At 61.3% G+C, this 47,212-nt stretch carries 49 protein-coding genes; 27 read left to right on the top strand and 22 right to left on the bottom strand.

Translation table 11 applies throughout. The features are described 5' to 3' along the window. The first annotated feature begins 156 nt into the window (after positions 1 to 156). Positions 157 to 441: an asparaginase domain-containing protein gene (locus P0D96_RS40830; protein WP_408179951.1), complete on the top strand. Its 285-nt coding sequence runs from the start codon at positions 157 to 159 to the stop codon at positions 439 to 441. 107 nt (positions 442 to 548) lie between these two features. On the opposite strand, the gene P0D96_RS40825 is transcribed toward P0D96_RS40830, so the two are convergent. From P0D96_RS40825 to P0D96_RS40805, 5 genes are all read right to left on the bottom strand, one after another. After that, entirely contained in the window at positions 549 to 758 is a 210-nt protein-coding gene (locus P0D96_RS40825) for a hypothetical protein (protein ID WP_408179952.1), read from the bottom strand. A 241-nt stretch (positions 759 to 999) separates the two neighbouring features. Continuing rightward, positions 1,000 to 1,494, bottom strand: a complete 495-nt coding sequence (locus P0D96_RS40820; RefSeq protein ID WP_408291674.1) for a hypothetical protein — start codon at positions 1,492 to 1,494, stop codon at positions 1,000 to 1,002. Positions 1,495 to 1,622: 128 nt separating this feature from the next. Next, positions 1,623 to 1,895, bottom strand: a complete 273-nt coding sequence (locus tag P0D96_RS40815) for a hypothetical protein (RefSeq protein WP_408179954.1) — start codon at positions 1,893 to 1,895, stop codon at positions 1,623 to 1,625. 190 nt (positions 1,896 to 2,085) lie between these two features. Beyond that, on the bottom strand, positions 2,086 to 2,304 hold the full coding sequence (locus tag P0D96_RS40810; RefSeq protein WP_408291672.1) for a hypothetical protein: 219 nt from the start codon (positions 2,302 to 2,304) through the stop codon (positions 2,086 to 2,088). Between the two features lie 73 nt (positions 2,305 to 2,377). Beyond that, complete coding sequence (locus tag P0D96_RS40805) at positions 2,378 to 2,587, bottom strand: hypothetical protein (RefSeq protein WP_408291670.1); 210 nt, start codon at positions 2,585 to 2,587, stop codon at positions 2,378 to 2,380. 188 nt (positions 2,588 to 2,775) lie between these two features. Between P0D96_RS40805 and P0D96_RS40800 the strand changes: the two genes are divergently transcribed. After that, positions 2,776 to 3,261: a hypothetical protein gene (locus P0D96_RS40800; protein ID WP_408291668.1), complete on the top strand. Its 486-nt coding sequence runs from the start codon at positions 2,776 to 2,778 to the stop codon at positions 3,259 to 3,261. A 547-nt stretch (positions 3,262 to 3,808) separates the two neighbouring features. Continuing rightward, a complete protein-coding gene (locus tag P0D96_RS40795; RefSeq protein ID WP_408179958.1) occupies positions 3,809 to 4,081 on the top strand; it encodes a hypothetical protein in 273 nt (90 codons plus the stop codon). A gap of 200 nt (positions 4,082 to 4,281) precedes the next feature. On the opposite strand, the gene P0D96_RS40790 is transcribed toward P0D96_RS40795, so the two are convergent. The 6 genes from P0D96_RS40790 to P0D96_RS40765 all read right to left on the bottom strand — a co-directional run bounded on the left by P0D96_RS40790 (position 4,282) and on the right by P0D96_RS40765 (position 10,653). Continuing rightward, the gene (locus P0D96_RS40790; RefSeq protein WP_408179959.1) at positions 4,282 to 5,271 is read right to left on the bottom strand and encodes a D-2-hydroxyacid dehydrogenase; all 990 of its coding nucleotides are present in this window, start codon (positions 5,269 to 5,271) and stop codon (positions 4,282 to 4,284) included. 292 nt (positions 5,272 to 5,563) lie between these two features. Beyond that, positions 5,564 to 6,877, bottom strand: a complete 1,314-nt coding sequence (locus tag P0D96_RS40785) for a dicarboxylate/amino acid:cation symporter (RefSeq protein WP_408319514.1) — start codon at positions 6,875 to 6,877, stop codon at positions 5,564 to 5,566. A gap of 201 nt (positions 6,878 to 7,078) precedes the next feature. Beyond that, positions 7,079 to 7,465 (bottom strand): VOC family protein, encoded by a 387-nt coding sequence (locus tag P0D96_RS40780; RefSeq protein WP_408319512.1) that lies wholly within the window; start codon positions 7,463 to 7,465, stop codon positions 7,079 to 7,081. 1 nt (position 7,466) lies between these two features. Then, a complete protein-coding gene (locus P0D96_RS40775; protein ID WP_408319518.1) occupies positions 7,467 to 8,432 on the bottom strand; it encodes a hydroxymethylglutaryl-CoA lyase in 966 nt (321 codons plus the stop codon). A gap of 13 nt (positions 8,433 to 8,445) precedes the next feature. Continuing rightward, positions 8,446 to 9,636 (bottom strand): CaiB/BaiF CoA transferase family protein, encoded by a 1,191-nt coding sequence (locus tag P0D96_RS40770; protein WP_408179963.1) that lies wholly within the window; start codon positions 9,634 to 9,636, stop codon positions 8,446 to 8,448. 111 nt (positions 9,637 to 9,747) lie between these two features. Continuing rightward, positions 9,748 to 10,653: a LysR substrate-binding domain-containing protein gene (locus P0D96_RS40765; RefSeq protein WP_408179964.1), complete on the bottom strand. Its 906-nt coding sequence runs from the start codon at positions 10,651 to 10,653 to the stop codon at positions 9,748 to 9,750. Positions 10,654 to 11,080: 427 nt separating this feature from the next. Between P0D96_RS40765 and P0D96_RS40760 the strand changes: the two genes are divergently transcribed. Then, a complete protein-coding gene (locus P0D96_RS40760; protein ID WP_408319510.1) occupies positions 11,081 to 11,890 on the top strand; it encodes an alpha/beta fold hydrolase in 810 nt (269 codons plus the stop codon). A 65-nt stretch (positions 11,891 to 11,955) separates the two neighbouring features. Here P0D96_RS40760 and P0D96_RS40755 read toward each other — a convergent pair whose 3' ends face one another. After that, positions 11,956 to 12,876 (bottom strand): LysR substrate-binding domain-containing protein, encoded by a 921-nt coding sequence (locus P0D96_RS40755; RefSeq protein ID WP_408179966.1) that lies wholly within the window; start codon positions 12,874 to 12,876, stop codon positions 11,956 to 11,958. Positions 12,877 to 13,050: 174 nt separating this feature from the next. On the opposite strand from P0D96_RS40755, the gene P0D96_RS40750 reads away from it, so the two are divergent. The 11 genes from P0D96_RS40750 (at position 13,051) to P0D96_RS40700 (ending at position 22,424) form a co-directional block, all read left to right on the top strand. Continuing rightward, on the top strand, positions 13,051 to 13,710 hold the full coding sequence (locus P0D96_RS40750) for an RraA family protein (RefSeq protein ID WP_408291658.1): 660 nt from the start codon (positions 13,051 to 13,053) through the stop codon (positions 13,708 to 13,710). 20 nt (positions 13,711 to 13,730) lie between these two features. Next, positions 13,731 to 14,414 (top strand): RraA family protein, encoded by a 684-nt coding sequence (locus P0D96_RS40745; RefSeq protein WP_408319508.1) that lies wholly within the window; start codon positions 13,731 to 13,733, stop codon positions 14,412 to 14,414. Further along, positions 14,411 to 15,055, top strand: a complete 645-nt coding sequence (locus P0D96_RS40740) for an RraA family protein (protein WP_408179969.1) — start codon at positions 14,411 to 14,413, stop codon at positions 15,053 to 15,055. Before P0D96_RS40745 ends, P0D96_RS40740 begins: the two co-directional genes overlap by 4 nt. Next, positions 15,055 to 16,272 carry a pyridoxal phosphate-dependent aminotransferase gene (locus tag P0D96_RS40735; RefSeq protein WP_408179970.1) on the top strand — a complete coding sequence of 406 codons (1,218 nt, stop codon included), beginning with the start codon at positions 15,055 to 15,057 and terminating at the stop codon, positions 16,270 to 16,272. The genes P0D96_RS40740 and P0D96_RS40735 overlap by 1 nt, the downstream gene beginning before the upstream one ends. Positions 16,273 to 16,320: 48 nt before the next feature. Next, positions 16,321 to 16,896, top strand: a complete 576-nt coding sequence (locus P0D96_RS40730) for a hypothetical protein (protein WP_408179971.1) — start codon at positions 16,321 to 16,323, stop codon at positions 16,894 to 16,896. Beyond that, positions 16,893 to 17,126: a hypothetical protein gene (locus P0D96_RS40725; RefSeq protein WP_408179972.1), complete on the top strand. Its 234-nt coding sequence runs from the start codon at positions 16,893 to 16,895 to the stop codon at positions 17,124 to 17,126. Before P0D96_RS40730 ends, P0D96_RS40725 begins: the two co-directional genes overlap by 4 nt. Before the next feature lie 368 nt (positions 17,127 to 17,494). Beyond that, the gene (locus tag P0D96_RS40720; protein WP_408179973.1) at positions 17,495 to 18,001 is read left to right on the top strand and encodes a gamma-glutamylcyclotransferase family protein; all 507 of its coding nucleotides are present in this window, start codon (positions 17,495 to 17,497) and stop codon (positions 17,999 to 18,001) included. A 424-nt stretch (positions 18,002 to 18,425) separates the two neighbouring features. Continuing rightward, positions 18,426 to 19,280 carry a MurR/RpiR family transcriptional regulator gene (locus P0D96_RS40715; protein WP_408179974.1) on the top strand — a complete coding sequence of 285 codons (855 nt, stop codon included), beginning with the start codon at positions 18,426 to 18,428 and terminating at the stop codon, positions 19,278 to 19,280. 129 nt (positions 19,281 to 19,409) lie between these two features. After that, positions 19,410 to 20,471 (top strand): C45 family autoproteolytic acyltransferase/hydrolase, encoded by a 1,062-nt coding sequence (locus P0D96_RS40710; protein ID WP_408319505.1) that lies wholly within the window; start codon positions 19,410 to 19,412, stop codon positions 20,469 to 20,471. Positions 20,472 to 20,502: 31 nt separating this feature from the next. Continuing rightward, a complete protein-coding gene (locus P0D96_RS40705; RefSeq protein WP_408319503.1) occupies positions 20,503 to 21,834 on the top strand; it encodes an aspartate aminotransferase family protein in 1,332 nt (443 codons plus the stop codon). A gap of 35 nt (positions 21,835 to 21,869) precedes the next feature. Then, the gene (locus P0D96_RS40700) at positions 21,870 to 22,424 is read left to right on the top strand and encodes a carboxymuconolactone decarboxylase family protein (protein WP_408319516.1); all 555 of its coding nucleotides are present in this window, start codon (positions 21,870 to 21,872) and stop codon (positions 22,422 to 22,424) included. 314 nt (positions 22,425 to 22,738) lie between these two features. Here the strand turns inward: P0D96_RS40700 and P0D96_RS40695 are convergent, their stop codons facing one another. Further along, complete coding sequence (locus P0D96_RS40695; RefSeq protein WP_132377423.1) at positions 22,739 to 23,047, bottom strand: DUF4148 domain-containing protein; 309 nt, start codon at positions 23,045 to 23,047, stop codon at positions 22,739 to 22,741. A gap of 349 nt (positions 23,048 to 23,396) precedes the next feature. On the opposite strand from P0D96_RS40695, the gene P0D96_RS40690 reads away from it, so the two are divergent. Beyond that, positions 23,397 to 23,822 (top strand): OsmC family protein, encoded by a 426-nt coding sequence (locus tag P0D96_RS40690; RefSeq protein ID WP_011492126.1) that lies wholly within the window; start codon positions 23,397 to 23,399, stop codon positions 23,820 to 23,822. A 186-nt stretch (positions 23,823 to 24,008) separates the two neighbouring features. Here the strand turns inward: P0D96_RS40690 and P0D96_RS40685 are convergent, their stop codons facing one another. Next, on the bottom strand, positions 24,009 to 25,124 hold the full coding sequence (locus tag P0D96_RS40685; RefSeq protein ID WP_408319501.1) for a patatin-like phospholipase family protein: 1,116 nt from the start codon (positions 25,122 to 25,124) through the stop codon (positions 24,009 to 24,011). Between the two features lie 198 nt (positions 25,125 to 25,322). Between P0D96_RS40685 and P0D96_RS40680 the strand changes: the two genes are divergently transcribed. From P0D96_RS40680 to P0D96_RS40670, 3 genes are all read left to right on the top strand, one after another. Continuing rightward, positions 25,323 to 25,961, top strand: coding sequence for a TetR/AcrR family transcriptional regulator (locus P0D96_RS40680; protein WP_408179980.1), 639 nt, complete (start codon positions 25,323 to 25,325; stop codon positions 25,959 to 25,961). Positions 25,962 to 25,992: 31 nt separating this feature from the next. Further along, positions 25,993 to 27,552, top strand: a complete 1,560-nt coding sequence (locus tag P0D96_RS40675; RefSeq protein ID WP_408319499.1) for an MFS transporter — start codon at positions 25,993 to 25,995, stop codon at positions 27,550 to 27,552. A 487-nt stretch (positions 27,553 to 28,039) separates the two neighbouring features. Next, positions 28,040 to 28,312 (top strand): YodC family protein, encoded by a 273-nt coding sequence (locus tag P0D96_RS40670; RefSeq protein ID WP_132377418.1) that lies wholly within the window; start codon positions 28,040 to 28,042, stop codon positions 28,310 to 28,312. Positions 28,313 to 28,382: 70 nt separating this feature from the next. On the opposite strand, the gene P0D96_RS40665 is transcribed toward P0D96_RS40670, so the two are convergent. Beyond that, positions 28,383 to 28,694: a superinfection immunity protein gene (locus tag P0D96_RS40665; protein WP_408179982.1), complete on the bottom strand. Its 312-nt coding sequence runs from the start codon at positions 28,692 to 28,694 to the stop codon at positions 28,383 to 28,385. A 216-nt stretch (positions 28,695 to 28,910) separates the two neighbouring features. On the opposite strand from P0D96_RS40665, the gene P0D96_RS40660 reads away from it, so the two are divergent. The 4 genes from P0D96_RS40660 to P0D96_RS40645 all read left to right on the top strand — a co-directional run bounded on the left by P0D96_RS40660 (position 28,911) and on the right by P0D96_RS40645 (position 32,840). Then, entirely contained in the window at positions 28,911 to 30,371 is a 1,461-nt protein-coding gene (locus tag P0D96_RS40660; protein ID WP_132377416.1) for a M20 family metallopeptidase, read from the top strand. Between the two features lie 55 nt (positions 30,372 to 30,426). Next, the gene (locus P0D96_RS40655; protein ID WP_408319497.1) at positions 30,427 to 31,530 is read left to right on the top strand and encodes a malate/lactate/ureidoglycolate dehydrogenase; all 1,104 of its coding nucleotides are present in this window, start codon (positions 30,427 to 30,429) and stop codon (positions 31,528 to 31,530) included. A 119-nt stretch (positions 31,531 to 31,649) separates the two neighbouring features. Then, entirely contained in the window at positions 31,650 to 31,850 is a 201-nt protein-coding gene (locus P0D96_RS40650) for a hypothetical protein (RefSeq protein WP_408179985.1), read from the top strand. Between the two features lie 105 nt (positions 31,851 to 31,955). Further along, entirely contained in the window at positions 31,956 to 32,840 is an 885-nt protein-coding gene (locus P0D96_RS40645) for a crotonase/enoyl-CoA hydratase family protein (protein ID WP_132377413.1), read from the top strand. A 50-nt stretch (positions 32,841 to 32,890) separates the two neighbouring features. Here the strand turns inward: P0D96_RS40645 and pdeR are convergent, their stop codons facing one another. Next, positions 32,891 to 34,894, bottom strand: a complete 2,004-nt coding sequence (gene pdeR / locus P0D96_RS40640) for a cyclic di-GMP phosphodiesterase (RefSeq protein ID WP_408179986.1) — start codon at positions 34,892 to 34,894, stop codon at positions 32,891 to 32,893. Between the two features lie 240 nt (positions 34,895 to 35,134). Next, positions 35,135 to 39,637, bottom strand: coding sequence for a DEAD/DEAH box helicase (locus tag P0D96_RS40635; RefSeq protein ID WP_408319495.1), 4,503 nt, complete (start codon positions 39,635 to 39,637; stop codon positions 35,135 to 35,137). Positions 39,638 to 39,863: 226 nt separating this feature from the next. Here P0D96_RS40635 and P0D96_RS40630 point away from each other — a divergent pair, with 226 nt between their 5' ends. Then, on the top strand, positions 39,864 to 40,916 hold the full coding sequence (locus P0D96_RS40630) for an aldo/keto reductase (RefSeq protein WP_408179988.1): 1,053 nt from the start codon (positions 39,864 to 39,866) through the stop codon (positions 40,914 to 40,916). A gap of 236 nt (positions 40,917 to 41,152) precedes the next feature. Here the strand turns inward: P0D96_RS40630 and P0D96_RS40625 are convergent, their stop codons facing one another. Further along, entirely contained in the window at positions 41,153 to 41,524 is a 372-nt protein-coding gene (locus P0D96_RS40625; RefSeq protein ID WP_408179989.1) for a carboxymuconolactone decarboxylase family protein, read from the bottom strand. 116 nt (positions 41,525 to 41,640) lie between these two features. On the opposite strand from P0D96_RS40625, the gene P0D96_RS40620 reads away from it, so the two are divergent. Continuing rightward, positions 41,641 to 42,600 (top strand): AraC family transcriptional regulator, encoded by a 960-nt coding sequence (locus P0D96_RS40620; RefSeq protein ID WP_408319492.1) that lies wholly within the window; start codon positions 41,641 to 41,643, stop codon positions 42,598 to 42,600. Here the strand turns inward: P0D96_RS40620 and P0D96_RS40615 are convergent, their stop codons facing one another. The 4 genes from P0D96_RS40615 to P0D96_RS40600 form a co-directional block, all read right to left on the bottom strand. Continuing rightward, positions 42,601 to 43,179, bottom strand: coding sequence for an FUSC family protein (locus tag P0D96_RS40615; protein WP_408179991.1), 579 nt, complete (start codon positions 43,177 to 43,179; stop codon positions 42,601 to 42,603). A gap of 228 nt (positions 43,180 to 43,407) precedes the next feature. Next, positions 43,408 to 44,727 (bottom strand): cation:proton antiporter, encoded by a 1,320-nt coding sequence (locus P0D96_RS40610; protein ID WP_408319490.1) that lies wholly within the window; start codon positions 44,725 to 44,727, stop codon positions 43,408 to 43,410. 91 nt (positions 44,728 to 44,818) lie between these two features. After that, positions 44,819 to 45,205 carry a DUF3175 domain-containing protein gene (locus P0D96_RS40605; RefSeq protein ID WP_132377406.1) on the bottom strand — a complete coding sequence of 129 codons (387 nt, stop codon included), beginning with the start codon at positions 45,203 to 45,205 and terminating at the stop codon, positions 44,819 to 44,821. A gap of 151 nt (positions 45,206 to 45,356) precedes the next feature. Next, complete coding sequence (locus P0D96_RS40600; RefSeq protein WP_408319488.1) at positions 45,357 to 45,884, bottom strand: PRC-barrel domain-containing protein; 528 nt, start codon at positions 45,882 to 45,884, stop codon at positions 45,357 to 45,359. Between the two features lie 361 nt (positions 45,885 to 46,245). Between P0D96_RS40600 and P0D96_RS40595 the strand changes: the two genes are divergently transcribed. Together P0D96_RS40595 and P0D96_RS40590 are read left to right on the top strand one after the other, a co-directional pair. Then, positions 46,246 to 46,539 (top strand): hypothetical protein, encoded by a 294-nt coding sequence (locus P0D96_RS40595; protein ID WP_408179994.1) that lies wholly within the window; start codon positions 46,246 to 46,248, stop codon positions 46,537 to 46,539. A gap of 282 nt (positions 46,540 to 46,821) precedes the next feature. Beyond that, entirely contained in the window at positions 46,822 to 47,118 is a 297-nt protein-coding gene (locus P0D96_RS40590) for a hypothetical protein (protein ID WP_408319486.1), read from the top strand. Positions 47,119 to 47,212: the final 94 nt, after the last annotated feature.

Below are 47,212 nucleotides of genomic sequence, written 5' to 3'. Positions count from 1 at the left end.
CGTTCGCGACGAGTGCGCTAAATGTGCGGTGCCTCACGTTACCGTACTGGCGACGGGTGGCACTATCGCTGGAACTGGCGCGAGCGAAACGGAAAACCACCGGCTACAAGTCCGAAGTCCTCACTGCGGACGTTCTATTGAAGTCGGTTTCGTCGCTTGGAAAAGGCGCAGGTGTCTGGCGAGCAGGCGCTGAACCTCGGAAGCGAGAACATCACTAATGAAATTTTGCTGAAGCTGGCCAGGCGGGTAAATACACTTCTGGCTCAACCTGACATCGCTGGTGTGGTCATCACGCATGGAACAGAGACGCTCGAAGAAACGGCCTACTTCCTCAACCTCGTGGTGAAAAGCGACAAGCCCGTGCGCCGGCCCGAATCCTCGCCCGACCGCCAACTCAGGTTGAACGGTTGTCGAGCTGACTGGCAAAGCAAGTTCGCTTGACCGTCGTTATTCGTGCCGCGCACGCTGCCTCGTGCTCAGGTGCAAAGGAGCTCACGCCTGCTGATTCCGGTGTCGATTTACGGGTCTTGCAACCAGGACGGCGTGTGCTATTGGGACTCGATTGCGTCGAGCCGCGCCTGCGCCGTCTCATCAGGATGCTGACGCTGATACGCCTCGAACACATGTGAGCAAAGTTGCGCCAATGCAGCAAGATGTACCGCCTGGTCGGGATGCTCTACCTCACCCGCGTTCAGCAAGTCGTCGAGTACAGGAGCAAGACGGCGCAGTTGCCGGAAAGTGGCGTCGTCAAGTTTCATGTTGGGTTTCCTATCTTCGGCCGATATCGCACAGGCGGTACGAAACTGGCTCACACCTATTCTTAAGCCCCCTATCACCGGAGGGAGCCGGCGGCCCACCGGCTTTTTTAAGTCTCTGCTTGGAAGGCATGCATCAAGGCTCTGCGCCAGATTTTGCACGGCCAACCGCGGTCAGCACGCCCGGGTCGGATGCGTGCTCTTTCAGGGCGGTGCCCCGTTGGGTCCGCCCGGTCCCGTGTTGTTATTTGGCGAGCTGGCAGGTCTTGGAATCAAAGCCAAGCGTCATGCTCTTCGTCACCTTGGGTATGACAGCCATGGGTTCGTCCGGTTTTCGGTCTAGATAGGTGACGACGATGGAGCTGCCATGGAACACAATCGACCGCGGCATGATGCGGTCGCCAAGGAAGATAGCGTTGGTCTTACTGCAGTCACTGAATGCCACCGCTACGTACTTGAAAATGCCGCTACCGCCTGGTTCGTCCGCCAGGAATAACGCGGCAGCAGGCTTCGAGTCAAGCCGGCCACCGACGGGCTTGCCGAACACACGCGTCACGTGTTGCGTCGCCGAGCCAGGCGCGGCCGGTATCGCTCGCTTGCCATTCGACAACTTCACGTCTTCGTTGTTGATGCGGAAGGTCGCATTCTCGTAGTCGACATCGACAGTTCCAGCCTGGGCCCGGACGGCTACCAGCACGAGGCAGGTCGCGATTGCGGCGGTGGTCAACTGCTTCCTCATGATTCATGCGCTCCGTCAGGAAACGTCTGCCGCGTAGTCGCGAAGTGAACGTTCCGAAGTTGTTGTTCTTCGGGCCGCTCTCGCCCGGCCTAACGCAGGGTGAGGTGCGTTGTGCGCGGCGACTGGAATCACGTCACGACGACGTGGTCGCAGAACCACTCGTTGAATGTGTCAAAGCCCTGCATGGTCAGCCCGAGCCGGTGCGCATTCTCGCAGGCCCGCACCAGCATCCAGCACGCGGCTTCCTCGAGGTCGGCTTCGAAGTCCGGCGCATTGGTTTTGTCAAAGTGCCGCAGCGCTGTGGCCACACAGCTCTCCGCGGCATTGAAGGCCAGGCGGCCCACCGGCCGGCCGTGCAGCTTCGTGTGCGCCAGGTCGGCCGCATCGAACTGCCAGTCCACGCCCGCCGGCGTGCCACAGCGTCTCGCCCAGTATACGTTCGGCCGCGATGGTCAGGGTGATAGCTGAAGCGAAGCGATGGCGCTCTAGAGCGACGGGTTTCGACGCGAGATGTGATAGAGCTGTCGCGCAGAGCAGCATCACATCGGATGTCGCCTGTGACTGAGTGGTTTCACATCAGTCTCCTCCGCGCTAGCCGTGGCTATCGACCCACGCACGACACCATGAAAGGCCTGCTGATTCTGCCTCTTCATTAGTATCGAAGGCGCCAAGCACTCCAGACGCCTCTACAACCTTCGAGTCGCGCATGATTGTGCCGCTTCCGGCGAATCGTTCCGGTCGCATGATATCTTCCTGCTGCAGGATGGCATGGCCCCACAGCGTGTACCCACGATATTTCTCAGTTTGCATCTGTTGACCTCTAAAGGTCGTCCGTACCGCTTCTTATCAGTGATTGCCTCAACTCTAGCGGCTCGACAAGTATCTACTGCTTGAGCCGTTGGGTGTCGATTCCGGCCATCTTCAACGTAGCGTCAATCATCTTCAGTTCCTGGACGAAATCGAGTGCCCATTCTTCGCCGTCGCAGCGCACGGTCATGCCGTTGTGCATCGAAATCAGATAACGCGCCTTGAACAAGGCATCGACAAGCTTCGATTCTCGTTCGGCTTCCCGAACCCACTCGTCCGCTCTCATGATGGAATCTCCTCTGAACAAAAGGAAGCTGGATGTTGAGCCGAGCGCGCGATGTCGCGAAGCCAGTTCCCCAAATAAAAGTGACAGTTCACCGCAATGAAATTGCGTGTACTATACTGTATAAATATACAGGTTTTTGATGCAACATGCCCAGCGCTTTAGCTACCGCCGAAGAGATACATCCGTCCTTGTGGCGTGCGTCGCAGCTCGCGCGTGGCCGTGGGCGGGTCATTGAGACCGGCTATCCCGCGCTGTCTGCCGAACTTCCCGGCGGGGGCTGGCCGCTCGGAGCGCTCGTCGACCTGATGGTGCAGCAAGCGGGTGTGGGCGAATTGCGGCTGTCGCGCCCCGCGCTGAGTGCCGCAGGCAATCGACCCGTTGCATTCGTTCAGCCGCCGCATACCCCGGACGGACTTGGACTTAGCTACATCGGACTTTCCATTGAGCAGGTCCTGCGGGTCAAGGCGCAGAAAACCGCGGATGCGCTCTGGTCAGCCCAAAAGGAACTCGGAGACATACGCCGCAGTATTTGCCAGCAACTCCACAACGAAGCGTTTATCGCGGCTGCCTCGCACGGGTTGTTCTTTCGAGTCGAATCATTGAGGGCTGGGAACAGGCAACCGTCATTGCCTTCTTTCGACAGAGCACCGTTGACCTACTGGTTGCTGGATTGAATCAGCAAGGCTGCTATGCGTCACGTAGTTGAAACGCTCTCTGCGACTACGGTACCGATGAATTGTCCTCATTACTGGATAGTCGGTGACTCTACGACCCCTCACTTTCATACGCGTGTACGAGTCCCTTCGGTCAGGCCAAAGCCGACAAACTACGATAGCGTGAAGCACTCGCGCAGTTACATCTTTATGTAACCCGTCACGCAAAGCCGCCGCGGTGGATTGGAAATGTGAAGGAGCCGCTGAAAGTTTCCGATTGCAGACGCGATTGATGGTGGTCCTGCTGGCAATGGTGCGTCGACGCCTGCAGGAATAGTCGCTGGTATAAAGCTGTTCGCCAGACTAGCCATAAAAAGAGCAATCGATGCGCGCATCGGTGGTCGTGGCATTTGCGGCAGCGGCGTAGTGATTGTCGCGTACTGACTTACAGACGCACCCCGACGAACCAAGGCGCCTGCTCTCTCTCAGGCACTTTGCTGTTCAGCGCCCGGCCGCGGAACGCCTCATTTGCGCTAGACTGGCTTTGAGCAACCGGAGGGAGACCTAGATGATACGCAAGACGCTCAATGCCTCGCAGCTTCAGCAGGAGGTCAACCGGCGAATCCATCGACTGCGGGAAATAGTCGAGGATGGCGTGAAGATTCGTGTGCCGCGGCCACAGTTGCAAGAAGCTGACAAGACAGGCTGCAACTGGAACATGACCCACTTCGGCAACGCAGTCGGCTTCGAGCGCGACATCGAGGGCGTGCTCAAGGCCGTGCGTGCGGAATACAACCTTAGTACCGAAGTGAAAGACACCGGCAACCCGTTTGGGGACTAGCCGCAGAAGATATCGGAGTAGGAAGAATAGTAGCCGGCTTCTTGTGATAGAGCTGCTTGACAGCGAGCTTGCCGCAATAAGTGACAGCGGCACTGCCCAGTGGTTGCGCCAACTGCGAGTGCTGGTTTCCTTTTTCTTGCGCATGCACCGGTGCGCTATCGTTCCTGAATGACGAACCTGGCACATGGGAACGATATGTATTATCGCTGGATAGGCGTATTCACGATGTTTCGCGGTTCGCCTGCCACGTAGGCTGAAATGTTGTCCAGGAGCTGGTCGGCAAGCGCTTGAATCGCCTCTTCGCTCGCCCAAGCCACATGAGGCGTCAGGATGAACGCTGGATGATTCAGAATTTCATTCAGTGGATTGTCTTCCGACAAGGGCTCCCGGGTAACAACGTCAAATCCGGCGCCAGAAATCAGGTTGCGGTTCATGGCCCTAACTAGCGCTGCCTCGTTCACTAGCCCACCACGTGCTGTGTTGATGAGCAGTGGCCGTCGCTTCATCGTAGCAAACTCGGCGTCGTCGATGAGGTCTCGAGTCTGTTCGTTCAGCGGGCAATGAAGAGTAATGATGTCAGACTCTTCAAGGACTTTTTCAAACGGGGTGTATAGCATCCCCATGTCGTCGCGCCCTTTGAAAGCTGAGAATAGGACTTTTAGCCCCAACGCTCTGCCGATTTCTGCCGTCGCTTTCCCTAACGCACCGTCGCCGATGATGCCAAGCGTGGAACCCGCCAAGTCTTTGATGGGATAGTCGAAGAAACAGAATTGGCCGGACTCTTGCCAGCGGCCGGCTTGTACCGCCGAGCAGTATGCAGTCAGGCTTCGCCGCAGGGCAAAAATCAGTGCGAACGTGTGCTCGGGTACCGTGTGCACCGCATAGTTCCTCACGTTGCAGACTGAAACACCCATCTGATTGCATACACCCGTGTCGACGTTATCGGCGCCGGTTGCGGCAATAGCGATGAGCTTAAGCTTTTTCGCTTGGGTAATCACATCAGCACCGAGCTTTACCTTGTTGGTAATTACGATGTCAGCGTCGCGAACTCGGTCAAGAACCTGGTCAGACGTCGTAGTTTCGTGGAGCTCGAGCTCGTGATTGAAAGGAAGTTCTTTAAGTTTTGTGGTCGGCGGAATGGTCGAGCGGTCGAGGAAGACGACTCGCAAAGGAGAGGATGATGGATTCATTTGTATTGGGCCTGTTAGCTAACAAAAAGGGGCGGCTCCCGCCAATCGCGCGCTACGGAGGCGGTAAGGCGGCAGCTTCGGGAGTTCGTGGCGGACCCCAGCGATGCTGAAGGTAAGACTTGACCCTAGAGTGCCTCAACCTCGAGTGTTGACCGGAGAATCGTCCGAAGAGGGGTGTCGATAGGGAAAAGCAAAGGGTTCGGGACGCAACGACCGCTCCGGACCCTTGCTCACTTCTCGGTGACCTCAACGCGACTTTGAGGGCGCTTTACGGTGTCAATGAAAACCCGTTTCAATCGTCTTGTGGTCCTTGCGAGAGTTGAGTTTTGAAAGTTTCGCGGTTGAGGGCCTTTTCCCATTTTGCAACGACTATCGTCGCAATGCCGTTGCCGATGACGTTAATGATGGCTCCCCCCTCCGAAATGAACCGGTACACCCCCAGTACCAACACCAAGCCCGCTACCGGGATGCCGGGTACCGAACTCAGTGTAGCTGCCAGAACAATGAATGCACCTCCGCTGACGCTCGCGGCGCCCTTCGACGTGAGCAACAGAACTAGCATAAGAGTAAGTTGATGTCCGAGGCTAAGTGTACTGTCGGTAGCTTGCGCGATAAAGATTGCCAGAACCGTCATGTTGATACAACTTCCGTCGAGGTTGAACGAGTATCCAGCAGGAACTACCAGTCCGACGACAGACTTGTCACAGCCCAGTTTTTCGAGCTTTGCCATGAGCCGAGGCAGAGCGGACTCCGACGAGGACGTGCCAAGGACAAGAAGCAGCTCGTCCCGGATATAGCGCAGAAACGCTATCAGACTAAATCCAGCGAGGCGGCAGACTGCCCCCAGAACAACAAACACAAAGACAAGGCCGGTGAGGTAGTAGGTGAGTAGCAACTGACCATAGGAACCCAGCGACACAACACCGTATTTGCCGATGGTGAAGGCAATTGCACCAAACGCACCGATCGGCGAGACATACATCACGATGCGGACCATGTTGAAGAAGGTGTTCGCGCCGGCGTCAATTACTGAAAGCAAAGGCTTGCCGCGTTCACCGAGCATCTGGAGTGCGAAGGCGAAGATAATAGACACGAACAGCACCTGCAAAATGTCGCCCTCTGCAAATGCCCCAAACACCGTTGTTGGGATAATGTGGGATATAAAGCCGACAACGCTTTGGTCGTGAGCAGCCTTTGTGTAGGCGGCAATAGCTGAAACATCGAGTGTGCGCGGGTCCAGATGCATTCCGCTGCCAGGCTTCAATATGTTGACTGCTATCAGGCCGATGGCAAGGGCCAGCGTCGTCATTACCTCAAAATAGATGAGTGATTTGACGCCGACGCGACCAACCGACTTTATGTCGTTCATGCTCGCGATGCCGTGGACCACGGTACAGAAAATCAATGGAGCAATCATGAGCTTGATGAGCTTCAGGAAGTTGTCTCCTAAAGGCTTCATTGCTTCGCCGACGGACGGATAGAAGTGTCCGAGAATAATGCCCAGGACCACCGCTATCAAGACTTGAATGTACAGGTGGTGGAACCACCGCTTTCGGGTGCGAGGGGCGGGCTGCGGGTGGACTGATGCCTCCGTTGCAATGCTCATGATGTGTCTCCTACATCGTTACTGGATTCGGGTCGGCTTATGCGCCGTTCACCGGGTTTGAACCAATACTGAAAATGCTTCCTGACTCTGGTTAGCGTCTTGTTTGTTCGAACCGTACGACGCGAACCGGCATAAAGTTCGCAAGACGAGGAGCCTGTCAGTCGAGATTACGTGTACCAAGCGACGCCTCCCTTTACTGCGTTATTCCTGGAGGTCTGCGATTTCAATCAAGTTGAAGTCGGGGTCGCGGATATAGACAGAGCGGATTTTCTGGGTGGCACCGGTGCGTTCAACTGGTCCTTCGATGATTGGGCAGTTGCATCGCTCAAGGTGTGTGACAACGTCGTCTAACCGAACACCTGCGACAAAGCACAGGTCGAGCGCACCGGGAACAGGTAGATGCGCATTTGGCTCAAACTCAGAACCTCTCACGTGTACGTTTATTTTCTGATTGCCAAACCGGAAAGCAATGCGTCCTTCACCGAATGTTTCGAGTTGCATCTGCATGACTTCCGTGTAAAAGCGCTTCGTGACTTCGAAATCAACGCACGTTAAGACCAGATGGTCCAGATGGTCAATGAACCCCACGTCAGACCCCCGTTTCAAATGCGCGTTGCTCAGGACGACCATCACTGGCGAGAGATGGCATAGGGTGCAGGTCCATGCGCCGACCCGCCTTAAGCAATTGACTTGGCACATCGTGCCCAATAAGTCTTGGAAGCAGAGCCGAGGCAGCAAGCAGGTCCGGAATGTTCACGCTGGTGTTGTAGCCGTCGAGTTCCAGCATATGCACAAGCTCTTCCGTGCAAACGTTGCCAGTTGCCCCTGGCGCATACGGGCAGCCGCCGAGGCCGCCAAGCGAAGCGTCGAAACGGTCGATGCCTGCTTTGAGCGCGGCGAGTGTGTTGGCGAGAGCCATACCGCGCGTGTTGTGGAAGTGCAGGGTCAACTCGAGCGCAGGGAATCGCTCGCACGCGGCTTGGCACAAGGCGCGAACTTGTGAGGGAAACGCCATACCGGTAGTGTCGCAGAGCGTGACCCCGTGCACACCGAGGTCCGCGAAACGCTGCATCCAGGCGAGGACTTCCTGTTTAGCAATGTCGCCCTCCATCGGGCATCCCATTGCAGTGGAGAGGGAGACGTTTATCGCGACCTCGGTTTGGTTCACGACGCTAATAACGTCACGAAGTTGCGCGAAGGATTGTTCGCGGCTCATGCGCAAGTTGGTGCGGTTGTGGCTTTCGCTGACCGACATCACAAGATTCACTTCATCCACGCCGCAGGACAATGCGCGCTCGGCACCGCGAATGTTGGGAACAAGGACCGTGTAAATTACGCCTTCGTGCCGCTTGATTTGGTGCATAACCGCTTCAGCATCACGTAGGGCTGGTATCGCCTTCGGAGATGTAAACGACGTTACTTCGATTTTCGCGTATCCGCACTTGCTTAGCCGGTCGACCAGGGCAATCTTATCGTCGGTATCGACGAATTGGGCTTCATTCTGGAAACCATCGCGAGTGGCGACTTCGTGGATAAAAATGGGTTGACCTTTCATCATCACGCTCCTTTCAGATAATGCCGTGAGAACGCCATGATTCGCGCGTCGCGGCGTCTATGCCGAGCCTTTCAAGTACAGCGTCCGTATGCTGACCGAGTGTCGGCGCAGATGAATTAACAGTGCCTGGGGTTGCGCTGAGTTTTGGCACAATCCCCGGTACTTTTACTGGAGTTCCGTCGGGCAGTTGTGTGTCGAGAATCATGTCTCGGGCAAGGTAGTGCGGGTCGCTTGCGATGTCTTCTACGTCGTAGATTTTCCCAGCGGGGATTCGAGCTTCATTGAGCGCGGCCAGAACGTCGTCGAGCGACTGACTCGCCGTCCATTCAGCGATGGCTGCATCGATGCGCTCGACATTCTTTACCCGGCCGTCGTTTTGTGCGAGCGCTGGGTCTTCCGCGAGGTCACGACGACCGATAAGGTCCATCAGGCGGCGGAAGATGCTATCGCCGTTGCCCGCAATCAGAGCGTACTTTCCGTCGATGCAACGATAAGCGTTCGAAGGTGCGATGCCGGGCAAGCTGCTGCCCGCAGGCTGGCGCACGGCGCCGAAGACAGAATATTCGGGCAGCAGGCTCTCCATCATATTGAAGACCGACTCGTAGAGCGCAACGTCTATAAGTTGCCCCTGGCCGCCATTCTGGTCGCGATGACGCAGCGCCAGGAGAATGCCGATTACGCCGTGCAGTGCGGAGAGCGAATCGCCGATGGAAACGCCGACGCGTACTGGCGTGCGCCCAGGTTCACCGCTGAGGTGTCGAAGGCCGCCCATCGCCTCGGCTACGACTCCAAACCCGGGGCGGTCGCGGTATGGCCCCGTCTGCCCGTAGCCCGATACGCGCAGCATGACAAGACGTGGATTGAGCGCATGCAGTTCGTCCCAGCTGAGTCCCCAGGCTTCGAGCGTGCCGGGACGAAAGTTCTCAATCAGAACGTCGCTTTCCGCGATGAGCTTGCGAGCTACGTCTTGACCTTCAGGCGAACGGAGGTCGAGCGTGACCGATTCCTTGTTGCGCGATTGCGTGGCCCACCACACCGAGGTGCCGCCATGCAATAGACGCCATTTGCGCAGCGGGTCGCCGGCGCCGGGAGGTTCGATTTTGGTTACGTGCGCTCCGAATTCAGCGAGCATTTTCCCGGCGAAGGGGCCGGCAATGAGCTGCCCCATCTCGAGCACGCGTATACCTGCGAGCGGTTTTGTCACGGCTGTCTCCTGTGAAGCTTCGTTTTACCGATGCTTCACTGTGCGACAAGCCGACGCCCGTGAAAATCGAAGAATTTTCCAGCACCCTTTCCATTTTGGAAAGGGTTGGAATTACGCTTCTTTCCGACCCGACATGAAGTTGAACAGGCGGACTGCCTCAGGCGACAGCGCTTCGAGAGACCGGGTGCCAATCCAGAGTGTCCTGATTGCCCAGTCGTCGACAAGCTGAACGGGCCGCAGGCCCGCGGCGAGAATCTCGTTTCGAACCGCGGCTTCAGGCAAGACGCCGATACCCAAGCCTTGCTCAATCATTCGGCAGATACCATCGAAACTGCTTACCTGGATGCGAACCTTGAGCGTCTGCTCAGCGGTGATTGCCGCGGCGAGTAAACGGGCGAGTAGTGAGCTTCCCTCGTTCAAGCCGACGTACTCGAAGTCGAGTGTGTCGACAAATGCGACCTGTTGAAGGGTCGCGAGCGGGTGGCCATTCGGCACGAGCAAGACAAGCTTGTCCTGCCTATAGACGGCCTTCTCAATATTTGGGGCTGGAACATTGTCCGCGAAGATGCCAATGTCGGCATCACCGCTTGTCACTGCGGCCACTATTTCTCCACTGAGCCGTTCCTCCAGCGAGATTTTGACGGTGGGGTTGTCGGAAAGGAAGATACGTACATCGCGCGGCAAAAATTGGACGATGGCGGAGGTGTTTGCCCACATCCGCACGTGCCCACGAACCCCCGTTGAATAGTCACTCATTTCGTTGGCCATGCGGTTTACGCGCTCAACCACCTGCCGTGCGTGGGCGAGCAACCCTTTGCCTGCAGCGGTCAGTTCGACGCCGCGCGGTTGCCGGAGGAGGAGCGTGCACTCGGTGCTTCGTTCGAGCTCAGCGATTCGCTTGCTGGCTGCAGACAGGGTCATGTTCGTGCGCTCAGCAGCTCTAGTCAGGCTACCGAGTTCGGCAACGACGATAAAGAGTCTGAGCGACTGCAGGTCGTAGTGAAAAAAGCTCGACATAGGGTGACCAATGGGAAGTTACATACATACTAGCTCAGCCGCTAGTTTTGAAACCGGAGCCTCAAGTTCGACGACTCGAAAGCAGAAGATATGGGCAGCAGAAAAGCGCTGCAGCGTTGCTATTCGATAGCAACATAAGCCACACATTCGCGACTGGACAGCTTGCGCTACATTTCCTTGGCAGTGCGCCTTGGACGGTTGCCACCGGCTCTCGTATTCTCAGGCCTTGAAAGCCCGCGCTTTCTTTGCGCGCAGTTCGCCTCCCGTTGGCAGCACCGCGTAACAGCTGGTGGAAATAGCGAATTCGTATCACAGAGATACCGAATCCGGACTGTACATATCAGATTCGAAACCTGAGGATATGCCGGGTAGGGTAAGCGGGACCATCAGATGACCGCACCATCAACTGACTGTATTGGGAGCATCCATGGTCGACGTCAAGCGGGAAAAGCTCGAACTGCTCGTTCACGGTGTGTCTTTGAGTATCGCGGCGATACATAGGCCCGGTGTAGGCGAGCCTGTAATTTTTCTCCATGGGTTCGGTTCTACCAAGGAAGACTACGCCGACATGGCGAGACTGCCAGCGTTTTCCGGACGCCCGTTCATTGCCTACGACGCGCCAGGCTGCGGCGAGAGCGAATGTAGCAATCTTTCGGCAGTATCTATGCCATTTCTCGTCGATACCGCACGAGGAGTGCTGACGCGTCTGGAGGTAGAGCAATTTCATCTGGTTGGGCACTCGATGGGCGGCCTTACGTCGCTAATGCTCGCTCACGAGGAAGGCGAACGCGTCCTAAGCTTCATCGACATCGAGGGCAACGTCGCACCTGAAGACTGCTTCTTGAGCAGGCAAATCACGAGCCATCCGTCCGACAACCCTTACCAGTTCTTTGCCGACTTCATCGACCGGAACTGGAAAGCCAACGACTTCTCGAGCTCTTTGTACGCGGCAAGCCTCCGACACAAGGTCCGTGCAGAAGCCGTTCACGGAATCTTTACGTCGATGGTTGAGCTTTCCGACCATGGCGACCTCCTTACGAAGTTCGTCGAACTGCCGTGTCGAAAGATGTTTATGTATGGCGAGCAGAATGCCGGCCTGTCCTACCTTTCGTGCTTGGAAGAATCGGGTGTGACGCTAGCATGCATTTCGGACTCCGGCCATTTTCCGATGTACTCCAACCCCGTCGAGATGTGGAAAAGAATCGCGTTCTTCCTTGGGTATGTCGTTCCCCAGTAACCATCAGGCCGAGACTCGACACGCCAAACTTTCCCGCTGCGTCGCCGTAAGGCAGTCATAGGCGCCTAAACACTCGAGGCGGGTCTGGTACGTGCGCGTTTTGCGTGCGAAACTACTGCATCGACCATCGGATGGTGGCGGTTCGGATTCCATGCAAGCGCAGCGGTCACGACCATGACGCGCTCCTTCAGCGGGCGGAAGACAACATTCTCGGAAGCAAGCTTGCGCGTTGACGCCGGCACGAGCGCGACTCCTTGCCCGCAGCCGACGTAAGCGATTTGTGACGTCACTGAGCGAACCTCGTGCAAGACCCGGGGTGCGAAGCCATGGGACTGGCAGACCGCCGTCAGAAAATCAAAGTAAGCCGGGCTCACCTGTCGCGAGGACATGACAAGTGATTCGTCGGCCAGTGACCGCAACCGGACCCGGGAGAGCTTTGCAAAGGGATGGTCCCGCGGCACCGCGACTGCAAGTCTGTCCTCGGCCAGTGGCATCGTTGCGATTCCATGGCCGACATTCCCATCCAGCCTCACAAACGCCACATCGAGTTCGCCTGCCTCCAGGGCCGGTACTGCCTCGACGCTGTCAATCTCCCGAATGAAGACCGTCAGGTCTGGGTATTCGTGCTTCAACGCATTCAAAACCTCAGGCACCGTTTCGAGCATGGCCGAAGTGATTGCGCCGACCTGCAGCACACCGGTCTGCCCAGCAGCGACCTCTCGCACTACTCGCTCAAGGCGCTCCACCTGGTCGGCGAACTGGCGAACGGCCGGCAGAATCGCGGCGCCGGCTGCGCTCAGTTGCGTGCCGCGGCGGGAGCGCTCGAACAGGTTTAATTTCAGCGACTGTTCGAGCACTTTTATCTGCTCCGTCAGCGGCGGCTGTGACATGTTTAAGCGCTGCGCGGCCCGCCCGAAGTGTTTCTCCTCGGCGACTGCAAGAAACATCCAAAGTTGGCGGATTAGACGGAAATCAATGGTTGCCATTTCAATGGACCTTATTGTCAAACCAATACCGGGTCTCGGACGGCCGGGGAATATTGGCTCCGTGCGGACGTGCTGAGTCATCCGTGAATCGTATCAGACAGATACCTGATTGCGAATTTACATATCAGGGCAATGAGCCGACGATTGGGTATCGTTCACTCGGACCATCGCCAAATGACCCATACTTCAACGCTTGACCGGCTGGCGTCACTCGACACCAACACAGTTTCTGATGCACTCGACTTCCTTGGTCTTCCAGGTGCGACCTATGGCTTGCGTCCACTCTGGGATTGCCCGAAGGTTGTCGGCCGGGCGAGCACCATCCTCCTTGGCCCCAAGACCGATGCGACTCCGACAGTTCACCTCATCTCGCCTGTTATCGACGCTGTAACAACGGATGACCGCGTTCTGGTTATCGGCGGTGGCCTGGAGGGAATCTCCTGCTGGGGAGACATCCTTGCTAATGCCGCAGTTGCGAAGAAAATTCGCGGCTCAATCATCGATGGCGTAAGCAGGGACATCGAGGGTAGCGAGTCCATCGGCTATCCGGTCTTCGGCCGCGGCGTCACGATGATAAGCGCCAGAAATCGCGTCGTTCAGATTGACTCCGGGAAGCCCGTCCAGATTGACGGGGTAACCGTGCACGAGGACGACTATGTGGTCGCCGACCGTTGCGGCACGGTATTTGTGCCTGCTTCTCGAATCGAAGAAATACTCGACTTGGGCGAGCGAATCACACGTCGGCAGGATGGCATGGTGGCCGCGGTTCGTGCGGGACGCTCCGTCGCCGAAGTGATGCACGACAAAGAATTCGAAGCAATTCGCACACAATAATCTTCCTCGGAGTGATGCACATGACGAACCCTCAGAAGGCGAGCGCAGAAGACAAAGAGTTGGTTGCGCTCTTCGATGGCCTCGACACCCCAGGCGTGTCGGACGCATTGGACAAGCTTGGTCTACATGGCCAGGCATTCAACATCGCGCCACTAGCCGACTATGCGTACCCCATCGTTGGACCGGCGTTCACGGTCAAGTACATACCCGCATCTGTTCCGCCGGGCACCGTCGGAGACTTCATCGACGACGTTGCAGAAGGTGATGTGGTCGTAATTGATAACGATGGCCGGACCGACTGCACGGTATGGGGTGACATCATGACCCAGTACGCTGGGTTGCGAGGAGTTGCTGGCACCGTCATTGACGGAGTCTGCCGTGATGTTAGTAAGGCGTTGGGCGACGGCTATCCGCTCTTCACGGCCGGTAGATTTATGCGTACAGGCAAAGACCGCGTACAGGTCGAATCTGTCAACACGACAATCGCGGTCGGAACGGTACGAGTCGCTACTCGGGACATCGTGGTCGCTGACGCCAACGGGGTAGTCATTGTGCCGCGCGCTCGCGCTCGAGAAGTCGCCGAGGAGGCACGACAAATTGAATCTGTCGAAAGCTCCATCCGCGAACGTATCGCAAACGGCGCGACGATTCGCGAGGCGCGGACCGCACTCGGCTATCACACACTGCAACGGAAAGCATCATGACGAACACGACTATTGCTTACGACGAGGCGTCCCTTGCGCAAGCCCGGCGCCTTGGCACGTCCACCCTATATGAGGCGTCCGGAATTTCGACGGCCTCGGTGGACCCCGCGATTCGAACAGTTTGGCCCGGCGCTTCGGTTGCTGGCGCGGCCTATCCTGTCGAGTGCGCGCCGGGTGACAACCTTGCGATTCACATCGCTATGGAACGTGTGCCACTTGGCAGCGTTCTCGTCGTATCGGCGTCCGGTTTCATAGCCGGCTACTGGGGGGAGGTGCTCACTGTCGCTGCTGAAGCAGCGGGCGTGGTGGGTTTGGTCATCGATGGTGGTGTACGAGACATTGCGGCGCTTACGGCGCGCAAATTCCCGGTGTTCGCGCGTGGCGTCTCTGTGCGCGGAACGCTAAAAGACAGCGTGCCGTCGGTTGGGCGCAGATTAAACTTTGCCGGTACGCCAGTAGCTCTTGGAGACCTGGTGGTGGCCGATGACGACGGCGTTATTGTTATCCCGGCGGAACGCGTCCAGTCGACTCTGTCAGACGGGCAGGCACGAGCCGATAAGGAGGTGAAAATGATGGACGCACTAGCTAGCGGTCGCTCCACTCTCGACCTGCTCGGCCTGTCAAATTGGAGGCAAGCCTGATGGCAGCGTCCGCTCACGAACTGAACCGTTTCCTTGCAGCAGCGAAGCCCTCGGCCACCTATGGTGTAATCGACCGGGTTGCGGCCAGGCGCGCACAAGGAGTCGATATCATATCCTTGAGCGCCGGCGAGCCGGACTTCGATACGCCTGAACACGTAAGAGAGGCGGGCATCGATGCAATTCGACGCGGCCACACCCGATATACGCAGGTCGCAGGCTTACGAGCGCTGCGCGAGACGGTGGCCGAAAAATTTCGTCGCGAAAACGACCTTGATGTCGACTGGCGGCAAACCATCGTTTGCACGGGCGGGAAGCAGGTCATCTTCAACGCGCTCGCCGCCACGCTCAATGAAGGCGACGAAGTCATCATTCCTGCACCGTACTGGGTGAGCTATCCGGAAATAGTTCAGCTATGTGGCGCAACGTCGATACTCGTCGAGTGCGGAGTACAAAGCGGTTTTAAGCTCACGTCGGAACTGCTTGAGGGAGCAATCACTTCTCGCACCCGATGGCTCATTCTCAATTCGCCCTCTAACCCGACCGGGGCTGTGTATAGCCGGTCGGAGTTGCTGGCATTAGCGCAGGTGCTGCTTGCTCACCCGCTGGTCATGGTTCTTTCGGACGACATTTACGAGCATCTCGTGTTCGATGACTTGGGGTTCTCTACTATCGCTCAGGTAGAGCCACGGTTACGCGACCGCGTTCTCACGATGAATGGAGTATCGAAGGCGTATGCAATGACCGGATGGCGAATTGGTTTCGGGACCGGTCCGACATGGCTTATTGATGCCATGGAGAAGCTCCAGGGGCAGCAAACGTCAGGTGCCTCCTCCATCTCGCAATATGCCGCCATGGCCGCGCTCAGCGGCCCACAGGACTTCGTTCGTGAATCGCGCTTAGCCTTCCAACACCGGCGCGACTATTTGGTGGCACAGCTCAATGCAGCGGAAGGCCTGCGATGCGAGATACCCCAGGGTGCGTTCTACGCGTTTGCCTCGTGCGAAGGACTTATTGGCAAGGTCACTCCGGCAGGCCTACGGCTGACGTCAGACGAAGACGTGGTCAATGGGCTGCTGGACCATGCGGGCGTCGCGACCGTTCACGGGAGTGCCTTCGGCCTTGGGCCATACATTCGTATCGCCTACGCGCTTGATGACGCGGCTTTGCACCGGGCGTGCGAATCAATCAAGCGATTCTGCGAAACCCTTTCGAACTGAGCTGCGCAGAAGGCTAACCGCCCGTCTGCATCGTCGAGTCCGGGTGTCGTGAACGCGAAGCTCGCGGTGGCCGACATCACAACCGGAATCACCGGCATCCTCGGCGAGCACATCGCCGACTATTATTGCTATGAGACGCTCGGTTGGGGAAAAGGATGGGAAGCGCACGACCAGGGGCTGCTCGGCAAATGGTCGCATGAGCCGGGCGCTGAGATGCCAGGGAAGCTGAATGACCACGGTAAGCTGAACAAGCTCTTCGATTTGCGGCCGCGAGGTCACGGCATTGATGGCGTCTGGCGCGCGAACCCGGGAACGAACGAAGGGAAGCCGTTTGCTATCGTGGAGGCGAAGTCGTCGAAGGTCGACAAGCCGATGAAGGACCCGGAAGGAAAGCGGAATATGTCGCCGAAGCTTGGCGTGGCATCACGCATCAAGGACGCAGTGCGCCCTAGAGCAGACGAGTTGCTTGAGCCTCCGGTGGATGCTGCTGGTGTTGCGCCGCCCCCTTGTTTCAGGGGGAAAAAGAGGGGCGGCAACGGACCAGTCAAGACTGGAGCCCCTTCGCCGGGCAACGCGCCGGCGGGCACAGCAAGTAGGCCTGCAGGTAAAAGGTTGCCCAGATGAGTGAGGATTGGATTTCACAGAACCTGGAAGGAGCGGTTGGTACGGGCTTGGCAATACATATTCTGAAAGGCGGATATGTCCGACATATCGTCTATGTTCCGTTTTACCTGCCATGTGCGGTGAAGCACGAAGCAGCGTTGCTTGCCGGCAAGGAGCAGGACCATGGCGAACACGATATTCCGCCAACGCATCACTATCGTGAAGTGGAAGTGGCGGAAGCAGTGAGCTAAACAAAACATACGCATTGCCAACATGGCTTACGCTCGGACTGATTCATCAAGCGTTAGCTGTCGACGGTTTCGGGAGCGTAGTGCTTGACGACAAAAAGCCAAGGCGAATTCTCTCGAACCGGTTCACGGAGTCAGCGCGCGGTAGTTCGCTTTCATTATTCCTTGCAGCGGCCACACGAGCAAATTGGAGTACGCAGGAGCTACGAGCCGCCATCACGGCAGCCCGCGAAGTCGCTCGGATGGCGATTGTCCCCGAGGAGCGCACCCTCTACGCGGAATTGTTTGCAGCGACGACGGCCGGTTAAGCTGACTAGCGAATTTGCGCTCAGAATTGGTTTGACACCGGCCGTTCAATTGAGGGGGCGAACATGCTCACAACCGACGAATTCGCGTATTTCGCGTATGGCTCGAACATGTCGGCACGCCGATTGGTCGCAAGGGTGCCGTCTGCGAGGGTCGTCGCGTCAGGGTTCGTAAGCGGATGCAGACTCGCGTTCGACAAGGTTAGTATGGGCGGGTCGGGCAAATGCGATTGCGAGAACAGTGGGGTTGCTGGCGACAGAGTGTACGGTGTCATTTTCGGAGTGGCCTTGCGAGACCATCCGGTGCTCGACAGATTCGAGGGGGCAGGCGCGGGTTATGAATCTAAGACAGTACAGATTGAAACCGCTGCTGGCGGCTTGGCCGCGCTCACATACATCGCGACGAGCAAACGGTTGGGCCTAACGCCGTATCACTGGTACAAACAGCATGTATTCATTGGCGCCCGTGAGGCTGGCCTTCCAGCCAGCTATATTCGTGCCGTCGAAGCCGTCGCATCCGTTGACGACCCCCAGCACTCAAGGGCCGAGAAGGAGGCTCGTCTGTACGACTGATTGGGCAAGGGCGCTAGGCCAGATGTTGTTTGCAACTGGCTTTTTTTAGGCCAGCTTTGTTTGCGATGCCGGCAGCTAAGTCTTTGATTTTGCAACGGGTAGATTTGACGCAGATACAACTCTCTTGTATCCAATTGCCATTGTAATTGTTGCAACGCCCTAGAAGACGCCATTCGCCCGGATGTTTGTTGTTGCGCTTGCGTGGCCATTGCGCAATCAAATCAGCCGGTTAGCGAGATTGGGACGAGAAGCCCCTCCAAGTTGGGCCAGTTTGTTTTGTGAAAAGCTAGCTGGGACAGGTTTGATTGCGATAGGACAGGTATTGTTTGCGTGCCACCAGCACGCTGGAACTGCTGTTGGATGCGAGGTGCCGGGTGGTAACATTTGTTGTCATCCTTATCGACCGTTCGCCCGGTACATCCGCATGCCAGACAGTTTCGACCAGCTCGCCGCCCTGATCCGGGCGCGCTTTTCCGAACTGAGTCCGCAGTTCCAGATGGGAGCGGGTTTCCTGCTCGACCATCCCGACGAGGTTGCGGTCTCGTCCATGCGCAAAGTGGCGGAACGGGCGCAGGTGCAACCGGCTTCGCTGGTGCGCCTGTCGCAGCAACTCGGTTTCCCCGGTTGGAACGAATTGCGCAACCTGTTCGTCGCGCGCGTGCGCACGCGGCCCGAGCCGCTTACGAGCCGCGCGCGTTCGCTCGTCAAATCGAAAGACGCACTGGCGAACGATCTGCTGGTCGCTCAACAACACAATCTCGAGGTCACCGCCGCGCATAACGGCCGTGTAATCGTGGAAGGCGCGCGTCTGTTGCGGCGCGCGCCGCATGTGCACGTGGCCGGCTTCCGCTCCTGTTACGCGGTCGCATTCGGCCTCGTGTACGGTTACCGGCTGTTCCGTTCCTCGGTGTCCCTGCTCAACGGCGAGGCCGGCACGCTGGAAATGCAGTTGCGCACGATCGAGCGCGACAGCGCGACCATCGTGATCAGCTTCGCGCCGTATTCGGTAGAAGCCGCGCGCGTAGCTGAAGCCGCGCTGGAAAAGGGCAGCAAGCTGATTGCCATCACCGACAGCGCCGTATCGCCGATCGCCTTGAATGCCGACAAGGTGCTGATCTTTTCGCACGAGAGTCCGTCGTTCTTTCCGTCGCTGGTGGCGGCTACGGCGTTGGCCGAGTCGCTGGTCGCGCATCTGCTTGCGCTGGAAGGCGCGGATGCGGTCGAACAACTCGCCATCGCCGAGCAGTCGCTGCACGCGAAGGGCGCGTACGTGCCTTGAACATTCCCGTCTGAATCGAGCGGAGTCCGTGTGCGACACAGCTCCGCTCCATCTGGTTCGGCATCGCGCCGTTTGACAACAAATGTTGTTTTAACGTATAAATACGTACCGATTGTTGAATGGGTGCGAATGGTGGCTTCGAAGCAGGGTTTGAGTCTTTTGCAGGTGAGCGGCGAGCCGTATGACATCGGCTACCAGTTAGGTGAGTTCGCGCGTCCGGTTTTCGGCGACTACATGAAACAGAGCGGCGCATGGCAGGCGGTTCGGCGCTGGCGCGGCACTCCGTTCGTGCGGGAACTGCGCGACGCGGCGCAGGCGCATTTCCCGGCGCTGCTCGCTGAACTCGACGGCATGGCGGCGGGCCTCGGCTGGCCGGCGGAAGACGTGTTTCTCTGGAACTGCCGCGGCGAACTGATTCACAACGCGCCGGACGGTTGCACCACGTTGGCGGCGGTCGTTGGCGACACGCGCTTCATCGCGCATAACGAAGACGGCGATCCGTTTCTGCGCGAGCGTTGCGCGCTGGTCGAGGTTCGGCCGGCCGGCAAGCCTGGCTTCGTGAGTTTCTATTACCCCGGATCGCTGCCGGGACACACCTTTGCCGTGAGCCGCGCCGGCGTCGTCCAGGCGATCAACAATTTGCGCATTCGCACGCCCGTCGCCGGCGTGCCGCGCATGATCCTCGCGCGTGCCGTACTCGATGCGGCTTCGCTCGACGAAGCGTTGCACATTCTGCGCGACACGCCGGCCGCGAGCGGCTTTCATCACACGCTCGGCTGTGCGGGCGACGCGCGCATCTTCAGCGTCGAAGCAAGCGCGCAGCGATGTTCCGTGCAAACCGTGCCGCACCGCTACGGCCACGCGAACCACATGATTCATCGCGGCTGCGAAGCCGAAGCGCAAATCGTCACGGATTCCTCGCGAGACCGTCAATTGCGTGTGGAGGCCTTGTTGCCCGCGATCGCCCACCCGTTGCAACCCGCCGCCTTGCTCGACGTCTTACACGACCGCGCGCCCTCGGGCTTGCCGATCTACCGCGACGATCCGCTCGATCCGGACGACGAAAACACGCTCGCCACCGCGCTCTTCGACATCGGCATTGCCGGTGTGTCGATGAAAGTCTACCGGCAAGGGCAGTGCGCATTCGACACCTTCATCGCCCGCACGGCATCTGAACAAGCCGGCGCCTAAGCGCTTGCCGAAACCACAGGAACCGAACACCATGACCACCGTTTTTCATCGCTCGCCGAAACAGTCGCTGCCGGTCGCCGTCGCGGGCGACGGCATCGAGATCATCGATTCCACCGGCAAGCGGTATATCGACGCGTCCGGCGGCGCCGCCGTCTCGTGTCTCGGCCATAGCAACCAGCGCGTGATCGACGCGATCAAACGGCAGTCGCAGCAGTTGCCGTACGCGCACACATCATTCTTCACCACCGCGCCCGCCGAAGAACTTGCCGACCGCCTGGTGGCGAGCGCGCCGCAAGGGCTCGAACATGTGTACTTCGTGTCCGGCGGATCGGAGGCGATCGAGGCGGCGCTGAAACTCGCACGCCAGTATTTCGTTGAGAAGGGCGAGCCGCAGCGCCGTCTTTTCATCGCGCGTCGCCAGAGTTATCACGGCAATACGCTGGGCGCGCTGGCGATCGGCGGCAATGCGTGGCGCCGCGAGCCGTTCCTGCCGATCCTGATCGAAGCGCATCACGTGAGTCCGTGTTACGCGTACCGCGAGCAACGTGCCGACGAAACCGAAGAGGGCTTTGCCCAGCGTCTCGCCGACGAACTGGAGCGGAAGATTCTGGAACTCGGCGCGGACACGGTCGCCGCCTTCGTCGCGGAAACGGTGGTCGGCGCGACGGCCGGCGCCGTGCCGCCGGTGCGCGAGTACTTCCGCAAGATTCGCGCGGTGTGCGATCGCTACGGCGTCCTGCTGATTCTCGACGAGATCATGTCGGGCATGGGCCGCACCGGCTACCTGTATGCCTGCGAGGAAGACGGCGTCGCGCCGGATATCCTGACCATCGCCAAGGGGCTCGGCGCCGGCTATCAACCGATCGGCGCGACGCTCGTGAGCGAGCGGATTTATCAGGCGATCGTCGGCGGCTCGGGGTTCTTTCAGCATGGCCATACCTACATCGGCCACGCCACCGCCTGCGCGGCGGCGCTCGAAGTGCAACGCGTGATCGAAGAAGACAAGCTGCTGCCCAACGTGCTGGCGCGCGGCGAACAGTTGCGTGGCCGGTTGCGCGAGCACTATGCGCAACATCCGCATATCGGCGACGTGCGCGGACGCGGGCTGTTCGTCGGCGTCGAACTGGTCAAGGACCGCGCCAGCAAAACGCCGTTCGACGCCGGCCTCAAGCTGCACGCGGCAATCCGGCGCGAGGCGTTCGCGCGTGGTTTGATGGTGTATCCCATGGGCGGCACGGTCGACGGCCAGATCGGCGATCATGTGCTGCTGGCGCCGCCATTCATCTGCACCGAGCGCGACATCGACGAAATCGTCAGCCGGTTCACGGATGCGGTTAGCGGCGCGCTGTTGTCCGCCATCTGAGAACTACGACACCACCACGACTTGCGAGAACGATGATGACCGAGCGTTTGCCCCACTTCGACCTGTCCGACGCCACGCCCGAACAGAGAACGGTGCTCGACGAAATTCTGTCCGGCCCGCGCGGCAATCTGAACGGGCCGTTCCTTGGCTGGATTCATAGCCCGGAACTGGCTCAGCAGGCGCAGCGCCTGGGCGCGTTCTGCCGCTATCGCACGGGTTTGCCGCTGCGCCTGTCGGAGCTGGCGATTCTGGTGACCGCGGCGCGCTGGCAGGCGCAGGCGGAGTGGTACATCCACTATCCGATCGCGCTGCAAGCCGGCGTGTCCGAAGCGGATGCCGAAACGATTCGCCAGGGAGAGCGCCCGGATTTCGCGGACGCCGACGACGCGTTGATTCACGACTTCGCGAGCGAGCTTTATGACACCAAACGCGTTTCGGACGCGATCTATGCGAAGGCGGTCGAACGCTTCGGGCATCAGGTGGTGATCAATCTGGTGGGCCTGCTCGGCTATTACGCGTTGGTGGCAATGACGCTGAACGTGTTTGGCATGCGCGCGGTGGGGCAGGAGAGCTTGCCGTTCGCTGAGTAGTGCGGGCGGCATGGCGGCGCCGTTATGCAATTGCGCGGGCGGCGTAGCAGGAGCGAACTTCGACACAGCAGGCTAAGGCGTGGTTAGTATCGAGGCGCGGCCAGCTTTGGCATCGAACGCCGCCTCTTATACAGCGCATTCGCCCAACTTTTCCGCCACGCAACACAAAGCAAAGCGCCCCGATTGCGAACTTCGCAACCGGGGCGCTTTTTTACTGCGACTACGCCTTCACCTTCACCTTCACCTTCACCTTCACCTTCCATGCACTGACTATACCGGCGAGAACCGCGCCGCCAACCGCGCGGCTTACCTGCTTACTGACCGCGATACGTCGAGAACAGGCGTTGCTGCACGGAGTCCCGCGCGCCGGCATCCGACGAAGCTGCCTTCACGCCGCCGACGTCCTGCGAGCCCTGCGCCTCGGCGGCCACTGTCGTAGCGTTTTGCGGCACGGCCTTCGGATAGTCGGTGTCGTTCTGATTCAGAAGGCCCGCTTTTTGCGCGGCAACCAGCTCAGCGCGCACTTGTGCGCGGGTCACCGGACCATTGGCCTGCTGGGCGAACGAAACAGCCGGGACGATAAGCGCGGATGCAATAACGACTGCGGAAATAAGCGATTTCATGATGACCTCCTGGATTCGATTGTTGATGTGATCGGTTTAATGCTGCGGTGCCGATCCGTTGAAACCAGTCTATTTCTTACGAGGTCAGTGAAAAAGCGGCTTTCGGAGGAAAGATTATTACCGTTATCGAGATAATTGCTGGGATGGCTTCTCTTTTGATCGATTGCCGGCGTCGTCACGACGCTGGCACACGGAAGCGCCTATGATGAAGTTCGGTCCACGCCCGCGCCCGCAGTGGTGCGCGACACTCGCGACCGATGCCGAAACCGCAAATCCTGGGCTGGACCGTTGCGGTGGGCATCAGATTCGGTCGTGCCGCGCGCGAAGCAGGCACAAACAGGAGAGAGCGATGAAGCGCAAGGCATCAGCAGTCTGGCAAGGCGGCCTGCAAGACGGCAAGGGCTCGATTTCCACCGACAGCGGCGTCCTCAAGGAGACTCAATACTCGTTTTCGACACGCTTCGCGGACGGCATCGGCACGAACCCGGAAGAGCTGATTGCGGCTGCGCATGCGGGGTGTTTCTCGATGGCGCTGTCGGCGGAACTGGGCAAGGCCGGCATCACGCCCGAGCGCATCGGCACGACGGCCACCGTCACGCTCGATAAGGACGGCGGCGGTTTCGCGATCACCGCGGTGCATCTCGACGTGGCCGTGAAAATCCCCGGCGGCGACAAAGCCGCCTTCGAGAAGGCGACCGCCGACGCCAAGGCCGGTTGCCCGGTGTCGAAAGTGCTGAACGCCACGATCACGATGGACGCGAAGCTCGAAACCTGAGTCGCGTTTTTGCTGGTGATCTAGCAGCGATTAAACCGGCGCACGGGTCAAGCCCGGCGCCGGTTTTTGTGTACTCGCCTTGGTTAGAGATGCCGATGCCGCTACAAATGCGCCGTCTTGCAGCGCGACGAAACCGGCTTGGCGCGAAGACGAGGCCACTCGATTCGGCCCGGTCTCAGACAAGGCTCATCTAAGCGTTTTCCCCTCGGCCTGCTGAACGGTATGAATTGCGGCGGGCGTCCCTTTGACCCGGCTTCTCACGAGCTTGTCGAGGTCGAAAGTGGAAGTCTTGCCGACGCTCGGCAGACAATCGCGCACCCATGTGTCCGCCGTGGCATGGCCCGCGTGTCGCAAGGCTCGGAAGAATTCGATGGAGGGCGTGTTCTTCGATGCCGCGCCGATCTCGTCCATGAAGCGGTCGGCGCGAATCACATGAAAGCGCTTGGGCGTGTAGGCCTTTCCGCGGTGAACGAGGCCGGGGTTTTCAGCGGCGAGTTCGTTGATCAACTGGATCTGACGGACTTCCGTGACCCACGACGCGCCGAAGCTGACTTCGTTGATCCGGTTGTTGATCTCGCTGGGGCGCTCAGGCGGGCCATGTTTCGTACAGAGCGGATCGATGAGAACGCTCAGAATGTCGTCGGCCCACTCGACGAGCGGCGCGAGCGCCGGATTGGCCATGTACCCGCCGTCCCAATAGAATTCGCCGCCTATTTGCACCGCCTCGAAGAGCGTGGGAAAGCATGCGGAGGCCATCAGCGCCTTCGCCGAAATTTCGCCGGGTTCGAAGATGCGCAATGCGGTCAGGTTGACGTTGGTCGCCGCCACGTAGAGCCTGGGCACGGCGCCCTTCGGGTCATTGACGACCCCGAAGTCCGGAATCACGGTTTCCATGATCGAGCCAAGGGAATTGGTCAGCCATGGCATCGCATACGGAGAGGCAAACGGCTGGAGCATGCTTTGCGCGAGTATCGCGGGATTGAGATCGACATTCCAGCGCTCGGGAGACTTCAGCAGATCCTTGGGGAAGTTATAGAACGGCTGCCACTTCGAACTGGCGCCGACCAGCGTCCAGAGTTGTTCGAGCGACCGTTTGGCATCGGTCGGACTTCTGCTTAGCCCGTATGTGCAGGCCGCGGCGTTGAGCGCTCCGCCGCTCGCGCCGCTGATCGCGAGAATCGAGAGTGTCCCGCGCTCGACTTCGTCCAGCAGCCGGTCGAGTACACCCCACGTGAACGCCGCGTGCGCGCCGCCGCCCTGGAGGGCAAGACCGATCGTGGGAATGTCTTTTGTCGTTGCCATTCTGACCTCCGTTGTGCGGTCGCCCAGCAGTCGTCGAACTCATAGGGGAAAACGAAAGTGCCGACGCGGTTTTAACCGTTGTACTGCACTGCACGATTTTCCGCCATGCCGCCGGCGCTCCGCGCCTTCGTGCTTTCGTGCCGCGCCCTACGGAAAGTCGTCTTGCTTTATTGAACGGTTAGTCATAATATCCGCTGCATGAAGCAATCAGGCGATTCGAAACAATCCGCGAAGAAAGCCGGCGAGGTCTGCTCTCGGGGCCGGCCGCGCGAGTTCGACACGGACACGGTATTGGCGAGCGCGAGCCAGGTGTTCTGGAACCACGGCTACCACGCCACCTCGATCGACGACCTGTGCAAAGCCACCGGCCTGTTGCGCGGCAGTCTTTACGGCGTATTCGGCGACAAGCACGGCATCATGCTGGCCGCGCTGGATCACTACGCGGAAGGTTCGGTCGCGCGGCTCGCCGAGCGGCTGAATGCGCCGGTGCCGCCGGAAGAGGCGCTGCGCAACGCTTTGCTGCATTACGCGCGGGTCGCGTGCGCGCTGACCGGCGAACGCAGCTGCCTCATCACCAACACCACGCTGGAAATGCAGCCCGGCGACGAACAACTGCGCACGCGCGTCGCCGCGATTCAGCGCCGCATGGCCACGCTGCTGGCGGCGTCGGTGATTCGCGGCCAGGCGAGCGGCGCGTTCAACTCCACACTCGACGAAAAAGCCGTCGGCGATTTCCTCCTCTGCGTGATGCAAGGTCTGCGCGTGCTGGGGCGGGTCGCTCATCAGGAAGATGCGCTGATAGGAATCGTGGACGTCGCCATGCGCGCGCTCGTCTAAATTTTTTTGCCGAATTTTTGAACGATCAGTCATGAACAGCGAAGCGATCAAGTCCGCTCCGGCGGCATTCCAAGGCGCCGCAGCTTCAGCGGTGACCTGTCCTGGCGCCGCGGCCGCGAGCATGGCAACGGGTGTGGCAACTGGCGTGGTAGCAGCGGTCGACAAGGCTCAGCCGCGTTTCGAACGGCAGGGCCTTGCGCTGGCGGTGCTGTTCGTCGGCGCCTTCCTCGCACCGCTCGATTACTTCATCGTCAATCTCGCGCTGCCCTCGATTCACACCGGCCTGAACGCCAGCGACGCGCAATTGCAACTCGTCGTTTCCGCCTATGCGTCGGCGTACGCGGTGCTGCTGATCACGGGCGGGCGGCTCGGCGACCTGTTCGGCCGCCGCCGCATGTTCATGACGGGCATGGCGGCGTTCGTGGTCGCCTCGGCGCTGTGCGGCTTCGCGACCAGCGGACACATGCTGGTGATCTCGCGGATCGTGCAGGGTATCGCGGCCGCCGTGATGGCGCCGCAGGTGCTCGCGACGATTCGCGCGGTCGTGCCGCTGCATCAGCAGACCAAGGTGATGAGCCTGTATGGCTTCGTGTTCGGCTTGTCGTCGATCGTCGGCCAGTTGGGCGGTGGTGCGCTGATCACGTATCACCCGTTCGGGCTCGACTGGCGCATCATCTTTCTGATCAACATTCCGATCGGTATTGCCGCGTTTGTCGGCACGTGGAAGTTCGTGCCGGAGAATCAGCCGGCCACCCGCACCGGCATCGACGTGAAGGGCGTGGCGCTGCTGTCCGCCGTGCTGCTGCTGGTCATCTACCCGATGACGCACGGCCGTGAAGCCGGCTGGCCGGCGTGGACCTTCGTGATGTTCGCGCTTGCCGTCCCGGCATTCGCGCTCTTCGTGATGACCGAGCAGCGCGTCGAGCGCCGCGGCGGCCATCCGCTGGTGGACCTGCAATTGTTCCGCAACCGGGCCTTCGCGTTAGGGCTGGTGCTCGCGTTCCTGTTCTACTGCAATAGCGCGTTTTTTCTGACCTACGGGATCTTCCTGCAAACCGGTTTGCACTGGACGCCGCTCGCATCCGGCATGGCGATCATGCCGTTCGCGATCGGTTTCGTGGTCGGGCCGCTGACCTCGCCGGCGGTGGTCAAGCGCATCGGCGGCCATGTGCTCACGCTCGGTTTTTCGATGATGACGGTCGGCTTCACGGTCACCGGCTGGTCCGCCACCCAGTCGGCCACGCCGGATCTGCTGTTCTATTGCGGCCTGGTGTTCGCGGGCGTCGGACATGGTTTGCTGCTGCCGTCGATCATGCGCATCGTGTTGCTGGAGGTCGTGCCGGAGAAGGCCGGGCTTGCTTCAGGCGTGGTGTCGTCGACGCTGCAGATCGGCTCCGCATTCGGCACGGCGGCCATCAGCGGCGCGTTCTTCGGCGCGATCGGCGGCCGCGCGGCACCGGGCGATTACGCGCACGCGTTCCAGGTCAGCCTCGCAATCAATGCACTGCTGATGTTCGTGTGCATTGGCCTGAGCGTGCTGCTCGTGCGGCATCAGCAAATCGCGCTGCGCCGCTCGGCGCAGCCGGTTTGAAAATCCGGAAGCGGGAATCGTTTTCAACAAAGGCTATCGGAAATTATTAGGCGTTTTTTTAAACAAGGCCGATTTTAAGCATGGCGCATTTACCGGTGAGTTAGTCATTCACAGGTAATTTCGCTTGTGGCGACTCAGAATAAACCCTGAATGGCTCTGGCCGGGGCATTAGATATGACGAAAGACGTTCGTATTTTCTGCTGTCCGGCGGCAGTTCGTCGCTGTAAGTTTTGCGATCGTGCACTGCCGCATGAAGGGGCGGCCTGGCGGGGCATTGAAGGGTTTTCCCGGTTTTGCCCATCGATAGCCCGAGGGTGGAAGCAATTCCACTGTCGATGAAAACGGTATCAATAAAAAGCACTTGCGGCGATTAATTTCGATTGTTAATCTTGGCAAACTTTTTAGCGTTTTCCTTCAGCAGGTCTAAAGTCGAAAAACCCGGCGCAATGACTTAAATACCGCACAACGGTTCCGTAGGGGGATGAATATGCTGACCGCTACCATTGACGCATTCCAGACACCACCAGCCGCCCAGTTCAATGTCGGCGACGTCGTCACATTGAAGGAAGGGGGCTCGCGCATGACGGTAACGTATGCAGGCCCAGTGGCGCTCAACCCCGGCGACTGGCTGATTTGCGAATGGTTCGACGAACACGGCGAATTGCGCCGCGAGATGTTTTCACCCGCGAGCGTGCGCACCGAGCCGCGCTCGATTCCCGCCGGTTCCGTTCTGTGGAACCGCATGAGCCGCGCGGCCTGAACAGCCCGCATGGTCGGCCGGTGCTTCGGCCGGCCAGTCCGTTTTCTGCTTCATCCACGGCACGCCAGATTCACTTCTCCGAGCGATCCCGCGTGCTTGCGCGTCGTTGCACACGCACCAGCAGCGCGGACGAAAACGCTCGCATCCTCACGAGCTTGCGCGTCTCCACGATCTCGCCCGCGATGTTCTTCGGCGGGTTTGGTTGCAACGCCCAATAGAGCGCAAGCAGCCAGCCGAACACGGTCCAGCCGAGGCATGCATTGAAGAGCGCGAGCGTCAGCACGTCATGACGCTTGCGCCGGTCCGCCACCAGGGCCGGCAGAAAATACAGCGCCAGTGCCAGCACCGCGGCGATGGCCTGCACGACGACGTTGCCCTCCATTAAGTGGCTCCCGATACGCGACCTATGCCGCAATTGTCGCGCGATTGTTTTGTTTGCGTAAGCTCGCCGCAAAGGTTGCATGCCGTTCGTGAGACGGCTGCGACGGGCAGTCGCCCTGGTCGTTCACCAAGCCGATGCGCGGCGAGGGGTTCAGCCAATCCCGCATCGGGTCTATCATGATCGTTTCGACAGAACAGATCCCCACGGACCGCCATCATGATCTCCGACGATACCCAGCAGGCTCAACGCATCAACCCCGAGACGCTACGCGAATTCGTGGACCGCAAGTGGAACGACGAGATCGTGCCCGCGCTGACGGACTACATCGCCGTGCCGGCCAAGAGTCCGGCGTTCGATCCCGAGTGGGTCAAGCACGGCTATCTGGAGCGCGTGATCACCGACGCGGCGCAATGGGCCGAACAGCAGCCGGTGCGCGGCCTGAAACTCGAAATCATTCGCTTGCCGGGCCGCACGCCGGTGATCTTCTTCGAGTCGGCGGCGACCCGTTCGGGCAGCGAGGAAACCATCGTGCTGTACGGCCACCTCGACAAGCAGCCCGAGTTCGACGGCTGGCGCAACGACCTCGGGCCGTGGACGCCCAAGCTCGAGAACGACAAGCTCTACGGCCGCGGCGGCGCCGACGACGGCTACGCGATCTACGCGAGCATCACCGCACTTGCCGCGCTGGACGCGCAAGGCGTCGAGCGTCCGCGTTGCGTCGGTCTGATCGAAACCTGCGAGGAGTCGGGCAGCTACGATCTGCTGCCGTACGTCGACGCGCTGCGCGAGCGGCTCGGCAAAGTGGGTCTGGTCGTGTGCCTGGATTCGGGCGCGGGCAACTACGATCAACTGTGGCTCACCACGTCGTTGCGTGGACTGGTCGCCGGCGACCTCGAGGTGCAGGTGCTCGACGAAGGTATTCACTCGGGCGGCTATGGCGGCATCGCGCCGTCGAGCTTCCGCATCATGCGGCAACTGTTCGACCGTCTCGAAGACTCCGCCAACGGCACGCTATTGCCGAAGGGTTTTCACGTCGATATCCCGGCGGACCGTCTGCGCGAAGCGGAAGCCACCGCCCAGATTCTCGGCGACGACGTCTGGAAGAAGCTGCCGTGGGCCTGCGGCCAGGACGGCCGTCAGGTGCTGCCCACCACCACCGATCCGAAGGAGGCCTTGCTCAATTCGACGTGGCGTCCGTCGCTGTCGGTAACCGGCGCGGCCGGCTTGCCCGCGTTGGCCGATGCCGGCAACGTGCTGCGTCCGCGCACGGCGTTCAAGCTGTCGCTGCGTCTGCCGCCGATGATCGAGGCGGAGAAGGCCGTCGCCGAACTGAAGGCGCTGCTCGAACTGGATCCGCCGTACAACGCCAAGGTGACGTTCAAGCCTGACGCCGGCGCGGCAAGCGGCTGGAGCGCGCCCGACCTCGCCCCGTGGCTTGCCACGGCGCTCAACGACGCGTCGCGCCAGCACTACGGCGCCGACGTCGCCTATATGGGGCAGGGCGGCACCATCCCGCTCATGAACGTGTTGAAGGCGGGCTTCCCGAAATCACAGTTCATGGTCTGCGGCGTGCTCGGACCGAAGTCGAATGCGCACGGGCCGAACGAGTTCCTGCACGTGCCGTACGGCAAGAAGCTCACGGCCGCGGTCGCCGAGGTGATCGCCGCCGCGCCTTGAGCCATCTCTTCGATCGTCGTTTGCCCTGAACCCGTCACGTCCGCCGACACTGTGAATGACCGATAACTCCACCGCTCAACTCGCCACGCCCCGGATTCCGGCCGATCAATTGCATGCCTATGTGAGGGCGATCTGGGAAAAGGCGGGCAGCACGCCACGCGAAGCGGAGCTGGTCGCCGATCATCTGGTGGCGGCGAATCTGACCGGTCACGACTCGCATGGCGTGGGGATGATTCCGCGCTATGTGGCGTCGCTCGCCGACGGTGAGCTTCAGTTGAACCTGCATGCCGACGTGGTGAAAGACGCGGGCGCCGTGCTGACGGTCGAAGGCGGCCGAGGCTTCGGCCAGGTGGTGGCGTTCGAGGCCATGGAGCAGGGCATCGAGCGCGCCAAACGCATCGGCATCTGCGCGGTCGGTTTGCGCGGCGCGCATCACATCGGGCGCATCGGTCATTGGGCCGAACAGTGCGCGCGTGCCGGTCTCGTGTCGTTCCATTTCGTCAACGTGGCGGGCGATCCGCTCGTCGCGCCGTTCGGCGGCGCCGACCGGCGCATTGGCACGAACCCGTTTTGCGCTGCTTATCCGCGACCCGGCAAGCCGCCGCTCGTGCTCGACTTCGCGACCAGCACGGTCGCGTATGGCAAGACGCGCGTCGCCTATAACCAGGGCAAGCAGGTGCAACCCGGCGCGCTGATCGATCACGAGGGCCGCGCCACGCTCGAACCCAAAGTCATGCACGAAGCGCCGTTCGGTTCGCTGACGCCGTTCGGCGGGCATAAGGGCTTCGGGCTCGCGGCCCTGTGCGAGATCTTCGGCGGCGCGCTGTCGGGCGGCTTTACCACGCACTCGGCCACGCTCGGCACGACCAACGCGATCATCAACTGCATGCTGTCGGTGATCATCGATCCGGCCGCGTTCGACGCGCCCGATGCGCAAGCCGAAGCCGACGCGTTCATCGACTGGGTGAAGGCCTCGCCGCTCGCATCGGGCGTCGACCGTATCTATGAACCCGGCGAACCCGAGCGCGTGACGCGCGCGCAACGCGAGGCCGAGGGTATTCCCGTGGACGCGGCCACGTGGGCGCAGATTCTCGCCGCGGCGCTCGCCGTCGGGATGAGCGCGGAAGCAGCCGGCCACTGGTCCGCGCGTTTGCAATAAGACGCTGATGCAAAGGCGCGGCGCGCGGTGGGCCGCCCACGTTTGATCATGCGAAGTGGATACACCGTCTGTTAGCCCACCAATCAGAGAAAAAACCATTCGTCGCTGATCATTTTCGATTGCATTTTCTAATCGGCGACTATTTCTTTCTTTTTTCGATCCGGCAAGAAATTCAATCCTGGCGCGGGCGCATATTGATTGCCGCCGCGTGCCTTTTTGTGGGTCAATTTCGCCCATCTTCGGTGCGCAAGCGTTTGCGTGCGCGCCACATGCCATCGACCTTCCTCTTTCCCGCAGAACGCCTGCTGGCGGGCTTTTGAACGCGGCTTGCATTCATCTGTTGGTTACCCCGCTCCCATCCGATTCCGGTCTGCTTTAGGCTCGCATTGCAATACCAGTGTTTAACCTTAAAAGGACCGTTCAAAATGAATCTGCATAACCACCACGCCTGCCGCCCGTTCCTCGAAGCCGGCAATCTTTCGCAAATTTCGGCTTACTACGAAGAAGGCCGCAACGTCATGTGGATGATGTTGCGGGCGCAGCCGCGTCCCTGTTTCAATCTCGATCTGGTCCATGACATCCTGGAACTCGCGCAGGCAGCACGAGAGTCGGGATTGCCGATCGATTTCTGGGTCACCGGTTCGTTGATTCCGACCATGTACAACGTCGGCGGCGATCTGGATTTCTTCGCGGATGCGATCCGCGCCGGCAAGCGTCAGGCGCTCATGGCTTATGCACGGGCCTGTGTGGATTGCGTGCATGCGGCGTCACGGGGATTCGACACGGGGGCGATTTCGATCGCGATGGTGGAAGGCACGGCACTCGGTGGGGGCTTCGAGGCCGCGCTCGCGCATCATTTCCTGCTCGCGCAGAACGACGCACGCATGGGCTTCCCGGAGATCGCGTTCAATCTGTTCCCGGGCATGGGCGGTTATTCACTGGTGGCGCGCAAGGCCGGCATGCGGCTCGCGGAGGAGCTGATCGGCGTCGGCGAATCGCACACGGCCGAATGGCACTACGGCAAAGGTCTGGTCGATCAGCTGTTCGAACCGGGCGAAGCCTATATGGCGACCCGTACTTTCATCGACACGCTCAAGCCGAAAATGAACGGCATCCGGGCGATGCTGCGGGCGCGCCAGCGCGTGCTGCAACTCTCGCGCGCCGAGCTGATGGAAATCACCGAGGATTGGGTCGACGCCGCCTTCACGATCGAGGAGAAGGATCTCGCCTTCATGGAGCGGCTGGTGATGCTGCAGAACCGCCGTACCTCGAACCTGCGTCAGACGGCCAGCGCGGCCAATTTCGGCTGAATTGACCTGGGTTCGAACACAATAAGCCGTAAGGGGGGCGGTCCGGAAGCTCAGGCGATCAGCCTGAGCTTCTGTCTATCCTGCAACCAGCGTTCGAATTCAGCCGTCGGCATGGCCTGGCCGTACAGGAAGCCCTGCACGTAATCCACGCCCAAGCCCTTCATGAACACTTCTTCCGATTCGGTCTCGATCCCTTCGGCGACCACCTTGAAATTCAATTCCTGCGCGACGGCCACCATGGAGCGCACCAGTGCCTGCGCTTTGGTGTCGGCGTTGATCGAGCGCACGAAGCTGCGGTCGAGCTTGATGACGTCGAGCGGAATCCGGCCGAGCTGCGACAGCGACGAATAACCCGTGCCGAAATCGTCCAGATGAACCTGCGCGCCGAGCTGGCGGAACTGCTTGATCAGATCGATCGCGGCTGTTTCGTCTTCGATCAGGCAGCTCTCGGTCAGTTCGAGATCGATCAGGCAGGGATCGAGATTGGCGGCCTGCAGCGCCTCGCTGAAATGGCGGACCACGGCCGTATCGACCAGTTGCCGCGCCGACACGTTGATCGCGATGCGCAGGTTGTAGCCGTCCGCCTTCCATTTGGCGGCCTGTTTCGCGGCCGTTACCATGACCCAGCGACCGAGCACGCCGATCAGCCCGGACTCTTCCGCGTAACGGATGAACTCGGCGGGCATGATCTGACCGCGCTCCGGCGAATTCCAGCGCACCAGCGCTTCGACGCCTTGCACCACGCCGGTGGCGAGCGACAGTTTCGGCTGGTAGTGCAGCGTCAGCTGGCCCTCTTCAAGGCCGCGCCGCAGGTTGGTGTCGAGCCACATATACTCGGCGACCCGGCGGTTCATTTCCGGCGAGAACACGCGGTGCGTGCGCTTGCCTTCGTCCTTGGCGACGTACATGGCCGTGTCGGCCGAACGGATCAGCGACTCGAGGCTGTCGCCGTGTTCCGGATACAGTGCGATGCCGATCGAGCAGCCCGTGTAGACCTCCACGAGCCCGAGGGCGAACGGCGTGCGCATGCGCTCGAGAATGCGCTGCGCGGTGGTTTCGAGTTGGTGCGCCGTACCCTTGGTCGCGAGCACGATAAATTCATCACCGCCCAGGCGCGCGAGCGTATCGCCTTCGTTCAGACACTCGCTGATGGCCGACGACACGTCGCGGATCAGGCGGTCGCCGAATACGTGGCCGTAGTGGTCGTTGACCTTCTTGAAGTTGTCCAGATCGAGGAACAGCACGCCGACCGCTTCGCCCGGCGCGGCGTCTTCGATGGCGGTGCGGATTTTGTCCTGGATCGCGTTGCGGTTCGCGAGCCCGGTGAGCGAGTCGGTGTTCGCCAGTTCGGTGAGGCGTTCCTGCGCGAGCCGTTCCTCGGTGATGTCGGTGCCTGAGCAGATCAGGAATTGCTCCTCGACGCCGCTGCCGCTGTGGACGAATTTGTTGCGGAACAGAAAGAGCCGTTCGCCATGCACCGTCTTGACGCGCCGCTCGACTTCGTACGACACGCCGCGATTGAAGAAGCCTGCAATGTTCTGGCTGGAGGCCGCGCCGTCTTCGGTGGACATGAACAACGCCCATACGTTGCGGCCGATGATGTTCTCTTCCTTGACGCCCGTGAGTTCTTCGGCAAGACGGTTGAAGCGTTGTATTCGGCCATGCCGGTCGACGATCACGACGACCGAATTCACTTCGGACACGACCTGCTCGGCGAACGAGAGGCCGTGGACCAGATCGCGGGCGACGGATTCGGTGTCGTCGTAGGCCGAGGCGGTGCCGGCCCAGCTGTTGCTGCTGAGCTTTTTGCCGACCAGATGCAAACGCAGCGGTTCGCCGAACAGCCGCACGTCGAGGACGAGATGCGAGGTCACGCCGGTGAGGCAGCGGATTTGCGAGGCCTGCTGAGGATTCAGCGGAATGGCGACATTGGCCGGCATGTCGCCGGTGACGGGCGTGAGTTCTAGCGCGTTGCTGTCGTTCGACAGACGCCAGCATGGGCTGCTTGTGCCGAACTGGGCATAAAGCACCTGCTCGTGTTGGTCGTCGTTCATGAGATCCCCGGGCGGTGTGTGCCGGTGGCCGCCGTGAAGGCGGAGTCGGCAAACAGTCTTCATCATACTTAAGACTGTCCCCATTGTAGCGAAGCGATTGGAATTAGGGCTTATAAAGATTAACGGTCAGTAAGACTTCCATCTTTAGGGCTTTTTCAGGTGCTTTTTTACGTGCTCTGTCCCGCGCTCTTTCCCGTCAGGCACAGGTGATTTACGGCAACCCGCGCTCATTCTAAACAGCTAAAACCGTCGCGCCAGCCATGCGCGAGCCTTTTCCCTTTCGACGGGAACCGCTTCCAGCGACGGTTCGAACCAGAAAGTCCCTGACACGAGCGTGGCCACTACAACGCCGTCGCGATACAGAATCCGGTTTCCCGTCACAGCGGGCACACGTTCGCCGACGAGCAAAGTGCCCGCGAGATTCAACGGATCGGTCCCGGCGACACACACAAAAGCACCGTCGTTCGCATGCCGCCGCACTTCTCGCAGCACGGGAATCGCTTCGGGCAGAGCAAATTGTTCGCCGGCGAGACCATTCACGAAGCGCCCGCCGCGAATCACGCCGCGCGCTTCGAGCCGCTGAAAAACCCGCAGCAGGTCTCGCCACGGCGGCAGCCACTCGGCCTCGCGTTCGAGCAGACGCCAGAACACCACGCCATAACGGCGCAACAGCGTCAGCGCGACATGTTCCAGCACTTCGGGTGGGAACTGCCGGCGGCGCTCCGGCACGGTCTCTGACGCCGCAACGGCGCTGGGCCGGCTGACCAGCGCCCAGCGTCCGGCGTCGTCCATGCCGCCGATCAGCGCACTCGAACGCGCGCGCCGGTTGCTGGAAAACGCGTTGCGTTTGGCGACGGGCTTCAGCAAGGCGCGCAAGCCGGCAAAACTGTCGGAGTTCACGAGCCCCGCGGCCACCAACTCGCCCAGCGCGCTCTCCAATTCCATACGCAATACGCGAACTTCGGCGAGCAATTCGTCGAAGAACATTGCGCCGTGTTGCACGAGCATGTCATACACGCTTTGCGCGCGCGCCGACAACTCCGGTTGCTTCGACGGATCGAGCAACGCGCTCCACACGCGTACCTGCGCGCGTGGCAATAGCACGATCGGCGTACTGCGGACCGGCCCAGCGGCGCCGCGCGCGCGTTCCGTCAGCCGGGTCCAGACTATTTTGCCGGCGCGGCATAGTTCGTCTAGCAAAGTATTCGCGTAGGCCTTCACGCGCGTGGGCAGGATGTCTTCCTCCCATGCGCCCGCCGCGGCCTGGTAGCCTTCGAGCTGTTCGAGGACCGCGGCCAGCGCGTCGCGCCCCTCGCTGCGCGTGTCCGGCGTCAGATGCTGCCACTCGAACAGAAAGCGCATGAAATCGTGCCGTTCCACCGGCTCGATTTCGCGCCGCAGGCGTTTCACCGTGTAGCGGTGTATCCGCGCGAGCAGGTGCCGTTCGCACCATTCTTCCTCGGCGGCTTGCGGCGTGAAGTGGCCGCGCATCACGTAGCCTTCGGCTTCGAGGCGCGTGAGGCTCTGTTCGACCGATGCCGCAGGCAACTTCAGCGCTTCAGCGATCGCGCCGACCGGCAACGGCCCAAAACCGGTCAGGCGCGCACGGAGCACGTCGAGCAGGGCGTCGTCGGCGTTCCAGGTCTCCGTGTAGCCTTTCGGCGCGGCAACGGGCGGCGCCAAGCGGGCGTCGGGAAAGAGCGACTGAAAACAGGTCAGACGTTCGACAGGCAGCCACACGGCCGAGTCGCCGGCCAGTTGCAGGCGAGTGGCGCGGCCGGATTCGGCCAGCGACGCGAGCCATGCCAGCCAGCCTTCGTTGCGCCGCGCTTCGGTCTCGGTGATGCAGGCGAGGCCGCTCAACGCTTCGTGCATCTCGTCGGCGTTGCGCGCCTGCGGCCATGCTTCGTCGCGCACGCTGTCGATGGCTTCGGCATCGAGCGCGCCGAGATCGTCGGCGCTCGACGGGTCGGTCCAGCGGCGGTTCAGCACGGCTTGCGTGCGGCGCTCCTCGATTGGCGCGTCGTCGAGATAGGCGTACGGTTTGGCGTTGAGGATTTCGGCGGCGAGCGGCGAGGGCGCCGGCAAATCGCGCGCGACCAGTTGCACGTCGCCCTGTTCGATACGGCGCAGCAGCGCGAGCCAGCGTTCGCTGTCCATCGCGTCGTGCAAACAGTCGTCGACGGTTTGGTCCACTAACGGATGATGCGGCAGTTCGCGTTCGCCGACGACGTTCTCCAGACACGCAGCCTGCTCGGGAAACACGTTCGCCAGCAAATCTTCGCTGCGCATGCGCTGCAATTGCGGCGCGGTTTTGCGCCCGCCGGTGTAACGCGGCAGACCGAGCGCGGTGGTCGCGTTCCAGCGCCAGCGCACGCCGAACAGCGGCGCATCGAGCAGCGCCTGAATCAGCAGATGCTCGGCGCTGTTCGAATGCAGATAGCGCCACACGTCGTCGAGCACGAAGGAATGGCTGCCGGTCAGCGACAGCACGATCGCGTCCTCGGTGGCGGCGGCTTGCAGCTCGAAGTTGAAGGTCCGGCAAAAGCGCTTGCGCAGCGCGAGGCCCCACGCGCGGTTGACCCGGCTGCCGAACGGCGCATGAATGACGAGCTGGGTGCCGCCGGATTCGTCGAAGAAACGCTCCATGACCAGCGTGTTTTGTGTGGGCAGCACGCTGAGCGCGGCGCGCGCGCGGGCGAGATAGTCGACGATCTGGCGGGCGGCGGCTTCGTCGAGATTCAGGTTGTCGACGAGCCAGTCGATCGCGTGGTCGATGCGGGCGGGGAGCGTTTCGACCTCGGTGCCGGTCGTGTCCGTCAAACCGGCCGCCGTTCCCACGCCATCGAGAAGACGCCCAATCTGTTCGCGCAATCGCGCGACGCCGAACGACAGTTCGTCGCTGCGCCCCGGCGCCTCGCCGAGCCAGAAAGGAATATTCGGCGGTTGGCCTTGCGCGTCCTCCACGCGCACGCGCCCGCTTTCGATCCGCAGAATCCGGTACGACGCGTTGCCGAGTTGAAACACGTCGCCCGCCAGACTTTCGACGGCGAAATCCTCGTTGACGGTGCCGATATTGATCGCCTGCGGTTCGAGCACGACGGCATAGTCAGCGTTCTCGGGAATCGTGCCGCCCGACGTGACGGCGACCAGCTTGCCGCCGCGCCGGCCGCGCAGCGTGCCGCTCACGACGTCGCGATGAACATAGGCGCCGCGCGGACCGTTGCGGCTCGTGTAGCCTTCGGCGAGCATGCGCAGCACGGCGTCGTATTGATCGCGTTCGAGGTCCGCGTACGGCGCGCCGCGCCGCATCAGCTCGAACAGCGCGTCCTCGCTCCATTCCGCGCTCGACACTTCCGCGACGATCTGCTGGGCGAGCACATCGAGCGGCGCGCGCGGAATCCGCAGCGCGTCGAGTTCGCCGCGTCGCACGCAATCAAGCAGCGCGGCGCATTCGATCAGATCGTCGCGCGAATTCGGAAACAGCCTGCCTTTCGGCATGCCGCCCACGTGATGGCCCGAGCGTCCGACGCGTTGCAGGAACGGTGCGATCGCGCGCGGCGAACCCATCTGGCAGACCAGGTCGACGTCGCCGATATCGATGCCGAGTTCCAGCGAAGCGGTGGCGATCAGCACCCGCAAATCGCCGCGTTTCAGGCGCTGCTCGGCGTCGAAACGATGTTCCTTGGCGAGACTGCCGTGATGCGCGGCGACCACGTCCTTGCCCAGCCGCTCGGTCAGATGACGCGCGGCGCGCTCGGCCATGCGGCGCGTGTTGACGAAAATCAGCGTGGTCCGGTGCATCGCCACCAGCTCGGCGAGACGGTCGTAGACGCGCTCCCATACCTCGTTGGGCATCACCGCTTCGAGCGGCACGGGCGGGATTTCGAGCGCGAGGTCCCGTTCGCGGATATGACCCACGTCGATGATTGCGCAATCGGCGGGAATGCCGCTGTCGATGCTGCCGCCGCCCACCAGAAAGCGCGCGACCGCGCTTACCGGCTTTTGTGTCGCCGACAGGCCGATACGCGGCAAGCGCCGCTGGCATAGCGCGTCGAGCCGCTCGAGGCTGAGCGCGAGATGGCTGCCGCGCTTGCTGCCGGCGAGCGCGTGAATTTCGTCGACGATCACCGTGCGCACGGTCGAAAGCATGCGGCGGCCGGAGTCCGAACCGAGCAGCACGTAAAGCGATTCCGGTGTCGTCACGAGAATATGCGGCGCGCGCTTCTTCAACGCGTTGCGTTCCTGCTGCGTGGTGTCGCCGGTGCGCACGGCGGTGCGGATATCCAGCGGCGGCAAGCCGCTCGCGTCGAGTTCCGCGGCGATGCCTTGCAGCGGCAGTTGCAGATTGAGGCGGATGTCGTTGGAGAGCGCCTTCAGCGGCGACACGTAGACCACCAGCGTTTCGTCCGGCAATGCGCCGCCGTTGGCGAGGCCTTGCTGGACCAGATCGTCGAGCGCGGACAGGAAGGCGGTGAGCGTCTTGCCCGAACCCGTCGGCGCGGCCACCAGCGTGGAGCGGCCACGGCGAATCTGCGGCCACGCGGCGGCTTGCGCGTCGGTCGGCGCGGGGAAGGTCTTGAGGAACCAGCTCGCGACAGCCGGATGGAAATCGGCGAGCGCGCCGGCCGTCGAGAGCCCGATGGCGGGTGTCGCGACGGATGCGTTGGCGGACGCCGCGCCCAAGGCGGCGGTAGTGGAAGCCGAAGTCATGCTCGCGTAGATGGGGGCGGGGCGTGCCATATCCAGAGGGCGCCGAAGGCAACCGGTTGCAAGGATCAGGAACCAGTCTGGCAGGTTTCCACGCGTTTTGCCGAGCGCTACAGATCGGCATTTATGTCGCAATGGAGAGCCTGCGCTACGGCAATTTTTGCCGCGGGGCACAGCTTGCCGCTCGCTCTGCCGGATTTTGCCAATTGCAGTACTCTCTACGCCTCACCCATCCACGAACCACGTTGGAGTCTCGACGATGCGATACAACCAGTTGGGCCGTACCGGTGTGTTTGTTTCAGAATTATGTTTGGGCACGATGACCTTCGGCGGCGGCGGGGGCATCTGGAAGCAGATCGGCGATCTGCAGCAGGGGGACGCGGAGCGGCTGGTCGGCCGGGCGCTCGACGCGGGCATCAATTTCATCGACACAGCCGACGTCTACTCGGAGGGCCTGTCCGAACAGATCACGGGCCAGGCACTGAAGAATCTCAAGGTGCCGCGCGACAAAGTGGTGGTGGCCACCAAGGTCTTCGGCCAGACGGGCGAGTTTCCCAATGCGCGCGGCGCCTCGCGTTATCACATCATCGACGGTGTGAAGGCGAGCTTGAAGCGTCTGCAACTCGATCACGTCGACCTGTATCAGATCCACGGTTTCGATCCGGCCACGCCGATCGAGGAAACCATGCGCGCACTCGACACGCTGGTGCAGCACGGCCATGTGCGCTATGTGGGCGTGTCGAACTGGGCCGCGTGGCAGATCGTGAAAGCGCTCGGCATTTCCGAGCGCCTTGGGCTCGCGCGTTTCGAAACGCTGCAGGCGTATTACACGCTGGCGGGCCGCGACCTCGAACGGGAACTCGCGCCGATGCTGCACAGCGAAGGCCTCGGCCTGATGGTGTGGAGTCCGCTTGCGGGCGGCTTACTGAGCGGCAAGTATGGACGTGAGCAGCAGGGCGAAACGGGCAGCCGCCGCACGACGTTCGATTTTCCGCCGGTCAATCGCGAGCGCGCTTATGACTGTATCGACGTGATGCGCGACATCGCCGAGGCAAAGCGAGTGTCGGTCGCGCAGATCGCGCTAGCGTGGCTGCTGCATCAACGGGTGGTGACCACGGTGATCGTCGGCGCGAAGAAGGTCGAGCAGCTCGACGACAATATCGCCGCGACGGGCGTTTCGCTCACCGCGGATGAGCTTGCGAAGCTCGATCAGGTCAGCACGCTGCCCGCGGAATATCCGGGCTGGATGCTGGAGCGGCAAGGTGAGCCACGCCGCAAGCAGCTTGAAGAGGCGCGGCATCCGGCGGCGTAGCGGCAGCCGTCAGCGAAGCCAACCGCAGCGACCCGCAGCAAGCCGCAGCGACCCGCAGCAAGCCGCAGCAAGCCGCAGCAAGCCGACGCCGGCTGGACACCACGTGAGAACAGCACGGACTGTGAACGCGGTGCCTGGTCGTCGCATCCCCCCGGCGCGATTGGCGGAGCGGGCGCCTATGCGGCTGCGGCCGCATCCGCTGCGTCGGCTACTTAAGCGGCTCGCAGTGCGGCCGCTTATTCCGCCGCGCCTTGGGCTGCTTCAGCTGCCTGCGCCGTATAAGCCGCGGCAGCATCCATCGTGCGAGCCGAGTACACCATCGCGGCGCCCGCATTGATCGCGACCGCCACGCCCAGCGCTTCGGCGATTTCCTCGCGCGTCGCGCCATGCTTGAGCGCTTCGGCGGTGTGCACGGTAATACAGCCGTCACAACGCAGGCTGACCGCCGCCGCAAGCGCAATCAGTTCGCGCGTCTTGGCGCCGAGCAGGTCCTTCTTCTGGCCGGCGCTCGACAACGCCTGATAGCCCCTGACGGTATCCGGCGACAGTTTGGCGATCTCGCCGATCCGGCCGAACAGTTCTTGACGGTAATCGATCCAGTTCAACATGGCAGTGCTCCTTGGTCTGTTGCGCGTCGGCGAGTGCCGGCGTCGTGAGACAAGTATTGCGCTGCGCCGCGATATCCTGAATACTCGATTCGCTCAACTTTTAGCGCGATCGTCTCATGGATACGCTCAGCCGACTGATCGACCTCGCCCGCCCCCAAGCCAGCCTCGATCTGCGTTGCCTGCTCTCGGGCGCTTTCGATATCGGTCATGGCCGGGAGGAAGCGGGCATTGCGCCGTTCCACCTGGTGCTGGACGGCGCATGCGTCGTCGAAACCGCGGACGGCGCGCAGCGTGCATTGCACGCGGGCGACTTCATGCTGTTTCCGCGCGGCGCGGCGCATCGTGTGCGCGATGTGCAGCGCTCGGCCGCCACTGCGCCGGTGACGCAAGGCCATGACGGCATGCTGCCTTTGCGGCGCAACGACGGCCACGATGACCACGACGGCGCCCACGTCCCCGCCGACCTTGATCTTCTGTGTGGCCGCTTTGTCTACTCGCCCGGTTCGTCGGCCTTGCTGCTGAACGCGTTGCCCGATCCGTTCCATGTCTCGCTCGGCGGGACGGAAACGCTGGACTCGTTGCAAACGGTGATTGCGCTGATGCGCAGCGAGGCCGAAGGACGGCAGGCGGGCGCCCGCGCGATCGTCACCGCGTTGAGCAATGCGCTCCTCGCCATGGCGCTACGCGTGCACGGCGAGCAGAACGCATCGGCTTCGGGCGTGCTCGCGCTGCTGGCCGACGCACGCCTCGGCGCTTCCGTGCAAGGCATGTTGAGCGCTCCCGAACGGGCGTGGACCATCGCCGAACTCGGCGAACTCGCCGCCATGTCGCGCGCGACTTACGCACGCCATTTCAACGAGCGCGCGGGCATGACGGTGATGGACTTTCTCACGCAGATCCGCATGACCATCGCGTGCGATCTACTGCGCCGCACGCAGCGCAGCGCGGCCGAGATCGGCGAGGCGGTCGGCTATCAATCGGAGGCCGCCTTCGGCAAGGCGTTTCAGCAAAGCGTCGGCATGCCGCCGGGACGCTACCGGCGTCGGCCGCAAGAGAACGATGGGGCGGAGAACTAGCTACGGTTTGCCCGGCTTGCCCGGTTTGCCGAACCAGCGCCGTTCGATCCATGACATCAGGAAGGCCACCAGCAATGCGCAGATCGTGCCGAGCGTCACTTCGCCGAGGCGCATGAGGGCTTTGTCCCACGCGGGACCCATGCCCGGCACCAACAGCATGATCGTCGCCGTAATGCCGCCCAGACGCGCCGCGCTGCCGACGTTCAGGACCCAGCACAGGGCGATCGCGACACCCACCGTGGCGGCATAGGCCGCGAAATAGCCCTCGCCGAACGTGGCGCCCACGAGTCCGCACAAGCCGCCGACCATCGCGCCGATGAATTGATCGCGCGACAGGTTGCGGGTGTCGACATAGCTATGCTGGCTGACCGCGATGGCCGTGATGGCGGCCCAGAAGGTCTGCTCGGTATGCAGCAAGCGGCCGATGGCGACGGCGAGACTCGCGCCGGCGACCGCCTGCACGGCCATGAAGCCGCCTTCGATCAGGCGCTCGCCGAGCGGCAACGACTTGAGAAAGGCAAACAGCGAGTTGGCGGCGCTCGCCCGTGCCGTGCGTCGGGAATCGTCGGGTGGGGTCATCGAAGGTGAGAAGGTCTATTGCAGCATGAAGGTCCCGTATTCTAGCGACTCCCATTGGCGGTCGAGCAGAGACCAGCGCGCCGGCAGCGAACGGGCCAAGCCGTGGCGATGGAGCGCGGGATCGAGTGGGAGCGTGATTGCCGTGAAGAACACGCGGAGTCCGGCGAAGGCGGCCACCACGCATACGGACTACATGCCTCGGGCATTCACGTGTTTGAGTAACCGTGACTAACCTTCATGACTGCGCAGCCGGCGATACCAGTTCATCAACGGTGTCGCCGAGACTCCGTGTATCACCACCGACGCCGCGATCACAGCCAGCGTGAGCGGCACGAGCGGAGCGACGTCGGCAGCGGCGCCGTTTTCGAGCGCGTACGCCAGGTAGTAAAACGAACCGATCCCGCGTATCCCGAACCAGCTCATCAAACGCCGTTGCGTCGGCGTCGCGCTCGATCCCACCAGCGACAGCTCCACCGATATCGGCCGCACGAGCACGAACAGCGCGGCGGTCAGCGCGATGGTCTGCCAGGTGAAGAGCGGCGTGTGCATCGTGGCGAGCACGTTGCCGACCATCGCCATGACGGCGACCTCTGCGATGCGTTCGAGTTCGATCGTGAAGCCGAGCACCGACTCCGTCATATACGCGTGCGCTTTGCTCGGATTCGCCGCGGTCGCTTCGACGTCTTCGGAATCGACGGTGCCGATGGTTTCGCGAGGCGACTGGCCGCCGCTCGCGCGATGTTCGACACGGCGCATCGCGACACCGGCCGCGAACACGGCCAGAAAACCATAGGTATGCGCGAGCTGCGCGGCGCCGAACGACAGTTCGATCAATCCGAGCGCGAAGAAACCCTCCAGCCCGAGCGCCTGCGCGTGGCGCGTGCGCAGCCACGCCACCGCGTGCGTCGTGGCCCAGCCAAGCACGCCGCCTATCGCGATCGCGCCCGCCACGCCCCACACGATGCTGGCCGCGAGTTCCAGGTTCAACAGGTCGCCCGCTTCGGCGGCGGGCGCCGCGCATAACGCCAGGCCGAGCATCGCGAAGGGCAGCGCGATGCCGTCGTTCAGTCCGCCTTCGCCGGACAGCGCGAAGCGCAGCAGGTCGTGGTCGCCGGGGTTGTGCACTTGTACGTCGTGCGCCAGCACCGGATCGGTCGGCGCGAGAATCGCCGCCAGCAGCAAGGCCGGCCCCCAGCCGAGATGCAGGACGTACACGCCGAACAGCATCAGCAGCGGAATGGTCGCGAGCATCGCAAGGAAGCCGAGACGCAGCGGCACGGTCCAGAGTTTTTCGAGCATGCCGAGCCGCAGCCGCAGGCCGATGGCAAACAGCGAGACGAGCAGCGCGACTTCGGTGATGGTACGCAGCAGATGCGCGTCGGCGATCATATCGAGGCGCAACAGGCCGATACCGGGCGGCCCCAGGAAGTAGCCGATCGCGAGATAAAACATGGCGGCGCTGATGGGTAGCCGCCGCAGCGCCGTTGCCGCCAGGCCCATAAAAACGAGCACGGCGCCAACGATGAGAAACCACAAAGTTTCGTGCATGAGCATCCGGTGAGGGCCCGCATGCGCGTACCGTATGCGTGGCCGGTTGAAGAAAGGTGCGCCGGGACGCGTCAGTCGCTGACGCGTCATTTCAAGGCGCGCGTCCGAATGCTTCGCGCAGTTTGCGCTTGGCTTGCTGCAAGGTGTCGCGGCGCGTTTTCGGCAGGTTCCTGCCGGCGCGATTGATATAGAAGTTCAGCATCGACATCGCCGACTGGAACGGTGTGCCTTTGCGGCGGCGGCTTTTGGTGGACGACTGCTTGAGCGATTGCGCAATCGACTCCGCGCTGCCGGTTTTGAAAATATCGTGCTGGATATCCATCGCGTCACTGGTTTCCATCACGTGATGCGACCATTTCTTCGGGCTTTTTGCGCGATGCGCCGCGTGTGCCTGGGCGTGCCGCTGGCGTGGCGGCCGGCCCGACTTGCCGCGCGCGACGGGGCGTTTGGACTTGCTGGTGGATTTCCGGGTGGCCATGATGGCGCCTCCTCAACGGGTCGTGCGCGCTGATCGAGCTTATTGTGCGCTCAAACTGAAACGCGCCGGCTGCCGCGATGGCGGCATGCCGGCGCATCGGCGCGGACGCGGGTGACCGGTTGCGCTCGCGCGCGTCCGCCGCGAGCCTGCGTTACAACTTCAGCCCGCCAGCCTCCGGCGCGTCCGACGACGCGGGCGGAACGTCGCCGACGCCGTGGTCGTCGCGACGCGCATACGAGTCGCGACCCCAATAGGGTTCGCTGCCGTAGTACTGATGCACGGACGTGGCCCACGTCTGGTCCGCCATGGATGGCCAGTGGTCCTTGTCGAAGCCCGGTGCGTTCTTCACGCGCTCAGCGGTCATGTTCAGCACGAAACACTTGCGCCCGGTATCGAGCGTCAATGCATGCCAGGGGATGGCGAGCAGCTTGTCGCCGATGCCGAGAAAGCCGCCGCTCGAGAGCACGGCATACGCAACGCGGCCCGAGCCGACGTCGAGCATGATGTCCTTGATCTTGCCGATGTCCTCGCCGTCGCTGCTGAGCACCTTGTTGCCGTCGAGCGTGGCCGCGGCCATCACGTCCGGGCCGGGGCCGTCCGCGGTCGCGCTTCCCTTGCCGACGATTCGGGCGCCTTGGTCTTGCCGTATGCCGGCTTGTGTCTGTGTCTGGTTCAGCATGATGAGCCTCCTCTACAGGTAAGTGTGTGCAAGGCTGAGCAACCGGCGTTCCTTCCAATTCCGGAGGGGGGGGGCAGTGGTGGTGATCCTTGCTGGAGCTCGTCTGCGTTTGCAAAGAGCGCGTGTGGAGCGTCACGCTGAACGCGTAAAGCGTGCTGACGCGTTTGAAAATATTTCGTCGGGATAGAAAGACGAGGAGAACTGAGAAAGTGCGTTCACGGGTTGGCGGCAACATGGCCTGCCACCAGGATACCGGTACGGCGCCGCTATGAGGCATAGCCCTTGCTGACTGTTTAGGCAGCAGCGCGATCAATCACGTACGAACGCTGTCTATCTGGTCCATCTATCCTCGGAGACTTCAATGAAATATTCAAAAGCATTGCTGGTATCGGCACTTTTCGCCATGTCGGGGGCGGCGTTCGCGCAAGCGGGCGGTGGCAACGGTAACGGCGGCAATGGTGGCTCCGGCGGCTCGGGCAACGCGCACGGCGCGGCGACCGCAGCGCCGACCACGGATGGACAAGCCGCATCGGGCGCGATGAGTTCCACCGGCTCGAAATCCCATCACATGTCGAAGACAAAAGCCAAGAAGGCGAAGACCGATTCCACCAATATGCCGGGTGCGGATGCGAGCAGCGATACGAAAGGCCAGTGAGAGCGCTCTATTGAGCGGCAGGGCCATGACGAAGGGTCGGGCAGCTTTCTGACCAGTGAGGTGCAATCGGCGCGAGCCCAGCGCCGGTTCTTTCGGAATCCCGATGGGCGGGGAAAAGTCAACGCCTAAGAACGGGTAGTATCGGAGCAGAGGGCAATGTCGGCAACTACGGAGACACTGCTCCGCCTGTATCGATGCGACAGAAGCGTGCGGTTCGACTCTCTTGTTCAAGAACACCAGGAAGCAGAGGCGCACGCCCGGTGCATCGCGGGAGATACGATCATGACGCAAACGATCCACTATCAAATGAACATTTGCGGCGGCGATTTCTCGCACGTCAGGGAATGCTTTCGCCACTGGAAGTCGCAGCCCCTCGTGTATCGAAGGAATCAGCAGATGTTCGAAGGAAAACAGGAAGTGCGGCCGTTGTCGGCCCATGTGTTCGACAACGGCGAGGTCGCGCATGAAGCGCTCGAGCGCGTCTGTTCGCCCGGCGATCCGTATGCGCTCGCTGCCGAGGTACACGACGGCGAGCGCGACATGTGGCTCGTGATGGCCGCATTCGCGGAAGAGGTGTGACGAGCCTTGAGTGGCGGCTCTTTTAAGGCGCCGCCTGTTTTGCTGCGCGCGATGCACCCGTCGCGGGCACGCCCGCCCCCCCCGAATCAGTCGC

The sequence above is a fragment of the Paraburkholderia sp. RL17-347-BIC-D genome, assembly GCF_046027915.1.
GTDB lineage: Bacteria > Pseudomonadota > Gammaproteobacteria > Burkholderiales > Burkholderiaceae > Paraburkholderia.
The sequence above is the reverse complement of the archived record's forward strand: the minus strand, read 5'-3'. Positions and strand labels throughout refer to the sequence as shown.

Excerpts from the sequence above, each read along its gene's own strand:
- P0D96_RS40825 (WP_408179952.1), bottom strand. The coding sequence starts at position 758 with ATGAAACTTGACGACGCCACTTTCCGGCAACTGCGCCGTCTTGCTCCT.
- P0D96_RS40820 (WP_408291674.1), bottom strand. The coding sequence starts at position 1,494 with ATGAGGAAGCAGTTGACCACCGCCGCAATCGCGACCTGCCTCGTGCTG.
- P0D96_RS40810 (WP_408291672.1), bottom strand. The coding sequence starts at position 2,304 with ATGCAAACTGAGAAATATCGTGGGTACACGCTGTGGGGCCATGCCATC.
- P0D96_RS40805 (WP_408291670.1), bottom strand. The coding sequence starts at position 2,587 with ATGAGAGCGGACGAGTGGGTTCGGGAAGCCGAACGAGAATCGAAGCTT.
- P0D96_RS40795 (WP_408179958.1), top strand. The coding sequence starts at position 3,809 with ATGATACGCAAGACGCTCAATGCCTCGCAGCTTCAGCAGGAGGTCAAC.
- P0D96_RS40790 (WP_408179959.1), bottom strand. The coding sequence starts at position 5,271 with ATGAATCCATCATCCTCTCCTTTGCGAGTCGTCTTCCTCGACCGCTCG.
- P0D96_RS40785 (WP_408319514.1), bottom strand. The coding sequence starts at position 6,877 with ATGAGCATTGCAACGGAGGCATCAGTCCACCCGCAGCCCGCCCCTCGC.
- P0D96_RS40775 (WP_408319518.1), bottom strand. The coding sequence starts at position 8,432 with ATGAAAGGTCAACCCATTTTTATCCACGAAGTCGCCACTCGCGATGGT.
- P0D96_RS40765 (WP_408179964.1), bottom strand. The coding sequence starts at position 10,653 with ATGTCGAGCTTTTTTCACTACGACCTGCAGTCGCTCAGACTCTTTATC.
- P0D96_RS40760 (WP_408319510.1), top strand. The coding sequence starts at position 11,081 with ATGGTCGACGTCAAGCGGGAAAAGCTCGAACTGCTCGTTCACGGTGTG.
- P0D96_RS40755 (WP_408179966.1), bottom strand. The coding sequence starts at position 12,876 with ATGGCAACCATTGATTTCCGTCTAATCCGCCAACTTTGGATGTTTCTT.
- P0D96_RS40750 (WP_408291658.1), top strand. The coding sequence starts at position 13,051 with ATGACCCATACTTCAACGCTTGACCGGCTGGCGTCACTCGACACCAAC.
- P0D96_RS40745 (WP_408319508.1), top strand. The coding sequence starts at position 13,731 with ATGACGAACCCTCAGAAGGCGAGCGCAGAAGACAAAGAGTTGGTTGCG.
- P0D96_RS40740 (WP_408179969.1), top strand. The coding sequence starts at position 14,411 with ATGACGAACACGACTATTGCTTACGACGAGGCGTCCCTTGCGCAAGCC.
- P0D96_RS40735 (WP_408179970.1), top strand. The coding sequence starts at position 15,055 with ATGGCAGCGTCCGCTCACGAACTGAACCGTTTCCTTGCAGCAGCGAAG.
- P0D96_RS40725 (WP_408179972.1), top strand. The coding sequence starts at position 16,893 with ATGAGTGAGGATTGGATTTCACAGAACCTGGAAGGAGCGGTTGGTACG.
- P0D96_RS40720 (WP_408179973.1), top strand. The coding sequence starts at position 17,495 with ATGCTCACAACCGACGAATTCGCGTATTTCGCGTATGGCTCGAACATG.
- P0D96_RS40715 (WP_408179974.1), top strand. The coding sequence starts at position 18,426 with ATGCCAGACAGTTTCGACCAGCTCGCCGCCCTGATCCGGGCGCGCTTT.
- P0D96_RS40710 (WP_408319505.1), top strand. The coding sequence starts at position 19,410 with ATGGTGGCTTCGAAGCAGGGTTTGAGTCTTTTGCAGGTGAGCGGCGAG.
- P0D96_RS40705 (WP_408319503.1), top strand. The coding sequence starts at position 20,503 with ATGACCACCGTTTTTCATCGCTCGCCGAAACAGTCGCTGCCGGTCGCC.
- P0D96_RS40700 (WP_408319516.1), top strand. The coding sequence starts at position 21,870 with ATGACCGAGCGTTTGCCCCACTTCGACCTGTCCGACGCCACGCCCGAA.
- P0D96_RS40695 (WP_132377423.1), bottom strand. The coding sequence starts at position 23,047 with ATGAAATCGCTTATTTCCGCAGTCGTTATTGCATCCGCGCTTATCGTC.
- P0D96_RS40690 (WP_011492126.1), top strand. The coding sequence starts at position 23,397 with ATGAAGCGCAAGGCATCAGCAGTCTGGCAAGGCGGCCTGCAAGACGGC.
- P0D96_RS40685 (WP_408319501.1), bottom strand. The coding sequence starts at position 25,124 with ATGGCAACGACAAAAGACATTCCCACGATCGGTCTTGCCCTCCAGGGC.
- P0D96_RS40680 (WP_408179980.1), top strand. The coding sequence starts at position 25,323 with ATGAAGCAATCAGGCGATTCGAAACAATCCGCGAAGAAAGCCGGCGAG.
- P0D96_RS40675 (WP_408319499.1), top strand. The coding sequence starts at position 25,993 with ATGAACAGCGAAGCGATCAAGTCCGCTCCGGCGGCATTCCAAGGCGCC.
- P0D96_RS40670 (WP_132377418.1), top strand. The coding sequence starts at position 28,040 with ATGCTGACCGCTACCATTGACGCATTCCAGACACCACCAGCCGCCCAG.
- P0D96_RS40665 (WP_408179982.1), bottom strand. The coding sequence starts at position 28,694 with ATGGAGGGCAACGTCGTCGTGCAGGCCATCGCCGCGGTGCTGGCACTG.
- P0D96_RS40660 (WP_132377416.1), top strand. The coding sequence starts at position 28,911 with ATGATCTCCGACGATACCCAGCAGGCTCAACGCATCAACCCCGAGACG.
- P0D96_RS40655 (WP_408319497.1), top strand. The coding sequence starts at position 30,427 with ATGACCGATAACTCCACCGCTCAACTCGCCACGCCCCGGATTCCGGCC.
- P0D96_RS40645 (WP_132377413.1), top strand. The coding sequence starts at position 31,956 with ATGAATCTGCATAACCACCACGCCTGCCGCCCGTTCCTCGAAGCCGGC.
- pdeR (WP_408179986.1), bottom strand. The coding sequence starts at position 34,894 with ATGAACGACGACCAACACGAGCAGGTGCTTTATGCCCAGTTCGGCACA.
- P0D96_RS40635 (WP_408319495.1), bottom strand. The coding sequence starts at position 39,637 with ATGGCACGCCCCGCCCCCATCTACGCGAGCATGACTTCGGCTTCCACT.
- P0D96_RS40630 (WP_408179988.1), top strand. The coding sequence starts at position 39,864 with ATGCGATACAACCAGTTGGGCCGTACCGGTGTGTTTGTTTCAGAATTA.
- P0D96_RS40625 (WP_408179989.1), bottom strand. The coding sequence starts at position 41,524 with ATGTTGAACTGGATCGATTACCGTCAAGAACTGTTCGGCCGGATCGGC.
- P0D96_RS40620 (WP_408319492.1), top strand. The coding sequence starts at position 41,641 with ATGGATACGCTCAGCCGACTGATCGACCTCGCCCGCCCCCAAGCCAGC.
- P0D96_RS40615 (WP_408179991.1), bottom strand. The coding sequence starts at position 43,179 with ATGACCCCACCCGACGATTCCCGACGCACGGCACGGGCGAGCGCCGCC.
- P0D96_RS40610 (WP_408319490.1), bottom strand. The coding sequence starts at position 44,727 with ATGCACGAAACTTTGTGGTTTCTCATCGTTGGCGCCGTGCTCGTTTTT.
- P0D96_RS40605 (WP_132377406.1), bottom strand. The coding sequence starts at position 45,205 with ATGGCCACCCGGAAATCCACCAGCAAGTCCAAACGCCCCGTCGCGCGC.
- P0D96_RS40600 (WP_408319488.1), bottom strand. The coding sequence starts at position 45,884 with ATGCTGAACCAGACACAGACACAAGCCGGCATACGGCAAGACCAAGGC.
- P0D96_RS40595 (WP_408179994.1), top strand. The coding sequence starts at position 46,246 with ATGAAATATTCAAAAGCATTGCTGGTATCGGCACTTTTCGCCATGTCG.
- P0D96_RS40590 (WP_408319486.1), top strand. The coding sequence starts at position 46,822 with ATGACGCAAACGATCCACTATCAAATGAACATTTGCGGCGGCGATTTC.